The sequence below is a fragment of the Pseudomonas sp. PNPG3 genome (assembly GCF_023093815.1).
GTDB classification, from domain to species: domain Bacteria; phylum Pseudomonadota; class Gammaproteobacteria; order Pseudomonadales; family Pseudomonadaceae; genus Aquipseudomonas; species Aquipseudomonas asiatica.
The window spans coordinates 1-55322 of record NZ_JALLKV010000018.1; the positions used below are offsets into that span (position 1 = coordinate 1).

A 55322-nucleotide genomic window follows, 5' to 3' on the forward strand; every position below is an offset into this window, starting at 1 on the left:
TGCGGCCTACGGGCTAAAGCTCAAAGCGTCAGTCTTAACTGACTGGCATTAACCCCGAGGTCGGCTTTTTTTGTACAGCTCAGGCCATCAACCTGCCCGACGCAACAACCACACTCCGGCCAATGCACAGATGCCTGCCGGGATCACCACCGCCAGCAGCGGCGGGAAGCCGAACACCTGGCTCGAAGGCCCCAACAGGTCCTGGGCGATGCGGAACACGAAGCCCACCAGTACACCGGTGAACACGCGCTGGCCAAGGGTTACCGAACGCAGCGGGCCGAAGATGAAGGAAATGGCCATCAGCACCAGCGCCGCGGTCACCATCGGCTGCAATACCTTGGTCCAGAACGCCAGCCAGTAACGGGCATTGTTCAGGCCCTGGTCGGACAGGTAGTGGATGTAGTCCCACAGCCCGGTGATGGACAGCGACTCCGGCGCGAGGATCACAGTATTGAGCAGTTGCGGCGTGAGCGAAACGTCCCAGCGTTCCTGCGGCGCGGTCACCACTTCGGTGTGGTCGCCACGGAAGAAGGTGGTGCGCACGTCGCTGAGCATCCAGTGGTCGTCCTGGTACTGTGCACGGCGGGCGAAGCTCGAGGTGACAATCTTGCGCTCGCTGTCGAAGCGGTAACGGGTCACACCCAGCAGCAGGCCGTTAGGCTGCACGGCGTTGATGTGCACGTACTCCTCGCCCTGGCGGTGCCACATGCCGCGCTTGGAGCTTTGCGCCTCACCACCGCCCTGGGCCAGGGAACGGTCGGCCTGGGCCTTGTTCTCGGTCACCGGCGCCACGTACTCGCCGATCAGCAGACCGACCAGCATCAGTACCAGCATCGGCTTCATCACTGCCCAGACGATGCGCCCGATGGAAACCCCTGCAGCACGCATGATGGTCAGTTCGCTGCTGCTGGCCAGGCTGCCCAGGCCGATCAGGCAGCCGATCAAGGCGGCCATCGGCAGCATTTCGTACAGCCGCCGCGGTGCGGTCAGCAGGACGAAGTTGCCCGCCTCCATCACCGTGTAGGTGTCACTCAGGTCGCTCATCTCGTCGATGAAGGCAAACAGCGAAGCCAGGCCGAGGATGATCCCCAGCACGGCGAGGATGGCCAGCAGCACGCTCTGGCCGATGTAGCGGTCGAGCTTACCCATGGGCCACCTCCGCACGACGGGCGGCGCGCTTGAGGCGCAGCGGCTCCCAGTACATCAGGCCCAGGCCGATCAGCAGGAACAGGCCGTGGACCCACCAAATGCCCAGGGCGATCGGCAGTTTGCCCTTCTCGAGGGCGCCGCGTACGGAAATCAGCATTGTCAGGTAGGCCATGTACAGAAGAATTGCCGGCAGCAGCTTGAGGAAGCGGCCCTGGCGCGGGTTGACCCGGGACAGCGGCACCGCCAGCATGGTGACGATGAACACCAGGATCGGCAGCGACAGCCGCCATTGCAGCTCGGCGCGCTCACGCAGCCCCTTCTTGCCGATCAGCTCGGAAGTGGGGATGGCTTCGCGATCGGTCACTTCCTCGGCGACTTCCGGCTTGGGCAGCAGCACTCCGTAGGTGTCGTACTTGATTGCACGGTAATCCGCCTGGCCCGGGTTGCCGTCGTAACGGTAGCCGTTTTCCAGCACCAGGTAGCGGTTGCCGTCGGCCTGGATTTCCTGGTGGCCTTTTTCGGCAACCAGCACCGACGGGGCGCGGTCCTTGGTCTTGTCCTGGTTGAAGCGCTTCTCGGAAATGAACACCCCGGCCAGGTTGATGCGGTCGTCCGACAGCTCTTCGGTGTAAGTCACCCGCGAGCCGTCGCGCAGGGTCTGGAAGCGGCCCGGCACCAGGGTGTCGAACTCGGTCAGGGCATCCTGCTGGGCGATGATCTGCTGCACCTGGGCCACGCCCAGCGGTGCCAGGCTCAGGCTAAGCCAGGCCACCAGCAGGGCGACCAGGGCGGCCGGCGCCATGGTCAGGCCCAGCAGGCGCTGCTGGCTCATGCCGGTGGCCGACAGCACGGTCATCTCGCTTTCCAGGTACAGGCGCCCGTACGCCAGGAGAATGCCGAGGAACAGCCCCAAAGGCAGGATCAGCTGCAGGAAGCCCGGCAGACGGAAGCCCATGATCAGGAACAGCACGCTCGGGTCGAGCACACCCTGGGCAGCCTGGGCCAGGTACTTGATGAAGCGCCCGCTCATGATGATCACCAGCAGCACGGCGCTGACGGCGCTCAAGGTCACCAGGACCTCGCGGGACAGATAACGAAAGACGATCAAACCAGACACTCCTGGGTTGTCAGGGCGGACTGCCAATCAATGGCGCCAGACAATGACTTAGTACAGCCAAGACCAATGCCGGTTCGCCAAAGGCGAACCTCCATGTAAAGTGCGCGCATTATCCTGTGATTGACCGCCCCTGTCACTTCGCCGCGCATGAAGGCGCATAACGGGGTTGTCAGCACGCTTGCCGCAGGCTCAAACTGGCAGCTTTTCCGCTGGCGCGCGACGACGCGGCCAGGCCCGTCCAGAGCGCTGGAATACACAGCGCCGACTGTATCGATCATTCGGGGATCCTGACATGGAACTGGTTGTAAAAAGCGTAGCTGCTGCATCCGTAAAAACCGCCACCCTGGTCCTCCCGGTAGGTGAAAACCGCAAGCTCGGCGCCGTGGCCAAGGCCGTCGACCAGGCCAGCGAAGGCGCCATCAGTGCCGTGCTCAAACGTGGCGACCTGGCCGGCAAGCCGGGCCAGACCCTGCTCCTGCAGAACCTCGCGGGCCTGAAGGCCGAGCGCGTGCTGCTGGTGGGCAGCGGCAAGGACGAAGCCCTGGGCGACCGCGCCTGGCGCAAACTGGTCGCCAGCGTCGCCGGCGTGCTCAAGGGCCTGAACGGCGCTGACGCAGTGCTGGCCCTGGACGACATCGCGGTCAGCAACCGTGATGCCCACTATGGCAAGTACCGCCTGCTGGCCGAAACCCTGCTCGACGGCGAATACGTGTTCGATCGCTTCAAGAGCCAGAAGGCCGAGCCGCGCGCCCTGAAGAAGGTCACCCTGCTGACCGACAAGGCCGGCCAGGCCGAGGTCGAACGTGCCGTCAAGCATGCCAGTGCCATCGCCACCGGCATGGCCTTCACGCGCGACCTGGGCAACCTGCCGCCCAACCTGTGCCACCCAAGCTTCCTGGCCGAACAGGCCAAGGACCTGGGCAAGGCGCACAAGGCGCTGAAAGTCGAAGTGCTGGACGAGAAGAAGATCAAGGACCTCGGCATGGGCGCGTTCTACGCCGTCGGCCAGGGCAGCGACCAGCCGCCACGCCTGATCGTGCTCAACTACCAGGGCGGCAAGAAGGCGGACAAGCCGTTCGTGCTGGTGGGCAAGGGCATTACCTTCGACACCGGCGGCATCAGCCTGAAGCCTGGCGCCGGCATGGACGAAATGAAGTACGACATGTGCGGTGCCGCCAGCGTGCTCGGCACCCTGCGTGCGGTGCTCGAGCTGCAGCTGCCGGTCAACCTGGTGTGCCTGCTGGCCTGCGCCGAGAACATGCCGAGCGGCGGCGCCACCCGGCCGGGTGACATCGTCACCACCATGAGCGGGCAGACCGTGGAAATCCTCAACACCGACGCCGAAGGCCGCCTGGTGCTGTGCGACACCCTGACCTACGCCGAGCGCTTCAAGCCGCAGGCAGTCATCGACATCGCTACCCTGACCGGTGCCTGCATCGTCGCCCTGGGCAGCCACACCACTGGCCTGATGGGCAACAACGACGACCTGGTCGGCCAGTTGCTCGACGCCGGCAAGCGCGCCGACGACCGTGCCTGGCAGCTGCCGCTGTTCGATGAGTACCAGGAGCAGCTGGACAGCCCGTTCGCCGACATGGGCAACATCGGCGGGCCGAAGGCCGGCACCATCACCGCCGGCTGCTTCCTGTCGCGCTTTGCCAAGGCCTACGACTGGGCGCACATGGACATCGCCGGCACTGCCTGGGTCAGCGGCGGCAAGGACAAGGGCGCCACTGGCCGCCCTGTACCCCTGCTGACCCAGTACCTGCTGGACCGCGCCGGCGCCTGACGCCATTGAGCCGGTGGCGCCGCGCGCGCCACCGGCCGGCGATACCACCATGAGCAAAGTCGATTTCTACATCCTGCCCACCGACTCGCTGTCGGCGCGGCTCGATTTCGCCTGCAAGCTATGCGAAAAGGCCTGGCGCCTCGGCCACCGGGTCTACCTGCATTGCCAGGACGCCGAGCAGCGCAACGAGCTGGACCAACGCCTGTGGCGCTTCAAGGGCGAGGCCTTCGTGCCCCACGACCTCGCGGAGGTGCATGCCGATGCCAGCGTGGCATTGGGCCTGGCCGCCGACAGTGCGGGCGACCACCACGACCTGTTGATCAACCTGGGCGCCGGCGTACCGGCCTTCGTCGGCCAGTTCGAGCGGGTGGCCGAAATCGTCGTTGAAGAGCCTGGCATCCGCCAATCGGCCCGTGAACGATTCCGTTTCTACCGTGAACAGGGCTATGCTCTGCAAGACCACCGCTTACAGCGACTTTGACGACGATGGACAAGCCCTCCCCCCTGCCCGATTCCGCCCATCTGCTCGATGACCTCGAGTCGATACGCCAGCTGCTTGGCGACGCCGACCTGCAACCACCGCTGCTGACCGAGACGGTGGAGCAGATCCCGTTGCTGCTGGAAGAAGCGCCCGGCAATCATGTGCCTACGGCCGAACCAATAGCTGCCGAACCCGAAGATGACCCGCAGACTCGTCGCCAGGACACCCTGCTGCATCTGGAAAGCGAACTGCGTGCGGCGGCGCAGATGATCATGCAGGACGTGATCAACGACTTTACCCCGCACATCGAGAACGAGATCAAGCGCCGGCTGGATGCGCGGATCGAGCGGTTGATCAAGCGTTCCGAGTAGATATACCGAACATCCGGGTCGCCTGCTTCGCGGGCACGCCCGCTCCCACAGGGTCCCCACAGACCGCAAGACCTATGGTGCACCTGTAGGAGCGGGCGTGCCCGCGAAGCAGGCGCCACTGTTCCGACAGTTGTCAGCAGCTTGTCGCCTGCGGCCCCCAGCTTGGTTATACTTCCCGGCTTTCCCGAATAAATGCACAGGGTCCCGCCGCGCATGGATAAGACCTACCAGCCGCACGCCATCGAAACTTCCTGGTACAACACCTGGGAGTCCGAGAACTATTTCGCCCCACAAGGTGCAGGCGAGTCCTACACCATCATGATCCCGCCGCCGAACGTGACCGGCAGCCTGCACATGGGCCACGGGTTCAACAACGCGATCATGGACGCCCTGATCCGTTTCCGCCGCATGCAAGGCCGCGACACCCTGTGGCAGCCAGGCACCGACCACGCCGGTATCGCCACCCAGATGCTGGTCGAGCGCCAGCTAGAGGCCAAGGGCCAGAACCGTCATGACCTGGGCCGCGAAAAGTTCCTGGAAAAGGTCTGGGAATGGAAGGACCAGTCCGGCGGCAACATCAGCCGTCAGATCCGCCGTCTGGGCTCGTCGGTCGACTGGAGCCGCGAGCGTTTCACCATGGACGACGGCCTGTCCGAAGCGGTCAAGGAAGCCTTCGTGCGCCTGCATGAAGACGGCCTGATCTACCGCGGCAAGCGCCTGGTCAACTGGGACACCAAGCTGCACACGGCCATCTCCGACCTCGAAGTGGAGAACCACGACGAGAAGGGCCACCTGTGGAACCTGCGCTACCCACTGGCCGATGGCGCCAAGACCGCCGAAGGCAAGGACTACCTGGTCGTCGCCACCACCCGTCCGGAAACCCTGCTGGGTGACGCGGCCGTGGCAGTCAACCCGAACGACGAGCGCTACCAGGCACTGATCGGCAAGTTCGTCGAACTGCCGCTGGTCGGCCGCCGCATCCCGATCATCGCCGACGACTACTGCGACCCCGAGTTCGGTACCGGCTGCGTGAAGATCACCCCGGCCCACGACTTCAACGACTATGAAGTCGGCAAACGCCACAACCTGCCGCTGCTGAACATCTTCGACAAGAATGCCTTCGTGCTGGCCAGCGCGCAGGCCTTCAACCTCGACGGCAGCGTCAACGAGCAGGTGGACACCCGCCTGCCGGCCCAGTACGCCAACCTCGACCGCTTCGTCGCACGCAAGCAGATCGTCGCCGACCTGGATGCCCAGGGCCTGCTGGTGAGCATCGACGACCACGCGCTGAAAGTGCCGAAGGGCGACCGTTCGGGCACCGTCATCGAGCCGTGGCTGACCGACCAGTGGTACGTTTCCACCAAGCCGCTGGCAGAACCTGCCATCGCCGCAGTGGAAGATGGCCGCATCCAGTTCGTGCCCAAGCAGTACGAGAACATGTACTTCTCCTGGATGCGTGACATCCAGGACTGGTGCATCAGCCGCCAGCTGTGGTGGGGCCACCGCATCCCGGCATGGTACGACGAGGCCGGCCAGGTCTATGTCGGCCGCAACGAGGAAGAAGTGCGCGCCAAGCACAACCTGGGCGCCGACGTGGTCCTGCGCCAGGACGACGACGTACTCGACACCTGGTTCAGTTCGGGCCTGTGGACCTTCTCTACCCTGGGCTGGCCGGAACAGACCGAGTTCCTCAAGAAGTTCCACTCCACCGACGTGCTGGTAACCGGCTTCGACATCATCTTCTTCTGGGTTGCGCGCATGATCATGCTGACCATGCACCTGATCAAGAACGAGGATGGCACCCCGCAGGTACCTTTCAAGACCGTGTACGTGCACGGCCTGGTACGTGACGGCCAGGGCCAGAAGATGTCCAAGTCCAAGGGCAACGTGCTGGACCCGCTGGACATCGTCGACGGCATCACCCTCGACGCCCTGCTGGAAAAACGCACCAGCGGCATGATGCAGCCCAAGCTTGCCGAGAAAATCGCCAAGCAGACCAAGGCCGAGTTCCCCGAAGGTATCGCCAGCTACGGCACCGACGCCCTGCGCTTCACCTTCTGCTCGTTGGCCTCCACCGGCCGCGACATCAAGTTCGACATGGGCCGCGTCGAAGGCTACCGCAACTTCTGCAACAAGATCTGGAACGCCGCCCGCTACGTGCTGGACAAGGGCGAAGACTGCGGCCAGAACGGCGAGGCCTACGAGCTGTCGCTGGCCGACCGCTGGATCATCTCGCAGCTGCAGCGTACCGAAGCCGAAGTGACCCGCCAGCTGGAGCAGTTCCGCTTCGACCTGGCCAGCCAGGCGCTGTACGAGTTCATCTGGAACCAGTATTGCGACTGGTACCTGGAGCTGTCCAAGCCGGTGCTGTGGGACGAGAACGCCCCGGTCGAGCGCGCCCGTGGCACCCGCCGCACCCTGGTGCGCGTGCTGGAAGTGGCGCTGCGCCTGGCGCACCCGTTCATGCCGTTCATCACCGAAGAAATCTGGCAGCGCATCGCGCCGCTGGCCGGCATCGAAGGCAAGACCATCATGCTGCAGCCATGGCCGGTGGCCAATGAAAGCCGCATCGATGCTGCCGCCGAAGGCGACATCGAGTGGCTCAAGGAGCTGATGGTCGGCCTGCGCAACATCCGCGCCGAAATGAACATCGGCCCGGGCAAGCCGCTGCCGCTGTTCCTTAAGAACGCCAACGCCGACGACCAGCGTCGACTGCAGGAAAACGAAGCCCTGCTGAAGAAGCTGGCCAAGGTCGAATCGTTCACCGTACTGGGCGATGCCGACGAAGCGCCGCTGTCGGCCACCGCCCTGGTCGGTGACCTGCAAGTGCTGGTGCCAATGGCCGGCCTGATCGACAAGGATGCCGAGCTGGCGCGCCTGAACAAGGAAATCCAGCGCCTGCAGGGTGAAGTGGCACGCGTGGGTGGCAAGCTGTCCAACGCCGCCTTCGTCGACAAGGCACCACCTGCCGTGATCGAGAAGGAACGCGCCAAGCTGGCCGAGTCCGAACAGGCCCTGGCCAACTTCACCGAGCAGCATGCGCGGATTGCAGCGCTTTAATCACTAGAGAAAAGCTGGGGCCGCTTTGCGGCCCTTTCGCGACACAAGGCCGCTCCTACAGGGACGGCGCCGGTCTGAAGGGCGCCGCTATCCTGTAGGAGCGGCCTTGTGTCGCGAAAGGGCTGCAAAGCAGCCCTAGGCTCTATCAGCCACCGCTCGTATAGGGCTGGACACTGCCATGACCCCGAACAAACCCACCCTGCACCCGCGCAACCGCCACCAGGGCCGCTACGACTTCCCCAGCCTGATCAAGGCCCACCCTAACCTGGCGCGCTTCACCATCACCAACCCCCACGGCAAACCCAGCATCGACTTCGCCAACCCCGAGGCCGTAAGGGTGTTCAACCGTGCGCTGCTGAAGGCCCAGTACGGCATCCAGCACTGGGATATCCCCGCCGACTACCTGTGCCCGCCGATTCCCGGCCGCGCCGACTACATTCACGTCGCCGCCGACCTGCTGGCCGATGACAATGCCGGCGAGATCCCCAAGGGCGCCCAGGTGCGTGCGCTGGACATCGGCGTGGGGGCCAACTGCATCTACCCGCTGCTGGGCCACAGCGACTACCGCTGGCGCTTCGTTGGCTCGGACATCGACCCCGTGGCCCTGGCTTCGGCCAAGGCCATCGTCCAGGCCAACGGCCTGGGCAAGGCCATCACCCTGCGCCAACAGGCCAACCGTGCGCACATCCTCAGCGGCCTGCTGCAGGAGGGCGAACGCTTCGACCTGACCCTGTGCAACCCGCCCTTCCATGCCTCACGCGACGAAGCCACCCGTGGTAGCCAGCGCAAGTGGAAGAACCTGGGCAAGCAGGACCCCAAGCGCAAGCTGCCGGTGCTCAACTTCGGTGGCCAGAACAACGAACTGTGGTGCGAAGGCGGCGAGATCCGCTTTGTCAGCCAACTGGTCAGTGAAAGCGTGCAGTACGCCGAACGGGTATTGTGGTTCACCAGCCTGGTGTCCAAGGCCAGCAACTTGCCGGGGATCGAGGCTGCGCTCAGGAAAGCGGGCGCCAAGGCCGTGCGCATCAGTGAAATGGGCCAGGGGCAGAAGCAAAGCCGCATGGTCGCCTGGAGCTTCCACGACGACGAGGCGCGCCAGGCCTGGCACGCCGGGCGTAAAACCCAGGCATGAAAAAACCGCGTCCGGGCAAGCCGGGCGCGGTTTCGTCAAAGCTTCAACAATTACTTGTTGATGGCGTCGGTCAGCACTTTGGCCGGAACGAACTTGACGACTTTCTTGGCAGCGATTTCGATGGCAGCGCCAGTCGAAGGGTTGCGGCCGGTACGGGCAGGACGCTCAGCGACTTTCAGTTTGCCGATGCCTGGCAGAGTGATTTCAGCGCCGTTTTCCAGCTGGTCGGCAACGATCTGGCCCAGTTGCTCCAGAGCGTTCTTGGCGGTGGCTTTTGGCGCGGCGATCGATTCGGCGATGTCGGCAATCAGTTGGTCTTTGGTCAATGCCATGGTGGTGTTCCTTCCCTATCAAATTCGATGGTTATGCAGCGGACTACGACGTTATCGGGCCAGCCCCTGAAAGTGGAGGGCCGCGCCAATCGCGTATGTAGATACGCAAATCGACGTTTGGTTCGACACGACGACAGCACGCTGCCAGCAATGCGCCACACAAGGGGCGCAAGACCGCGCAAAGCTACCACAGGAGCAGATAAATATCCGCTGCACGCTTCGATTTAATGCAGGTTTTTCGGGGGTTTTAGCCCAAAACGCACAAAATTGAACAAAAAACGAACAACCGGCATTTCTGCCAACATCCGGCCACTGCATCACCTGATGTCTAGGGTAAACTGGACGACTTTTGCAGCTCGCCGAGAATTCCATGCCAATCCGTCATTGCATCGTTCACCTGATCGACAAAAAGCCCGATGGCAGCCCCGCCGTGCTGCATGCCCGCGATTCCGAACTGGCTGCCTCCGACGCCATCGAAAACCTGCTGGCCGACCTCAATGACAGCTACAACGCCAAGCAAGGCAAGGCCTGGGGCTTTTTCCACGGCGAGTCCGGCGCCTACCCGCTGAGCGGCTGGCTGAAGCAGTACCTGGACGAAGAAAAGGACTTTACCTCCTTCAGCCGTGTGGCCGTGGAGCACCTGCAAAAGCTGATGGAAGAGTCCAACCTGTCCACCGGCGGCCACATCCTGTTTGCCCACTACCAGCAAGGCATGACCGAATACCTGGCAATCGCCCTTCTGCACCACAGCGAAGGTGTGGCAGTGAACGCCGAGCTTGATGTGACGCCTTCGCGCCACCTCGACCTTGGCCAGTTGCACCTGGCGGCGCGCATCAACCTGTCGGAGTGGAAGAACAACCAGAACTCCAAACAGTACATTTCGTTCATCAAGGGCAAGAATGGCAAGAAGGTCTCGGACTACTTCCGTGACTTCATCGGCTGCCAGGAGGGCGTCGACGGCCCGGGCGAAACCCGCACCCTGCTCAAGGCCTTCAGCGACTTCGTCGAGAGCGAAGACCTGCCGGAAGAGTCCGCCCGCGAAAAAACCCAGACCCTGGTCGAGTACGCCACTACCCAGACCAAGCTCGGCGAGCCGGTCACGCTGGAAGAGCTGTCCAGCCTGATCGACGAGGACCGGCCCAAGGCGTTCTACGATCACATCCGCAACAAGGACTACGGCCTGTCGCCGGAAATCCCCGCAGACAAGCGCACCCTCAACCAGTTCCGCCGCTTCACCGGCCGTGCCGAGGGGTTGTCGATCAGCTTCGAAGCGCACCTGCTGGGGGACAAGGTCGAGTATGACGAAGCAGCAGGGACCTTGATCATCAAGGGCCTTCCGACCACCTTGGTGGATCAGTTGAAGCGGCGCAAGGACTGATGACCCCGGGGCTGCTGCGCAGCCCATCGCCGGCAAGCCAGCTCCCACAGGTACTGCACAGGCCTGAGGTCTATGCAGCCGAAGTGGGAGCTGGCTTGCCGGCGATGGGGCGCGAAGCGGCCCTAATTAGCAGCCACTACTGCGCCATAGGAGGCCACCAACGCCTCCTTCGCCGACTTGCGCAGCCGCTTCACCAGCCGCTCCTGGCGTAACGCCTCGCCCTTGTCCGGCCATTGCTCCACATACACCAGCGCCTGGGCCGGGCTGGTCTTGAAGTAGCGCGCGCCCTGCCCTTTCTGGTGCGCCAGAAAGCGCCGCTGCGGGTCATCGCTGATACCGCAATACAGCGATCCATTGGCAGCCCTTACCAAGTAGACATACCAGGGTTTGCTGGCGGCAATTTCGACGGGCTCACTCACCCTGAGCCTGCTGGAATGCTCGCAATCCTTTGAACGCCTGCTGGCGTACCTTGTTCTGCACCAGCGGCGACCAGCCCAGCAGCATGCCAGGCACACCCAGCGCCTGCCGCGACCAGCGCCACAAGTCGAATTGGTCATCGTGCTGGCAGATCAGCCCGTCACGGATCACGAAACGCGCCTGGATATCGTTGACCACGATGCGGCCGGTCTGGCTGAACAGGTAGGTGGCCACCCAATGTGCGGCGCCAGTGCGTTCATCGGCGCGGACGTTGTCGAAGGTCAGGGTGAAGTCCTTGGCCCGGCTGGTGAGCATTCGCCACATGTCGCCTGCATCCTTGCCACGCAAGGTGCCGAAGACCGGGTCGCTGAAGACGATATCGTCGCTGTAGCAGGCGACCATGGCCTTGGCGTCCAGGCGCTGGAAGGCCTGGTAGAAGCGGGTGATCAGGTCGCGGTTGGCGTCGCTCATGTGGGCTGGTCCGTCCTGGGAGTCGAAAGCAGCACGATAATCTTCCCCGGTTGGTTATGCCAGTACCGGCCCTTTCGCGGGTAAACCCGCTCCCACAGGTACAACATGACTTCAAGATGTGTGCAATCCCTGTGGGAGCGGGTTTACCCGCGAAGAGGCCGGCAATGCCACATGCCCCTTCAGACTTTCTCGCTGCTCACCTGCACATGCAAAGCCCGCCCGGCCCCCAGGCCGAACACGATGGCACCCACCCCCAGCACGGCAAAAATCCACCCCACTGCCGCCCACCCCCCGGTCAGGTCATGTACCAGCCCCACCGCAAACGGCCCCATCGACGCCAGGGTATAACCCACCCCCTGCGCCATGCTCGACAGGTTCGCCGCGACATGGGCATCCTTCGAGCGCAGTACGATCAAGGTCAGCGCCAGGGCAAAGGTACCGCCCTGCCCCAGGCCCAGCACAACCGCCCAGCCCCACAGCCCGGAAAGCGGCGCATACAGGCAACCGAACAGGCCGGCCAGGGTAATCAGCATGACCAGCACGATCGCCAGGCGCTGGTCCTTGCCGCGAGTAGCCAGCCAGGGCGCACTGAGCGAACTGACCAGCTGCACGATCACCGACCCCGACAGCACCAGCCCCGCCTCGGTCGGGCTCAGGCCGCGACCGATCAGGATCGATGGCAACCAGCCAAAGACGATATAGGCCAGTGACGACTGCAGGCCCATGTACAGGGTCACCTGCCAGGCCAGCGGATCACGCCACAGCCCACGCACACGATAGGCCACCTTGTGCAGGCCATGACCTTGGCGGGCCTGCGGCAGCCATACCAGCATGGCCAGCAGGGCCGGCAACATCCAGAAGCCAAGCCCCAGCGCCCAGCTGCCGTCGAAATGCTGGGCCAGGGGCACCGTGGCGCCAGCCGCCATGGCGGCGCCCAGGCACAAGGCCATGGTGTACACGCCGGTCAGCGTGCCAGCGTGCTGCGGGAAATCGCGCTTGACGATGCCCGGCAACAGCACGCCAATGATGCCGATACTGGCCCCGGCCATCAGGCTGCCGAGGAACACCCCGGTGGCCCCCAGGCTACTGCGCACGACAATGCCAAGCGCCAGGGTGGCGAGGATGCCGAGGATTACCCGCTCGCTGCCAAAACGCCTCGCCAGCCCCGGCGCCAAGGGAGCGAACAGGCCCAGGCACAGCACTGGCAAGGTGGTCAGCAAACCGGCCTGCGAGGCATTCAGCCCCAAGCCTTCGGACACCTGGCCCAGCACCGGCGCCATGCTCGACAATGCCGGGCGCAGGTTCAATGCCACCAGCACCAGGCCGAGCAACAACAGCCAAGGCCGCTGTATCTGTACCGGCTGCTGTTGGACCTGCTCGTCGTCAGCCTCGGCGTCGATCAGCAACTCATCGAGGTCCCGCTCGCTCGGTGGGGTGTTACGGGTGATGGAATCAGCCATGGCCTTCTCGGAGTCAGGATTCGATAAGGGTACGGCTCAGGCGCTTGGCCTGCTCCGCATCGCGTTGCTCGATTGCGGCAAGGATCTGCCCATGCAGGTCGAACGTGGCCTGGCAGCGCGGCACGGTTGCCATGTTGTGCTGCAGCGCGGCAGCCACCACCCCGGAAAAGTACCGGTACAGCTCACTCAAGGCCGGGTTATGGGCGGCATCTACCAGGCGCTGGTGAAACACCAGGTCGCAGGCCACATAAGCATCGATATCACCGTGAAAATGCCCGGCACTGTTGGCCAGGGCATCACGCAGCGCCTGAAGATCGGCGTCGGTTCGGCGCAGCGCGGCCAGGCCGATGGCCTCGGCTTCGAGGATGTGCCGGGTTTCACGGGCCTGCTCGGGCGTGCAGCGTGACATCGCCTGCACCGCCTGTAGCGGGTCCTGGGCCGTGCGCAGGTAGCTGCCATCCCCCTGGCGAATCTCCACCAGGCCACTGAACGCCAGCACACGCATGGCCTCGCGTACGGTGTTGCGGCTTATGCCCAACTGCAGGGCCAGTTCCGGCTCGGTCGGCAAACGCTGGCCAACCTGCCAGTCGCCCAGCAGGATGCGTTCTCGCATGCGCTCGACGGCCAGTTCGACCAGGGAGCGCTTGGTCAATTCGGTGCTCATGAAACTCAACCAATCATCCGATGAATCTGCTCAGCATAATGTATACCGGCAATACAGCAAACATTGATGGTTTCTGGCGATAGTGGAAATCCCTGTGGGAGCGGGCATGCCCGCGAAGAATCCAACGCGATGGATGGCACCGGCGTTGCCGGTGTTCGCGGGCACGCCCGCTCCCACAAGGGCCGCGTCACGGCAGCTTGCAATACCGTTAGTTCAATGCATCAAGCAGCGCCTGGTTCATCTCTGGCGTACCGATGGTGATGCGCAGGAACTGGGCAATGCGCGGCTGCTTGAAGTGGCGCACGATCACGCCCTGCTCGCGCAGGCGTGCAGCCAACTCACCGGCATCGTGCTGCGGATGGCGGGCGAAGATGAAGTTGGCCGCCGACGGCAGCACTTCGAAGCCCTTGGCCCGCAGTTGCCCGACCAATACCTCGCGGCTGTCGATCACCTTGCGGCAGGTTTCTTCGAAGTACTCGCGGTCCTCGAACGCCACCGCTGCGCCGACGATCGCGGCACGGTCCAGCGGGTAGGAGTTGAAGCTGTTCTTGATCCGCTCCAGCGCTTCGATCAGGTCCGGGTGGCCAACCGCCAGGCCAACCCGCAGCCCCGCCAGCGAGCGCGACTTCGACAGGGTCTGGGTGACCAGCAGGTTGTCGTAGCGGTCCACCAGGCTGATCGCTGTTTCGCCCCCGAAGTCGATGTAGGCTTCATCCACCACCACCACCGAATCACGGTTGGCCTGCAGCAACTGCTCCACCGCCTGCAGCGGCATCAGGCAGCCGGTCGGCGCGTTGGGGTTGGGGAAGATGATGCCGGCGTTGGGCTTGTTGTAGTCCTCGATGCGGATCTGGAACTGCTCGTCCAGCGCCACCTGCTCGAAGGCAATACCGTAAAGACCGCAGTAGACCGGGTAGAAGCTGTAGCTGATGTCAGGGAACAGCAGCGGTGCGTCGTGCTGGAACAGGCCGTGGAAGATGTGCGCCAGCACCTCGTCCGAGCCGTTGCCGACGAACACTTGTGCCGGCGTGACGCCGTAGTACTCGGCCACCGCCTGCTTCAGCCGGTCACCGTTCGGGTCCGGGTACAGGCGCAGGTTGTCGTTCAGCTCGCCGCGCATGGCTTCCAGCGCCTTGGGCGACGGGCCGTAGGGGTTTTCGTTGGTGTTCAGCTTGACCAGGCGGGCCAGCTTGGGCTGCTCGCCCGGCACGTAAGGCACCAGGTCCTTGACGAAGGGGCTCCAGAATCGACTCATGCTCAGTTCCCCTTCTCTTGGGTCAGAATGCGGTATTCGGCGCTGCGGGCGTGTGCGGTCAGCGACTCGCCACGGGCCAGGACCGAGGCGGTGTGGCCCAGCTCGGACGCGCCCTGCTCGGAGCAGAAAATGATCGACGAACGCTTCTGGAAGTCATAAACCCCCAGCGGCGACGAGAAACGCGCGGTACCGGAGGTCGGCAGCACGTGGTTGGGCCCTGCGCAGTAGTCGCCCAGCGCTTCGCTGGTGTGGCGGCCCATGAAGATCGCGCCAGCGTGGCGGATGTGCGGCAGCCAGGCCTGCGGGTCGGCGACCGACAGTTCCAGGTGCTCCGGGGCAATGCGGTTGGCCACTTCCATGGCCTGCTGCATGTCACGCACCTGGATCAGCGCGCCACGGCCATTGATCGACTTCTCGATGATCCCGGCACGTTCCATGGTCGGCAGCAGCTTGTCGATGCTGGCTGCAACGCGGTCGAGGAAGGCGGCGTCCGGGCTGACCAGGATGGCCTGGGCATCTTCGTCGTGCTCGGCCTGGGAGAACAGGTCCATGGCGATCCAGTCCGGGTCGGTCTGGCCGTCGCACACCACGAGGATTTCCGATGGGCCGGCGATCATGTCGATACCCACCTGGCCGAACACGTGGCGCTTGGCGGTGGCGACGTAGATATTGCCCGGGCCGACGATCTTGTCCACCTGCGGCACGCTTTCGGTACCGTAGGCCAGCGCGGCGACAGCCTGGGCGCCACCGACGGTGAACACACGGTCGACACCGGCGATGCAGGCAGCCGCCAGCACCAGTTCGTTGACCTCGCCACGCGGGGTCGGCACCACCATCACCACTTCGGCCACGCCAGCAACCTTGGCCGGAATGGCGTTCATCAGCACCGACGACGGGTACGACGCCTTGCCACCCGGCACGTACAGGCCGGCGCGGTCCAGCGGGGTGACCTTCTGGCCAAGCACGGTGCCGTCGGCCTCGGTGTACTGCCAGGAATCCTGCTTCTGCCGCTCGTGGTACATGCGCACACGATTGGCGGCCTTTTCCAGGGCTTCGCGCTGGCCAGGGGTAATGCGGGTCAGCGCCAGTTCCAGGCGCTCGCGACCGAGGATCAGGTCATCGATGGACTTGGCATCGACACCATCGAAACGCTGGGTGAATTCCACCAATGCCGCATCGCCACGCTCGCGCACGGCCTTGATGATGTCGAGCACGCGCTGGTTGACCGCGTCATCGGACACACTTTCCCAGCTCAGCAGATGATCCAGATGTCGGGCGAAATCCGGATCAGCAGCGTTGAGACGGGCAATTGCAGTGGACACGGTCATGGCGAGGGCCTCGATTATTGGCGAATGCTCAGGCGCCCTAGGCTACCAGTCCATCCGCGCGGGCACCCGAGAAAAATGGCTATGACGCGGATAGACGGGCGCGGCAGCGAAGGCCGCGCGCAGTCGGTAGAGAGTCAGCCGCGGTGTCGCGATTCGACCGCTCCGCGCAGCGTGTCGATCAGGCTCTGGATACGGGCGTGCTGCATTTTCATGGAGGCCTTGTTGACCACCAGGCGCGAGCTGATCGTGGCGATCAGTTCCTGGGGCTCCAGGCCGTTGGCACGCAGGGTGTTGCCGGTGTCGACCACGTCGATGATCTTGTCGGCGAGGTTGATCAGCGGAGCCAGTTCCATCGAGCCGTACAGCTTGATGATGTCGACCTGGCGGCCCTGTTCGGCGTAGTAGCGCTTGGCTACGTTGACGAACTTGGTAGCCACGCGCAGACGGCCCTTGGGCTCGGGTGCGCCGACCACGCCAGCGGTCATCAGCTTGCAACGGGCAATCTGCAGGTCCAGGGGCTCGTAAAGGCCCTGGCCGCCGTACTCCATCAGCACATCCTTGCCGGCCACACCCAGGTCGGCGGCACCATGCTCGACATAGGTAGGCACGTCGGTCGCACGCACGATCAGCAGGCGCACATCGTCCTGCGTGGTGGGGATGATCAGTTTGCGGCTCTTGTCCGGGTTCTCGGTCGGCACGATACCGGCCTCGGCCAGCAACGGCAGGGTATCGTCGAGAATACGGCCTTTGGAAAGCGCGATGGTCAACATTGGAACGTCGGTCCTTAAGCGGCTACTGCTGGCCGGGCGTCGAGCCCGACCGCATTCAATTCGTTAGGCACATCCTGTGAAAGCGGGCAAATCCCACCCCCACAGGATGCACCAGGCAGACGACTAGCCCGGTACGCGACGGATCTTCGCGCCCAGCATCTGCAGTTTTTCTTCGATGCACTCGTAACCACGGTCGATGTGGTAGATGCGATCGATCAGGGTATCGCCTTCGGCTACCAGCGCCGACAGCACCAGGCTGGCGGAAGCACGCAGGTCGGTGGCCATTACCGGGGCACCCTTCAGCGCCTTGACGCCAGTGACGATGGCAGTGTTGCCTTCGACCTGGATCTGCGCGCCCATGCGGTGCATTTCGTAGACGTGCATGAAGCGGTTTTCGAAGATCGTCTCGATCACTGCACCGGTGCCTTCGGCAATGGCGTTGAGCGAAATGAACTGCGCCTGCATGTCGGTCGGGAACGCCGGGTACGGGGCGGTACGCAGGTTGACGGCTTTCGGCCGCTTGCCGTGCATGTCCAGCTCGATCCAGTCTTCGCCAGTGTTGATGTCGGCGCCAGCTTCCTTGAGTTTTTCCAGTACGGCTTCAAGGATGGTCGGATCGGTGTCCTTGACCTTGACGCGGCCGCCGGTCACGGCAGCGGCCACCAGGTAGGTACCGGTCTCGATACGGTCCGGCATCACGCGGTAGTTGGCCGAGTGCAGGCGCTCGACGCCATCGATGACGATGGTGTCGGTACCAGCGCCCTGGACCTTGCCGCCCATGGCGTTGATGAAGTTGGCCAGGTCGACCACTTCCGGCTCGCGCGCGGCGTTCTGCAGCACGCTGCGGCCCTTGGCCAGAGCAGCGGCCATCATGATGTTCTCGGTACCGGTCACGCTGACGGTGTCGAAGAAGAAGTGCGCACCGCGCAGGCCACCCTCAGGTGCCTTGGCCTTGATGTAGCCGCCTTCGACTTCGATCTTCGCGCCCATGGCCTCGAGGCCACGGATGTGCAGGTCGACCGGGCGCGAACCAATTGCGCAACCGCCAGGCAGGGCCACTTCGGCCTCGCCGAAACGGGCAACCATCGGGCCCAGCACCAGAATCGAGGCGCGCATGGTCTTGACCAGCTCGTAAGGTGCAACCAGTGTCTTGATGGTGCGAGGGTCGATCTCGACCGCCAGCTTTTCGTCGATCACCGGCTCGATGCCCATGCGGCCGAAGAGCTCGATCATGGTGGTGATGTCGTGCAGGTGCGGCAGGTTGCCCACGGTGACCGGGCCGTCGGCCAGCAGGGTCGCCGCCAGAATCGGCAGGGCTGCGTTCTTCGCGCCCGAAATGCGGATCTCGCCATCAAGGCAAGCGCCGCCAGTAATAATCAGTTTGTCCATTGGAATCTCGCCGCCACGTTGGCTCAGGTGCGCTCAGCCCAGGCTGCGCTGCTGAAAAATTTCATGGTTACCGCATGGATGCTGCCATTGGCGATCCACGGATTCAGGTGAGCATAGATCGCCTGCTGGCGTTTGACCGGGCTCAGGCCAGCCAACTCGTCGCTGATCACGTTCAACTGGAAGTTGCAGCCTTCGCCTTCAACTTCGACCCGGGAACCCGGCAATTTCTCTTCAAGGAAGCTTTTAACTTCTACGGCCTGCATGCTCAACCTCAATCGGCGCCCGATGCGCACGGGTCGGCCATCATACAAAAAAGCCCCTCGCCTGCGAAGCCCAACGAGGGCTTCGCTGACCGAGGGGCCATCATCCGTGCCGGGCCATCAGGTTGCCAGCACTTCATCGAGGTCATAGACCTCGGCAATTTCCCGCATGTCGTCTGGCATGCTGCGCACCTGGCAACCCTTGCCTGCGGCCTCGGCATCGCGCATGAAGGCCAGCAGCAACGACAGGCCGACACTGGTGGAACGCTGCACTGCCGAACAATCGAGCACCAGCTGCGCCTCGCGGCAGGCCGCGATCAGCGCCTTGCCCTGCTTGCGCAGGACCGGCCCGCTGCGGTAGTCCAGCACGCCGGCCAGGCGCAGCACGCCCGGCTCGGCCATGCTTACACCGGCCTCACTCATTTGACGGTCTTCTCTGGCGAGTTGTCGGCGGCCTGCTTGGCCTTGGCCACTTCGCCGGCCCAGCCGTCGATGGTCTTGTCCAGGTCGTTGCCATTGCGCTGCATGGCGTCGGCGAACTGGTCGCGGAACAGCTTGCCGATGTTGATGCCGTTGACGATCACGTTACGCACCTTCCACTCGCCGCCGATGTTTTCCAGGGTGTACTGCACCGGATACACGGCACCGTTGTTGCCGGTGACCTTCATACCAACGCTGGCGCGCTTGCCGTCATCAGCCTTGGCCGGGTCGACGGTGATGCCCTGGTTGTTGTACTCGAGCAGGGCATTGCCATAGAACTGCATCAGGCTGCGCTTGAAGTTTTCCTGAAAGCGCTGCATCTGCTCGGGGGTAGCCTTGCGCGAGTACTTGACGGTCATGATGCTTTTGGAAATACCGTCAGCGTCCACCACCGGGCCGAGGATGCGGTTCAGCGCATCATAGAAGGCATTGGGGTTGGACTTGTACTGTTCCTTGTTGGCCTTGAGGTCGCCCAGCAGTTCAGTGGTGGTGCCCTGAACCACATCGTGTGGCGTCTGCGCAGCCACGGTCAGCAGGGGCAAGGCTGCCAGCAGGACCAGCAGGCCACGTCGCAGGATGGAAATCATGGAAACTCCTTAATTAGCTGGTTGCGCTTCTTTCGGTTCCTTGCCAACGGAGTTGAGCAGGAACTTGCCAATCAGATCTTCCAGCACCAGTGCCGACTGGGTGTCGTGGATGGTCCCGCCGTCCTTGAGCACCTGGTCCTCACCGCCCACGCTGATGCCGATGTACTTCTCGCCAAGCAACCCGGCGGTCAGGATCGAGGCAGTGGAGTCGGTCGGCAGGTTGTCCACCGACTTGTCCAGCTGCAGCGTCACCCGACCGGTGTAGGAATCGCGGTCCAGATCGATGGCGGTAACCTTGCCGATGGTCACACCGGCCATGGTCACTTTAGCTCTGACCGTCAAACCGGCGATATTGTCGAAGTAGGCATAAACTTTATAGGTATCGCTGCTCGGGCTGGCCGACAGCCCGCTGACACGCAGGGCGAGCAGCAGCAGCGCCAGGATCCCGGCCAGGAGGAACAGGCCGACACCGATTTCCAGGGTGCGGTTTTGCATCAGAAATCTCCAAACATCAAGGCGGTCAGAATAAAGTCCAGACCCAGCACTGCCAACGAGGCATAGACCACGGTCTTGGTGGTGGCACGGCTGATCCCTTCTGAGGTGGGCTCACAGTCATACCCCTGGAATACGGCGATCCAGGTCGTGACGAAGGCAAATACCAGGCTCTTGATCAGCCCGTTGAGCACGTCGTCGGTGAACGAAACACTGTTCTGCATGTTGGCCCAGAACGAGCCCTCGTAGACGCCCAGCCAGTCCACCGCCACCCACGAGCCACCCCAGATGCCGACCACGCTGAAAATCAGCGCCAGCAACGGCAGCGAGATGAAACCGGCCCACAGGCGTGGCGCGACGATGTACTTGAGCGGGTCGACGCCGATCATTTCAAGGCTCGACAACTGCTCGGTGGACTTCATGTTGCCGATTTCTGCGGTCAGCGCCGAACCGGCACGGCCGGCGAACAGCAACGCCGTCACCACCGGGCCGAGCTCACGCAGCAGGGTCAGGGCGACCATCTGCCCCACCGCCTGCTCCGAGCCGTACTTGGTCAGGATGCTGAAGCCCTGCAGCGCCAGCACCATGCCGATGAACACCCCGGACACAACGATGATCGCCAGCGACAGCACGCCCACCGAGTACAGCTGCTTGGTCAGCAGCTGGAAGCCGCCGCCGATGCCGCCACGGCCGATCAGCGCATGGAACAGGAACAGGCAGGAGCGCCCCAGCACCGCCAGCACGTCGATGGCCGAGCGCCCCAGCAGGCGGACACGTTCGAGTAAGGATTTTCTGCGCATCAACGCGCTCCCAGCAGGTCGGCGCGGTAGTCAGGCGCAGGGAAATGGAAAGGCACCGGGCCGTCCGGGTCGCCCTTCATGAACTGACGAATGCGCGGGTTATCCGAGCCCATCAGCTCGTCAGGCGTCCCCTGGCCCAGCACCTGGCCGTCACCAACCACATAGATGTAGTCGGCGATGCTGGCGGTTTCCGCCAGGTCGTGGGAAACGACGATGCTGGTGATACCCAAGGCATCGTTGAGCAGGCGGATCAGACGCACCAATACACCCATGGCGATCGGGTCCTGGCCGACGAACGGCTCGTCGTACATGAGAATCTGCGGGTCCAGGGCAATCGCACGGGCCAACGCCACACGGCGTTTCATGCCACCGGACAGCTCGTCGGGCATCAGGTCGATGGCACCGCGCAGCCCCACGGCCTGCAGCTTCATAAGCACGATATCGCGGATCATCTCATCCGACAGCTGGGTATGCACGCGCAGCGGGAACGCGACGTTCTCGAACACATCGAGATCGGTGAACAGCGCGCCGCTCTGGAACAGCACCCCCATTTGCTTGCGGGCGTCGAACAGGTCGCTGCGCGACAACGTCGGCAGGTTCTGCCCGGCAACCCAGACCTCACCGCTGGAGGGGCGCAACTGCGCGCCCATCAGGCGGAGCAACGTGGTCTTGCCGCAACCCGATGGCCCCATGATGCCGGTGACCTTGCCGCGCGGGATGCGAATGTCGACGTTGCTGAAAATGCTGCGCGAACCACGTTTGAAGGTAACCCCCTTCAACTCGACCGCGTAGGCGCTATCCACACTCATCTAGACTCCTTGCTGGTGCAGCCTCGTCCTAATGGACGTCGGCCTCCACCTGGAAGGCACAAGCGCCCCTGGCAGGCCGAATAGCGGCGAACTATAGCACCGCTGACAGCGCCGCCCCAAGGTCGGCTAGCGAGTCGTTCAGCCCTGCGACAGGCTGGCGAGACATTCACCACGGCAATCGAAAGCGTGAGGGTTTCTTTCATTGCAGCTATAATCGCCGCCTTTTCATCAGGCATTGCTTTTTCGACATGAGCCAATCCAGCGAGCTGATCCAATCCGCCCAACGCACCCTGCGCCTGGAACTCGAGGCCGTAGAGGCCCTGCTGGCGCGCATCGACGACAATTTCGTCAAGGCCTGCGAACTGATCCTGGCCAGCAAGGGCCGGGTCGTCGTGGTCGGCATGGGCAAGTCCGGGCACATCGGCAACAAAATCGCCGCCACCCTGGCCAGCACCGGCACACCGGCATTTTTCGTGCACCCGGCCGAAGCCAGCCATGGCGACATGGGCATGATCACCCGCGATGATGTCATCCTTGCCCTGTCGAATTCCGGCAGCACTGCCGAAATCGTCACCCTGCTGCCGCTGATCAAGCGCCTGGGCATCAAGCTGATCAGTCTGACCGGCAACCCGGACTCGCCCCTGGCCCAGGCTGCCGAGGTCAACCTCGACGCCCGCGTCGAACAAGAGGCCTGCCCGCTGAACCTGGCCCCCACCTCCTCCACCACCGCATCGCTGGTGCTGGGCGACGCGCTGGCCATTGCCCTGCTCGAAGCCCGCGGCTTCACCGCCGAGGACTTTGCCTTCTCGCACCCGGGTGGTGCACTGGGCCGCCGCCTGCTGCTCAAGGTGGAGAACGTGATGCACGCCGGCGACGAACTGCCCCAGGTGCCCCGCGGCACCCTGCTCAAGGACGCACTCCTTGAAATGTCCCGCAAAGGCCTGGGCATGACCGTGATCGTCGAAGCCGACGGCAAGCTGGCCGGGATCTTCACCGACGGCGACCTGCGCCGCAGCCTGGACCGCAACATCGACGTCCACACCACCCTGATCGATCAAGTCATGACCGTGCACGGCAAGACGGCCCGCGCCGAAATGCTCGCGGCCGAGGCCCTGAAGATCATGGAAGACCACAAGATCGGCGCCCTGGTGGTGGTGGACCGCGAGGACCGCCCCACCGGCGCCCTGAACATGCACGACCTGCTGCGCGCCGGCGTGATGTAAAGGAGCAATGGAATGAACCAGGACCTCATGCAACGCGGCAAGAACATCAAGCTGGCAGTGTTCGACGTGGACGGCGTGCTCACCGACGGGCGCCTGTACTTCCTCGAGGACGGCAGCGAGTTCAAAACCTTCAACACCCTCGACGGCCAGGGCATCAAGATGCTCATGGCCTCGGGCGTGACCACCGCGATCATCAGCGGGCGCAAGACCCCGGTGGTCGAGCGCCGGGCGAAGAACCTCGGCATCCCGCACCTGTACCAGGGCCGCGAGGACAAACTGGTGGTGCTGGACGGCCTGCTCGCCGAACTGGGCCTGAGCTATGCTCAAGTGGCCTACCTTGGCGACGACCTGCCCGACCTGCCGGTGATCCGCCGGGTCGCACTGGGCATGGCGGTGGCCAACGCCGCGCCGTTCGTTCGCCAGCACGCCCATGGCGTGACCCAGGCACGTGGCGGCGAAGGCGCGGCCCGTGAATTCTGCGAACTGATCATGCAGGCCCAGGGCACCCTGGACGCTGCCAACGCCAACTACCTGTAAGGCTGCCCATGTTCAGCAAGAAAGCCCGCAACATTGCGCTGCTCGCGGTGATCGCCGCCCTGCTGGTGGCGATCGGCTACTGGAATGTCAGCCCGGAAAGCTTCCTCGACAAGCCTGTGGCCCAGGTCGACGAAAGCGCCATCGACTACTACGCAGTCAACGCCCACAGCGTGCAGTTCCTGCCCGACGGCAAGCTGCAGTACGAAATGACCGCTGACAAGGTCGAACACCTGAAAGCCAGCGAAATCACCCTGCTGACCACGCCGGACCTGCACCTGTACCGCGGTACCGAATACCCGTGGCACGTACAGAGCACCCGCGCCGAGGTCAACCCGGACGGCAGCGAAGTCGAACTGATCGACAACGTACGGGTCGCCCGCACCGACGAAAAGCAGCGCGAAATGATCATTACCAGCTCACGCATGACCGTGTTCCCGCAGAAGCAATATGCGCAGACCGAGCAAGCCGTTAGAATCGACGGCGCCGGTGGCACAACTACGGGCAAAGGAATGAAAGCGTATTTGAAAGAAGGCAAGATGGACTTGCTCTCTAACGTAAGAGGACAGTATGAGGCTCGTTAAAACCCTCCCCCTTTTGCTCAGCCTGAGCGCAGCACTGGGAAGCGCGAGCGCCCTCGCCCTGCCGAATGACCGTGACCAGCCTATCCGCATCCAGGCCGACAACGCCCACCTGGACGACAAGCAGGGCGTGGCCACCTACACCGGCGACGTGATCATCACCCAGGGTTCGATGATGATCAAAGGCAACACCGTGACCATCACCCGTTCCGCCTCCGGCGACATCGACGTGGTGACCTCGGTGGGCAACCTGGCCTACTTCGAGCAGCAGCAGAGCGCAGCCAAGCCGGACAAGATGAAAGGCTGGGCGGTGACCATCCAGTACCAGTCGCAGAAGGACATGGTGATCCTCACCGACCGCGCCAAGGTCGAGAACGAAGGCAACACCACCGAAGGCGAGAAGATCGTCTACAACACCCAGACCCAGGTGGCGACCGCCGGTCGTGGTGGCAACGTGACCTCGCCGCGTCAGCGTATCGACATGGTGATCCAGCCCAAGAAGAAGGCCGAGTAAATGGCAACCCTCAAAGCCCAGCACCTGGCCAAGAGCTACAAGGGGCGGCAAGTCGTACGCGACGTCAGCCTGTCTATCGACAGCGGCCAGATCGTCGGCCTGCTCGGCCCCAACGGCGCCGGCAAGACCACCTGCTTCTACATGATCGTCGGCCTGGTCCAGGCCGATCAGGGGCGCGTGCTGATCGACAACCTCGATGTCAGCCACCAGCCCATGCACGGTCGCGCCCGCGCGGGCATCGGCTATCTGCCGCAGGAAGCCTCGATCTTTCGCAAGCTGTCGGTGGCCGACAACATCATGGCCATCCTCGAGACCCGCAAGGACCTCGACCGCGACGGCCGGCGCAAAGAGCTGGAAAGCCTGCTGCAGGAATTCCACATCAGCCACATTCGCGACAACCTCGGCATGAGCCTGTCCGGTGGTGAGCGCCGCCGCGTGGAAATTGCCCGCGCGCTGGCGACCGCACCCAAGTTCATCCTGCTGGACGAACCGTTTGCCGGTGTCGACCCGATTTCGGTCGGCGACATCAAGCAGATCATCCATCACCTCAAGGCCAAGGGCATCGGTGTACTGATCACCGACCACAACGTGCGTGAGACCCTGGATATCTGCGAAACCGCCTATATCGTCAATGATGGCCGGCTGATCGCCGAAGGCGACGCCGAAACCATCCTGGCCAACGACCTGGTCAAAGAAGTTTACCTGGGCCACGAGTTCCGGCTCTGAGCCCGGCACGCGCCTGGAGTACTGGCAAATAGCCCTGGAACCTGGGGTAAAGTGTTACGGTACTCTAGGCAAACGCTACAATTTAAGGCATAAAACTTGCTTGATCTGGCGCCCCGGCGCCCTCGTGTAGTGGATGGCGCATGCGCGCCGGCGAACAAGGTATTAAGCCCCAGCCATGAAACCATCGCTCGTCCTAAAAATGGGCCAGCAACTGACGATGACACCGCAGTTGCAACAGGCCATCCGCCTGCTCCAGCTCTCCACCCTGGACCTCCAACAGGAAATCCAGGAAGCGCTGGAGTCGAACCCGATGCTCGAACGTCAGGAAGACGGCGACGACTTCGACAACAGCGACCCGATGGCGGACAACGCCGAGAACAAGCCGGCCGCTGAAGTCCAGGACAACAGCTTCCAGGAAAGCACGACCAGTGCCGACACCCTGGAAGACGGTGAATGGAGCGAGCGCATCCCCAACGAACTGCCGGTCGACACCGCCTGGGAAGACATCTACCAGACCAGTGCCAGCAGCTTGCCGAGCAACGACGACGACGAGTGGGACTTCACCACCCGCACATCGGCCGGCGAAAGCCTGCAAAGCCACCTGCTGTGGCAACTGAACCTGGCTCCGATGTCCGACACCGACCGCCTGATCGCCGTCACCCTGATCGACAGCATCAACGGCCAGGGCTACCTGGAAGACACCCTCGAGGAGATCTGCGCCGGTTTCGATCCGGAGCTGGATATCGAGCTGGACGAGGTCGAAGCGGTACTGCACCGCATCCAGCAGTTCGAGCCAGCAGGCGTTGCCGCCCGCACCCTTGGCGAATGCCTGTTGCTGCAATTGCGCCAGCTGCCCGCCAGCACCCCGTGGATGGCGGAAGCCAAGCGCCTGGTCACCGACTTCATCGACCTGCTCGGCAGCCGCGACTACAGCCAGCTGATGCGTCGCATGAAAATCAAGGAAGACGAGCTGCGCCAGGTCATCGAGCTGGTACAAAGCCTCAACCCGCGCCCCGGCTCGCAGATCGAGTCCAGCGAGCCTGAGTACGTGGTGCCCGACGTCATCGTACGCAAGGACAGCGACCGCTGGCTGGTGGAGCTGAACCAGGAGGCCATTCCGCGGCTGCGCGTAAACCCGCAGTACGCTGGCTTTGTGCGCCGGGCCGACACCAGTGCCGACAACACCTTCATGCGCAACCAGCTGCAGGAAGCGCGCTGGTTCATCAAGAGCCTGCAAAGCCGCAACGAAACCCTGATGAAGGTGGCCACGCAGATCGTCGAGCACCAGCGCGGCTTCCTCGACCACGGCGACGAAGCGATGAAGCCCTTGGTGCTGCATGACATAGCCGAAGCGGTGGGCATGCACGAGTCGACCATTTCGCGGGTAACCACGCAGAAATACATGCACACCCCGCGTGGCATCTACGAACTGAAATACTTTTTCTCCAGCCACGTCAGCACCTCCGAAGGCGGAGAATGCTCGTCTACGGCTATCCGCGCGATCATCAAGAAACTGGTTGCGGCGGAAAATCAGAAAAAGCCATTGAGTGACAGCAAGATCGCTGGTTTACTGGAGGCACAAGGCATCCAGGTAGCCCGTCGCACCGTCGCCAAGTACCGCGAGTCCCTCGGCATCGCACCGTCGAGCGAGCGCAAGCGACTGATGTAGCCCCTGAGATGTGCCACAGCGTTTGTGGGGCAGGTGCAAGACCTGCCTCTTTATGCACGGGCAACAAAGGAGAAGCTGTATGCAAGTCAATATCAGTGGACAGCATGTAGAAGTCACCCAGCCACTGCGCGATTATGTGCTTGAAAAGCTCGCTCGCGTGGAAAGTCACTTCGACAAGATCACCAACGTGCAGGTCATCATGAAAGTCGAGAAGCTGCAGCAGAAGGTCGAGGCGACATTGCAGATTCCCGGCGGCGAAGTGGTTGCCAACGCCGAACACGAAGACATGTATGCAGCGATCGACGCCTTGGCCGACAAGCTCGACCGCCAACTGAAAAAACACAAGGAAAAACAGCAAAGCCTGCTGCAAGGTGCAGCTGCCCGCTGATCCCCCTCATCCATGATCCGACTTGAAACCATCCTGACCCCCGGCCGTTCCCTCGTGAACGTGCCGGGCGGCAGCAAGAAGCGCGCCCTGGAAAAGGTCGCCACCGTCATCGCCGAACAAGTGCCCGAACTGGAGATGCAAGACGTCTTCGAAAAACTGGTCGCCCGGGAAAAACTCGGTTCGACCGGTTTCGGCAACGGCATCGCCATCCCGCACTGCCGGCTTGAAGGATGTTCCGCTCCGGTCAGCGCCCTGCTGCACCTGGAAGCGCCTATCGACTACGACGCCATCGATGGCGCGCCGGTGGACCTGCTGTTCGTCCTGCTGGTGCCAGAAGCCGCCACCGATGCCCATCTGGAATTGCTGCGCCAGATTGCCAGCATGCTCGATCGCAAGGAGGTCCGTGATCGCCTGCGTGCGGCCACCAGCAGCGAGGCCCTGTTCCAGGTTGTCCTGGACGTACAGAACGAGCACTGAACATGCGCCTGATCATCGTCAGCGGCCGGTCCGGCTCCGGCAAGAGCACCGCCCTCGATGTCCTGGAAGACAACGGTTTCTACTGCATTGACAACCTGCCCGCCGGGCTGCTGCCGCAACTGGCGGAAAATGCGCTGATCAACACCGAGTTGCAGCAACCCAAGGTCGCCGTGTCGATCGACGCGCGCAACTTGCCCAGCCACCTGACGCGTTTTCCCGAGTTGCTCGAAGAAGCCCGCGCCCGGCATATCCAGTGCGACGTGCTGTACCTGGATGCCGACGAAGACGTACTGCTCAAGCGCTTCTCGGAAACCCGCCGACGCCACCCGCTGACCAACGCCAACCGCTCGCTCGCGGAAGCGATCCGGGTGGAAAGCGAATTGCTGGGGCCGATTGCAGACCTGGCCGACCTGAAGATCGACACCACCAGCCTGAACCTGTATCAGCTGCGTGATTCGATCAAGCTGCGCCTGCTCAACCAGCCCGAGCCTGGAACGGCGTTCCTGGTCGAGTCGTTCGGTTTCAAGCGAGGAATGCCGGTCGATGCCGACCTGGTGTTCGATGTGCGCTGCCTGCCCAACCCCTACTGGAAGCCCGAGCTGCGTGAGCACTCCGGCCTCGACCAACCGGTGATCGACTACCTGGCCGCACAGCCGGATGTCGAAGAGATGTTCAACGACATTTCCAGCTACCTGCTCAAGTGGCTGCCCCGCTTCGCCGCCAGCAACCGTGCCTACGTCACCATTGCCATTGGCTGCACCGGCGGCCACCACCGCTCGGTGTACATCACCGAACGCCTTGGCCAACTGCTGCAGCAATCCCTGAAAAACGTCCAGGTCCGCCACCGCGACCTCTAGCCCAAGGATCCGCCCCACGATGCCCGCCCGTGAAATCACCATCATCAACAAGCTGGGTCTGCATGCCCGGGCGGCAGCCAAGTTCGTCGGCGTTGCCGGCCGCTTCCCCTGCCAGGTCAGGGTTGGCCGTGCGCCGGACAAGTTGGTGGATGGCAAGAGCATCATGGCGGTGATGATGCTGGCGGCCGGCAAGGGCACCCAGGTGCACCTGCATACCGAAGGCGAGCAGGACGTTGATGCCATGGATGCGCTGGTCGAGCTGATCAACAACTTCTTCGACGAAGGCGAATGAATTGCAAGCGGTACGCTTACCCTGTGGGAGCGGCTTTAGCCGCGAAGAATCCAACGCGGTGCATGGCACCGGCTGCGCCGGTGTTCGTGGCTAAAGCCGCTCCCACAGAGTCCCCGCTAATTCAATGAGTTATGTGCCGCTCCCACAGCGAAACCGGTGAACACCCCATCATCCGGCGCAAACCGATGCACACCCCCAAGCTGGCCAGGCCAGGTCCAACCAGGCGAAGCCGCGCGCCAATAGCAATGCAGTGCCTGCGAGCAACAGCAAAGTCCCAAGCGTCATGCGAAACAGGCGAAACAGGCGCACGCGGCTGACGGACATCATCTGGGAGCGCATACCGGGGAGACTCACTTCAGGGTTTCGAGGTAGCGGCGCTCCACTTCCGCCCAGTCAATGACGTTGTGAAAGGCACCGATGTATTCCGGACGACGGTTCTGGTACTTTAGGTAATAGGCATGCTCCCACACGTCCAGGCCGAGGATTGGCGTGTTGCCGTGCATCAGCGGGCTGTCCTGGTTGCCGCTGCTTTCCACTACCAGCGTTTTCTGCGGGGTCACGCTGAGCCAGGCCCAGCCACTGCCGAAGCGGGTCAGCGCAGCCTTGGTGAAGGCCTCCTTGAAGGCATCGAAGCCGCCCAGTTGGGCGTCGATGGCCTGCGCCAGAGCACCCTGCGGCTCTCCCCCGCCCTGCGGCGACATCACGGTCCAGAACAGGCTGTGGTTGGCGTGCCCGCCGCCATGGTTGGTCACCGCACCACGCAGGTTTTCCGGCAGTTGCCCGACCGCGCCGAGCAGTTTTTCCACCGGCCACTCAGCCCACTCGGTGCCTTCGATGGCGGCGTTGAGGCCAGTGACGTAGGTCTGGTGGTGCTTGGTGTGGTGGATTTCCATGGTCTGCGCGTCGATGTGCGGTTCCAGCGCAGCGTAAGCGTAAGGCAGTGCAGGCAAGGTATGGGGCATATCAGTGAATTCCGTAGGCATGGGTTGGGCGATGACCAACGCGGCCACCGCTGGCGCTTGGGCCGTGACTCAGTGTCAGATACCACCGGCGGTGAGTTTTTCCGGGTCCAGTAGCGCTTCCAGCTGGTCACGCGATAGGTCGGTGTGCTCCAGCGCCACGTCGATGATCGGACGGCCCTGCTTGTAAGCGGTCTTGGCGATTTCAGCGGCCTTGAGGTAGCCGATGATCGGGTTCAGCGCCGTGACCAGAATCGGGTTGCGTGCCAGGGCTTCCTTGAGCTTGCTTTCGTTGACCTTGAAGCTGGCGATGGCCTTGTCGGCCAGCAGGCGGCTAACGTTGGCCATCAGCTCGATGCTCTCCAGCAGGTTGCGGGCGATCACCGGCAGCATCACGTTCAGCTCGAAGTTGCCGGACTGGCCAGCGATGGCAATGGTGGCGTCATTGCCGATCACTTGGGCGGCGACCATGGCGGTGGCCTCTGGAATCACCGGGTTGACCTTGCCAGGCATGATAGAAGAGCCCGGCTGCAGACCTTGCAGCTCGATTTCGCCCAGCCCGGCCAGCGGGCCAGAGTTCATCCAGCGCAGGTCGTTGGCAATCTTCATCAACGCCACGGCGGCAGTCTTGAGCTGGCCGGACAGGGCCACTGCGGTGTCCTGCGAGCCGATCAGGGCGAACAGGTTTCGCCCGGGGGTGAACTCGACCTGGGTCAGGCCGCTGAGCTGGCGGGCGAAACCGGCAGCGAACTGTGGGTGGGCATTGATGCCAGTGCCCACAGCGGTGCCACCCTGGGCCAGCGCCTGCAGGCTGGGCAGGGTCGCTTCGATGTGTGCCTTGGCGCCATTGATCTGTGCCGCCCAGCCATCCAGCACCTGGCTCATGCGCACCGGCATGGCGTCCATCAGGTGAGTGCGGCCGGTCTTCACGTACTGATGCACCTGTGCCGACTTGGCCTCGATCACCTGTACCAGGTGCGCCATGGCGGGCAGTAGCTGCTCGTGCAAGGCCAGGGCGGCGCTGACGTGAATCGTGGTCGGGATGATGTCGTTGCTGCTCTGGCCGCAGTTGACGTGGTCGTTGGCGTTGACGGCCTCACCCAGCACGCGGCTGGCCAGAGTCGCGATCACCTCGTTGGCGTTCATGTTCGAGCTGGTGCCGGAGCCGGTCTGGAACACATCCACCGGGAAATGCTGGATGAAGTCACCCGCCAGCAATTGCTCGACTGCCGTGACGATGGCCTGGCCCTGCGCGGTCGACAGCTGTTCCAGTTCGACGTTGGCCTTGGCCCCGGCAGCCTTGGCCAGCAGCAGCGCTCGAACGAACTGGGCCGGCATGCGCTGGCCACTGATCGGGAAATTGTCGACCGCGCGTTGGGTCTGGGCACCGTACAGGGCCTGGGCCGGCACCTGCAGTTCGCCCATGCTGTCACGCTCGATACGGGTATCACTCATCATCAAATCCTTGCATCAGTTCATCGGGAGAAATCGACGGCAGCAGGCGGCAATTGGCCAACTGCAGGGCGTAGGGCTGCCAGCGCTGGTTCTGGGCCTCGCGGTCGAGGTTGCGCAGGTCCAGCAGTGGTCGCCAGGCCTGGTCCAGGCACAGGCAGCGCCAATGCCAGGGCAGCATGCGGTCGCAGGCGGTATCCAGCAGCAGGCGGAAGGAGGTCAGCGCCACCGTCCATGGCGAGGTCTCGGTGCAGCACACCAGGTAACGGCCTTCAGCCAGGTAATGCTCGATCAGGCGCGGTTCGTCGGGCTCCAGCGCACAGCGGATGCGTCGGCTGAGCCAGCGCCAGTTTTCCAGGTAGGGCAGTTCGCGGAGGACCGGTTTCATGAACATCATCGCCGAGTTACTAGTTAATGATATTCATTATTAAGTGATAAATAGAGTCACTTCAATATAGATGATGGAACAAAAAACCCGGCATGGGGGCCGGGTCTTCGGTTTCATTGAAAATTCTGTAGTGCCTGCACCGGCCTCTTCGCGGGTAAACCCGCTCCTACAGATTCTGCATAAGACTGGAGCCTTATGCGATTCCTGTAGGAGCGGGTTTACCCGCGAAGAGGCCGGTACAGGCTATGAATCAGCTACCTGCCACAGTCATCCGCTCGATCAGCACCGACCCGGTGTGAATGTTGCTTCGGGTCTCAAGATCGCTGCCGATCGCGACAATCTGCTGGAACATGTCTTTCATGTTCCCGGCAATGGTCACTTCCTGCACTGCGTGCTGAATCTCGCCATTCTCGACCCAGAAGCCCGCCGCGCCACGGGAATAATCCCCCGTCACCATGTTCAGGCCATGCCCCATCAACTCGGTCACCAGCAGCCCGCGGCCCATGCGCCGGATCAGCGCCGCCTGGTCTTCGACACCATGGCTGACGAACAGGTTGTGCACACCACCAGCGTTGGCTGTGCTTGGCAAACCCAGCTTGCGCCCGGAATAGGTACCTAGCAGGTACGACACCAGCTCACCCTTGTCGACGAACGGCTTGGCATAGGTAGCCAGGCCATCGCCGTCGAATGCGGCACTGCCCAGTGCCCGCGGAATGTGCGGACGCTCGTCGAGGGTCAGCCAGGTGGGGAACAGGCGCTGGCCGATGGTCCCCTCCAGGAACGACGACTTGCGGTACAGGTTGCCGCCGGAGATGGCCGACAGGAAGCTGCCGAACAAGCCACCTGCCAGCTCGGCCGAGAACAGCACCGGCACCTCGCAGGTCGGCACCGGACGCGCACCCAGGCGGCTGGCGGCACGCTGGGCAGCGCGCACGCCGATGCTACGCGGGTCGGCCAGCAGGTTGCCCTGGCGGTTCACGTCGTACCAGTAGTCACGCTGCATCTGGCCGTCGCCTTCGGCGATCATCACGCAGCTCAGGCTGTGCCGGGTCGAGGCGTAGCAACCGATGAAACCATGGCTGTTGCCATACACGCGGCAACCCTGGTGGGTATTGAGGGTGGTGCCGTCGGCATTGAGGATGCGCGGGTCGGCGTCGAACGCCGCCGCTTCGCAGGCCAGGGCCATCTCGATGGCCTTCTCTGGCTCGAGGTTCCAGTCGTGGTACAGGTCCAGGTCCGGGATCTCGCGGGCCATCAACGCTGCGTCGGCCAGGCCGGAACATTCGTCTTCGGAGGTATGCCTGGCAATCGCCAAGGCCGCGGCGACGGTTTCGCGGATCGCTTCCGGGCCACTGGCCGAGGTGCTCGCCGAGCCTTTGCGCTGGCCCACATAGAGGGTGATACCAAAGCCCTGGTCGCGATTGAATTCGACCGTCTCGACCTCTCGTTGACGTACCGTGGTGGACAGGCCCTGCTCCAGCGACACCGCAACTTCGCAGGCGCTGGCCCCCTGACGGCGCGCCTCGGCGATGATCGCCTCGACCTGCTCCTGCAATGCTGGCAGGTCCTTCGGACCTACGCTCTGGACTGCACTCATGGTTCTCTCCACTCAAATTCTGCGTTCGGCGAGGGTCATTCTACGACCGGGCCGGACAAGCGGCCCCCGACTGGTTATCATGGCGGCGATTTCTAGCGGACTGCCACCATGGTTGATTCAAACGACGACGCCTTCGACGGCGAAAAAAGCAAAACCCAGATCAAGCGCGAGCTGCATGCGCTGGTCGAACTCGGCGAGCGCCTTACCACGCTCAAGGCCGATACCCTGGCTCGCCTGCCGTTGACCGACGAGCTGCGCAAGGCCCTGACCGAAGCCAGCAAGCACACCGCTCACGGTGCCCGCAAACGCCACATGTCGTTTGTCGGCAAGCTGATGCGCGTGCAGGATCTGGATGCCATCCACGCCCTGCTCGAACAGATGGACAGCTCGACCCGCCAGTACAATGAGCGCTTCCACAGCCTGGAGCGCTGGCGCGACCGGTTGATCGACGGTAATGACGAAGACCTCGAACGCTTCGTCAACGAATACCCCGACACCGACCGCCAGCAGCTGCGCTCGCTGGTACGCCATGCCCAGCACGAGAAGGCCCGGAACAAGCCGCCTGCCGCCGCGCGCAAGGTGTTCAAGTACATCCGCGACCTCGACGAGCTGCAGCGCGGATTGCGCTGATCGCCCTGGGGCCGCTTTGCGGCCCATTCGCAGCACAAGGCTGCTCCTACAGAAATACGCGATCCCTGTAGGAGCAGCCTTGTGCTGCGAATGGACCGCAGAGCGGTCCCTGAAGCCATCACGCCCCTGTACCGCCTACGGTGATCGCATCCAGCTTCAAGGTCGGCTGCCCGACGCCCACCGGCACCGACTGCCCGTCCTTGCCGCAAGTCCCTACCCCGCTGTCCAGCGCCAAGTCGTTACCGACCATCGACACCCGGCTCATCGCCTCCGGGCCGTTGCCGATCAGGGTCGCCCCCTTCACCGGCGCGGTAATCTTGCCGTCTTCGATCAGGTAGGCCTCACTGGTCGAGAACACGAACTTGCCGCTGGTAATGTCCACCTGGCCACCGCCGAGGTTGGCGCAGTAGATACCCTTCTTCACCGAAGCGATGATTTCCTGCGGGTCGCTTTCGCCCGCACGCATGTAGGTGTTGGTCATGCGCGGCATCGGCAGGTGCGCGTAGGATTCGCGGCGGCCGTTGCCGGTCACCGCCATGCCCATCAGGCGCGCGTTCAGCTTGTCCTGCATGTAGCCCTTGAGCACACCGTTCTCGATCAATGTGGTGCACTCGGTCGGGGTGCCTTCGTCATCCACGCTCAGCGAGCCACGGCGGCCTTCGAGGGTGCCGTCGTCGACAATGGTGCACAGGCTCGACGCCACTTTCTCGCCAATGCGGCCGCTGAACGCCGAACTGCCCTTGCGGTTGAAGTCACCTTCCAGGCCATGGCCGACAGCCTCGTGCAGCAGCACGCCCGACCAGCCCGAACCCAGCACCACCGGCAGGGTACCAGCCGGTGCCGGGATCGCCTCCAGGTTCACCAGGGCCTGGCGCAGCGCTTCGCGGGCATAGCCCATGACCCGCTCTTCGGTGAAGAAGCGGTAGTCGGTACGCCCGCCACCGCCCTGCCCGCCACGCTCGCGGCGGCCGTTCTGCTCGACGATTACGCTGACATTGAAGCGCACCAGCGGGCGCACGTCGGCGGCCAGGCTGCCATCGGCCGCAGCGATCAGGATGCGTTCCCATACCCCGGCCATGCTCACACTGACCTGCTGGATACGCGGGTCCAGCGCGCGGGTGGCGGCGGCGACACGCTTGAGCAGCTCGACCTTCTCGGCACGGCTGAGCACATCCAGCGGGTTGTCCGCCGGATAAAGGGCAGTCACGTCCTGGCTGCGGAAGGCCTGCACCTTGCCGTTCTGCCCGGCACGGGAGATCGAACGGGCGGCACGGGCGGCCGAGGTCAGCGCTTCGAGGTTGATTGCGTTGCTGTAGGCAAAGCCGGTCTTTTCACCGGACTGGGCACGCACGCCCACGCCCTGGTCGAGGTTGAAACTGCCCTCTTTGACGATGCCGTCTTCCAGCGCCCAGGTTTCCGAGATCTGGCCCTGGAAATACAGGTCGGCGGCGTCGATGCCGGGGCCGGCCAACTCACCCAGCACGCTCTGCAGGCTGTCCAGGGTCAAGCCGCCTGGGGCCAGGAGCTGCTCGCTGACGGTGGATAACATCTGGCTCATAGTCACTCCGAGGTGTGCGCAGGCCGCAACGCGCCCTGCGAGAAAAAGCGCCGGTGCGATACCACCGGCATGCGCGCCCGGATGGACGCTTGTTCGTCAATGTCGCGTTCGGCGAGCAATACTGCTTCACCTTGCGCCTGTTCAGCGACGATGCGCCCCCAGGGGTCGACGATCGCCGCATGGCCATGGGTTTCCCGTGGCCCCGGGTGGGTGCCGCCCTGTGCAGCAGCCAGCAGGTAGCACTGGGTCTCGATGGCCCGGGCGCGCACCAGCACTTCCCAGTGCGCCGCGCCCGTTACCGCAGTGAAGGCGGCTGGCGCAGTGATAAGTTCCGCGCCGGCGGCGCGTAGTGCGCTGTACAGTTCGGGGAAGCGCAGGTCGTAGCACACGCTTAGCCCCAGCCGCCCTACTGGCGTATCGGCCACCACTACCTGGGCGCCGTGGGCATAGTCGTCGGACTCGCGGTAACGGCCACGATTGTCGGCAACGTCCACATCAAACAGGTGCAGCTTGTCATAGCGTGCCGCTACCTCACCGTGTTCGTCGATCAGCAGCGAGCAGGCATGGGCCTTGGCTTCAGGTTGGCCGACCGGTGGCAATGGCAAGGTACCGGCGACAATCCATAACTTGAGGTCGCGGGCGGTGCGTTTCAACCATGGCAGGATCGGCCCTTCGCCCAACGCTTCGGCGCGGCCGATGGCAGCGGCGTCCTTGCGGCCCATGGCAGCGAAGTTTTCCGGCAGCACCGCCAGCCGTGCGCCGCCAGAGGCGGTCTGCTCCAACAGGGCACCGGCGCGCTGCAGGTTGGCCAGCACATCGTCCTGGCTGACCATCTGGATTACCGCTGCCTTCATGGGCACTCCTAGCGGGATTTCTCGAAAGGTTTCACAAATGTGATTCTAGGCTCTTTCACCGGACCTTCGACACGGTAGTGCACGCTGGCGAAGCGTGACACCCGGTCACCGATCAGCCGGTCCACCAGGAACAGCGCCCCGCCCACGGCTGGCGCGCCGACAATCAGGGCTGCCAGCGGCAGGTTGTTGGTCACTGGCAGACTTACCTGCAGGTTGGTATCGACCCGGTCGCGCACCAGGTCCAGTGTGCCGTCCAGCTCGAAGTTGCTCGACGGGCCGGTCACAGCGATTGGCTCGCGGGTCACATAGACACCGTCACTGGCTACCAGCAAGCCTTTGACACGGTCGTAGGCCAGGCCCTTGTCGAACAGGTCGGAGAAGTCCAGGCGCAAGCGCCGGCCGATGGAGTTGAAGTTCAGCAGGCCGAACACCCGCAGCGCCTGGGCACTGCCCTCGACCTCAACGAACTGGCCGGTGCGCAGGGCTGCGTCCATGCTGCCGGAGAAGCGCTTGAGGCTCACCGAGGCCGGCGAACCCGGCCAGCGGCCATCCACATCCAGGCGGAAGTCGCGGCTGGTCACGGTCGGTGCAAAGCCCCAGGCCTTGAGCACATCCGCCAGGTTCTTGCCGTCCAGGCGCCCTTTGTACCAACTGCCGGTTTTTCCCGGTTCGCCTTCCCAGCCACCGCCACCATCGATACGCAGGCCTTTGAAGTCGAGGTCTATATCGCTGGCGGTCACGCCACGCGCGGTCGGCCGCAGCTTGAGCGACGCACTGCCGTACAGGTCGTCACCGCGATAGAGCTTGTCAATGCTCAGGTCCAGCGCCGGAACCTTGCGCGGGTCGAACGAAGCCAGCGGGTCCGGGCCCTCCTCGGCCTGTGCCTCTGCCTGCTTTTCCGCCGCGCTGGCGGCGGGCAGGCGCAAGGTCTGCATGCGCACCACCATTGGCGCGCCCTTGGCATCCGGCACCCGGGCGTTGCCGATGACTTCCTTGCTATCGAGGCGCAAATCCCAGGCGGGGCCGCCACGGGCCAGGCGCACCACGGCCTGGTTCAGGTCCAGGCCAAAGGCTTTCAGCTGGCCGATGCTCAGGTCTACGCCTTGCAGGTTCTGCCTCGCGCTACCGCCCGGGTCATCGCCGGCCAGGCGCGCCGCCTGTTCCTGCCAGGGCCCCAGGTCCAGCGTCTCCAGGTGCCCGCGCACTCGCAGGCCCTGGCCGGCAGGTACCTGGGCGTCACCGGTGCCCAGCAGCAACTCGCCACGGCCCTGCCCCAGCTTCTCGGCCGGCGCGGCGTAGGCAAAGCGGGCAAGGTCGGTGTAGGCGACATCGAAGCGCCGCTCCGGCCCCTGCAGGGTCATGCTGAAACGGGTGTCACGGGTATCGGACGCTGCCTTGCCAAAGGGTGCTGGCAGGTCGATGGCCAGGCCCTTCAGGCTGGAATTGACGCTCAGGCGGTTGTCTCGGCTACCCAGGCTGACCTGCAACTGGTACGGCAGGTCGCCGGAAGCCGGCAAGGCCTGGTTGAACTGCAGCCAGTCGGTCAGTGCCTTGAGCGACACCTGGCCGCTGGCGTTGACGCGTGTCTGCATCTGCCCGGGCTGGCCTTCGGCGGTGATTTGCGCCGTCACCGGCTTGCCGAAGGCCTGCAGGCTGATGCCCTTGCCGCTCAGGCCCTTGTCCAAATCGAAACTGAAGTCACCCTTCAGGCGGCTCAACTCCAGGCTCGGCGGCGCCACCTTCAGCCGGGCATCGTCGGTGGCAAAGTCCACCTGCACTTTCGGCCGCTGCCCGCGGGCCAGCGGAATGTCGAGCTTGACCTTGCCCTTGAGCGGCCCCTCGCCCTCCCAGCCGGCAAATATCTCGCCAGTGCCGATTGGCGCCTCCTTGAGGATCTTCAGGCCATCGCCCAGGCTCCCGTCGAAGTCACCATCGAGGTACAGGTGGCTTTGCTGCCCCTCGTCGACATGCGGGATATCGACGCTCACATTACTGACCTTGGTGTCGAGGAGTACGCCACGCTGGGCCTTGATGCGCACACCACTGTCCTCGATGAACACATCGCCATCCACGTGCTGCACCTGCGGCCAGCCCGGCTGGAAGTCCAAGGCTGCATCACGCACCTTGAAGAACAGGCTGATGCTGCGGGCTTCCGGCGCGACACCATGGTTCAGCGAGCCTTGGTACTGGAAGTAGCCTTCGTCCACCGTGCCTTTGACGATCGCACTGCGCAGCCATTCGTCGAGTGCCGGGCTGAGCACCTCGGGCAGGTACTTGGCGGTGTAGCGGCCATCGCCTTCGGTCAGGCCGACGCGCAGGTCCATGTAGTCTTCACGGCCTTCTTCGAACAACAGGCGAATGAGGAAGTCACCGGCGATCTTGCCCTCCTCGCCCAGTACCTTGAGGTAAGGCGCGGCCAGGGTGAAACCCTCCTTGTCCAGGGCCCAGGTCAGGCGCGCATTGGCCTTCTGATAATGCCAGGGTTTGGCGAAGATCGGGTACAGGTGCAGCATGAACGCATCGGTATCAAGGCGTAGTTCGCCATGACCAAGGTCTCCGCTGATGCTGCCGCTGACGTTACCGGCTGCCGGGGCATTGTGATAGGCATCGAAACCGACCTTCTCCAGGTTGGCTTCGAACTGCAGGCGCTGGTCACCCTCAGCCTTGGGCCGGGCTATCAGACGCACATTGCGCAACGCGCCGGTCACATTCAGGCCATCGACCACAGCCATGACCTTGTCCGGCAGTGGCGCCAGGGCATCGACGAGCGGTGTCAACGGCGTGAGGTCGAGGCGGTCGGCCTGCACGTTCCAGCTTTCCGCGGCAGCGTCCTCGCCTGGACGCTGCTGCAATTGCAGGTGCGACTCCCAACGGGTCTTGCCGACGTCCATGGCCAGGGAGTCGACTACCACATCGAAGCCTTGTTCCTGGCGCTGGAACCAGGCACCCAGGGCCAGGTTGTTCAGCCTGGCCGCCTTGCGCCCGGCATAGGCACCGTGCAGCTCCGGTGCATTGAGGCGTACAACGGCCTGCTGCAACTGCCCCTTGCTCCAGTCGACCCAGAACTCGCCGCCCGCCCGCAGGGCGTCGGCATGCCACTGGCCCAGCAGGCGTGGTGGCAGCCAACGCGCCCAGTCACTCTGTGGCAGGCTCAGGTAGGCTTCAACCTGGCCGTCGCGCCAGGCGCTGGGCGTGGCACGACTGCGCAGGTTCAGCGAAAGCGGTTGGCCATCGGGCAGGGTCGCGCGCAGGTCCAGGGCATGGCGCGAAGCTCCGGCCTGCAGGCCAACGCTCACATAAGTGAGGGTCAACGGGTCACGCTGCCAGGGGTGCAGGGTGACCTGACTGTCGAACACATCGATGCGGCCCAACTGGCGCAGGCGCTGCAACAACTCGGCAGGGTCAAGCGGCGCATCGTCCTTCTTCGGCAGGCCTTCGAGGCTCCAGGCGCCCTGCTCGTTCTCGCGCAGAATCAACTGCAGGCCGCCCAACTGAATGCGTGCCAGGCGTACTTCTCGGGCAGTGAGGCTAGCCCAGACATCGGGGACTACCTTGACGTCGTCCAAGCGCAGGACCGTGGCCCCCTCGCCCAGTTGCAGGTCGCGCACCCGCAGCACCGGTGCCAGGCCGCTCCAGCGGCCTTCCAGGGCACCAACGTGCACGGGCAGGCCCAAAGCCTGCTCGGCCTTGCTTTCCACATCGGCGCGATACTCGGCCACCAACGGCACCAGTTCGCGGCCGAGGCTGACATACAGTGCCACCAGTACCGCCAGCAGGGCGCAAACGCCCAGCCCCCAGCGGGTCAAGGCGACAAGAACGCGGGTCAGACGTCCCATGGCCATTGCCCTCCAGGTCGTTTATCCATGATGGCCCGTAGCCCCGGATTTTCCAGCCCGGGCCACCTGCGGCGCGTTTCAGAAGGCCTCAGAGCAGCACCACATCGTATTGTTCCTGCGAATACATCGACTCCACCTGGAAACGAATGGTTCGGCCGATAAAGGCCTCCAGCTCCGCGACGTTACCGGATTCTTCATCCAGCAACCGATCGACCACCTTCTGGTTGGCGAGCACGCGGTAGCCTTCGGCCTGATATGCACGGGCCTCGCGCAGGATCTCGCGGAAGATTTCGTAACAGATGGTCTCGGGGGTTTTCAGCTTGCCACGGCCCTGACAGGCCAGGCAGGGCTCGCACAGCACCTGTTCCAGGCTTTCGCGTGTGCGCTTGCGGGTCATCTGCACCAGGCCCAGCTCGGTGATGCCGATGATGTTGGTCTTGGCGTGATCGCGCTCCAGCTGCTTTTCCAGCGTGCGCAGCACCTGGCGCTGGTGCTCCTCGTCTTCCATGTCGATGAAGTCGATGATGATGATGCCGCCGATATTGCGCAGGCGCAGTTGCCGGGCGATGGCGGTGGCGGCCTCGAGGTTGGTCTTGAAGATGGTCTCTTCAAGGTTGCGATGGCCGACGAAGGCGCCGGTGTTCACATCGATCGTGGTCATCGCTTCAGCCGGGTCGACCACCAGGTAGCCACCGGACTTCAGCGGCACCTTGCGCTCCAGTGCACGCTGGATCTCGTCCTCGACGCCATACAGGTCGAAAATCGGCCGTTCGCCCGGGTAGTGTTCGAGGCGGTCGGCGATTTCCGGCATAAGTTCGCCAACGAACTGCGTGGTCCTCTGGAAGGTTTCCCGCGAGTCGATGCGGATCTTCTCGATCTTCGGGTTGACCAGGTCACGCAAGGTACGCAGGGCCAGGCCCAGGTCCTCGTAGATGACCGTGGGCGCACCGCAGGTCTTGATCTGGGTGCCGATCTGCTCCCACAGGCGGCGCAGGTAGCGAATGTCCTGCAGGATCTCTTCAGCGCGTGCGCCTTCGGCGGCGGTACGCAGGATGAAGCCACCGGCGTCCTTGATGTTCTCGCTTTCCATGCAGTCGCTGACTACCTGCTTGAGGCGCTCGCGCTCGGCTTCGTCTTCGATCTTCAGGGAAATGCCGACATGGCTGCTGCGCGGCATGTATACCAGGTAGCGCGACGGGATCGACAGCTGGGTGGTCAGGCGCGCGCCCTTGGTGCCGATCGGGTCCTTGGTCACCTGCACCACCAGGGCCTGTCCCTCGTGCACCAGAGCGGTGATGTTCTCTACCGCCGAGCCTTCGCGCTGGGATATTTCCGAGGCATGGATGAATGCCGCGCGCTCCAGGCCGATGTCGACGAAGGCCGCCTGCATGCCCGGCAGCACACGCACCACCTTGCCTTTGTAGATATTGCCGACGATGCCCCGGCGCTGGGTGCGCTCGACATGCACTTCCTGCAGCACCCCGTTTTCCACCACCGCCACGCGCGACTCCATCGGGGTGATGTTGATCAGGATCTCTTCACTCATGGCAGGCTCTCGTCAAAGGTCTTGGATAATGATGGATGGCGTATGCAGTGCTGGCTACCGCTGGTTTGTTACCTCTGGCGTATGCGCGGGCGATTGCCAGCAGGCAATGCCGAATTGGCCAAGCAGTTCGGCCGTTTCACTGAGGGGCAAGCCGACCACCGCCGAGTAGCTGCCGGAAAGGCCGGTGACGAACACCGCCCCCAAGCCCTGGATGGCATAGCCGCCGGCCTTGTCCGCGGGCTCGCCGCTGGCCCAGTAGCGTTGCGCTTCCTCGGCGCTGATCGCACGGAAGCGCACCTTGCTGGTGACGCACAGGCTGTGCACGCGCTGGCCATCGCTCAGGGCGACCGCGGTCAATACCTGGTGCTCGCGGCCCGAAAGGTCGGCCAGCATGGCCAGGGCATCTTCGCGGTTTTCCGGTTTGCCGAGAATACGACCATCGAGCACCACGGCAGTGTCTGCGCCCAGCACCACAGCCGGACCTTCGAGGCAGGCCAGGCCGGCGGCAGCCTTGGCCCGGGCCAGGCGCTCGACGTAGGCCGGTGCGCTTTCATCGGGCAGTGGGGTTTCATCGATGGGGGCACTGACGACACTGAACGGCACACCGATCTGGGTCAGCAGTTCACGACGACGGGGCGAGCCGGAGGCCAGGTATAGCGGGTTCATGCAGACATCTCCCTGTCAGTCGCGGCGGCGCCGTCAGTTGATATGCAAGCGTCGGCGCAGGTCGCGCAGGGCGAAACTGATCCACGGCCAGAGCAAGGCACTGATCACCGCCGACCAGACCAGCGCCAGGGTGGGCAGCCGGTTGCCGGTCAGCGCGCTGAGCCACAGCTGGATCAGTTGGGCAATGCCGAAGATCACCAGGATCACGAGGCTCTGCTGCCACATGGGGAACATGCGCAGGCGCTGCTGCAACGACAGCACCAGGAAGGTGATGAGGGTGAGGATCAGCGCGTTCTGCCCCAGCAGGGTGCCGTACAGCACATCCTCGGCCAGGCCCAGCACGAACGCGGTGGTCATGCCGACCTTGTTCGGTACGGCGAGGGTCCAGAACGACACCAGCAAGGCCAGCCACATGGGCCGGAACACTTCCATGAACTGCGGCATGGGCGAGACGCTGAGCAGCAGGCCGATGGCGAAAGTCAGCCAGATGACCCAGCCGTTGTTGCGGCGTGATGCAGCCATCATTGCCTCCGGGTGTGAGCGGGTGCGGCAGGCGCGGCAGCCGGCGTGGCAGGTGCCGCCGCCGGAGCTGCAGGCTGTGCAGCCGGGGCTGTCGGGGCCGCTGATGTAGCCGGCGCGGCAGGGGCGCTGCCAGCTGGTGCGCCCTGCTCACCCGTCGTGGCCGGCAGGCCTGCGGCCGAGGTGCCCTTGCGGTCAGCCTCTTCCTGGGCAATGGCGGCATCGGTGGCGCGCTGTTCCGGGCTGCGCCGGTCGCTGAACACCAGCAGCATGTAGCGGCTGCGGTTGAGCGCGGCGGTGGGGATGGCACGAACGATGGCGAACGGCTGGCCGGAATCGTGGATCACTTCGTTGACCGTGGCCACCGGGTAGCCGGCCGGGAACCGTTGCCCCATGCCGGAACTGACCAGCAGGTCGCCTTCCTTGATGTCGGCGGTATCGGCCACATGGCGCAGCTCCAGGCGTTCCGGGTTGCCGGTGCCGCTGGCGATGGCGCGCAGGCCGTTGCGGTTGACCTGCACCGGGATGCTGTGGGTGGTATCTGTAAGCAACAGTACCCGCGAGGTGTAGGGCATCAGCTCGACCACCTGGCCCATGAGGCCACGGGCATCGAGCACCGGCTGGCCGAGGAACACGCCATCACGTTCGCCCTTGTTGATCAGGATGCGGTGGGTGAACGGGTTGGGATCGACACCGATCAGCTCCGCCACTTCGACCTTTTCGTTGACCAGCGCCGAAGAGTTAAGCAACTCGCGCAGGCGCACGTTCTGCTCGGTCAGGGCCGCCAGTTTCTGCAGGCGCCCCTGCAGCAGCAGGGCTTCGGTCTTGAGCTTTTCGTTTTCGGCGATCAGTTCGGTGCGGCTGCCGAACTGGCCGGCCACACCTTGCCACGCACGCTGCGGCAGGTCGGTGATCCAGTACGACTCCATGAGTACCAGGCCCATCTGGCTGCGCACTGGTTTGAGCACGTCGAAGCGCGCGTCGACAACCATCAACGCGACCGACATCACCACCAGGACGAGCAGGCGAACGCCCAGCGAAGGGCCCTTGGAGAAAAGCGGTTTAATGGGCCGTTCCTCGTGGACGACTCAGGAGGTCATTGGACATGGGACAACGCACCAGCCTGGTTGCGGGTTGACGGATACGGCGCCCCGAACGGGCGCCAGCCCAGCACATACAGGTAGCACTGTGCGTACTACCTGTAAACCGGGCGCTCGTGAACAGCGAGCGGAATCACTCGCTGGAGAGCAGGTCCATCGCGTGCTTGTCCATCATCTCCAGGGCGCGACCGCCGCCACGGGCGACACAGGTCAGCGGGTCTTCGGCGACGATCACCGGCAGGCCGGTTTCCTGGGCCAGCAGCTTGTCGAGGTCACGCAGCAGCGCGCCACCACCAGTCAGCACCAGGCCACGCTCGGCGATGTCCGAGGCCAGCTCGGGCGGCGATTGCTCCAGGGCACTCTTGACCGCCTGGACGATGGTCGCCAGGGATTCCTGCAGCGCTTCGAGCACTTCGTTGGAGTTCAGGGTGAAGGCACGCGGTACGCCCTCGGCCAGGTTGCGGCCGCGCACGTCGACTTCACGTACTTCGCCGCCCGGGTAGGCAGTACCGATTTCCTGCTTGATGCGCTCGGCGGTGGACTCGCCGATCAGGCTGCCGTAGTTGCGGCGCACGTAGGTGACGATGGCTTCGTCGAAGCGGTCGCCGCCAACGCGGACGGATTCGGCATAGACCACGCCGTTCAGGGAGATCAGCGCGATTTCAGTGGTACCACCACCGATATCGACGACCATCGAACCGCGGGCTTCTTCGACCGGCAGGCCGGCACCGATGGCGGCGGCCATCGGCTCTTCGATCAGGAACACTTCACGGGCACCGGCACCCAGCGCCGATTCGCGAATGGCGCGGCGCTCTACCTGGGTCGACTTGCACGGCACGCAGATCAGCACGCGCGGGCTCGGCTGCAGGAAGCTGTTCTCGTGAACCTTGTTGATAAAATATTGCAACATTTTTTCGCAGACGCTGAAGTCGGCGATGACGCCGTCCTTCATCGGACGAATGGCAGCAATGTTGCCAGGCGTACGGCCCAGCATGCGCTTGGCTTCGGTACCGACGGCGACGACGCTTTTCTGGTTGCCATGGGTACGGATGGCAACAACCGAGGGCTCATTCAGGACGATACCGCGCTCACGCACGTAAATAAGGGTGTTGGCAGTACCCAGGTCGATGGACAGATCGCTGGAAAACATGCCACGCAGTTTCTTGAACATGGGAAAGTGACCCTGGGGAAAGCGTGGGTAAAAAAGTGCGGCAAACTCTAACAATGGCAGGGATTTTGGGCAAGGAGCCAATATGTTAAATTGGCTGTTTTTCCGAGCACGCCAGCAGAATTTCGCGGCCGTTAGACCGCCAGAAAGCTGACATGTTCCTCACTGCGGACCCGAATTCCGGTCTTTGTTTCCCCTGGAGATCCCCATGGCGCTTGAACGCTGCGACGTGGAAAAGATCGCCCATCTGGCCCGTCTGGGCCTGAATGATGGCGAACTGCCACGCATTACTGACGCACTGAACAGCATTCTCGGGCTGGTCGACCAGATGCAAGCGGTCGACACTACTGGCATCGAGCCACTGGCCCACCCCCTGGAGGCCAGCCAGCGCCTGCGTCCCGACCAGGTCACCGAAAGCAACCAGCGCGACGCCTACCAGGCCATCGCGCCGTCGACCGAAAGCGGTCTGTACCTGGTTCCCAAAGTCATCGAGTAAGGGATAGTGCCTGCCATGCATCAATTGACCCTGGCCGAGATCGCCCGCGGACTCGCCGACAAGTCGTTTTCCTCCGAAGAGCTGACCGGCGCCCTGCTGGCGCGCATCAAGCAGCTCGACCCGCAGATCAACAGCTTCATCAGCGTCACCGAAGACCTGGCCCTGGGCCAGGCGCGTGCCGCCGACGCCCGTCGCGCCGCTGGCGAAACCGGCGCGCTGCTGGGTGCCCCGATCGCCCACAAGGACCTGTTCTGCACCAACGGCGTACGCACCAGCTGCGGCTCGAAGATGCTCGACAACTTCAAGGCGCCGTATGACGCCACCGTGGTTGCCAAGCTGGCCGAAGCCGGCATGGTCACCCTGGGCAAGACCAACATGGACGAATTCGCCATGGGTTCGGCCAACGAATCCAGCCACTACGGCGCGGTGAAGAACCCATGGAACCTTGAGCACGTCCCGGGCGGCTCGTCGGGCGGTTCGGCCGCGGCTGTGGCTGCACGCCTGCTGCCAGCCACCACCGGCACCGACACCGGCGGCTCCATCCGCCAACCGGCGGCACTGACCAACCTCACCGGCCTCAAGCCAACCTACGGCCGCGTGTCGCGCTGGGGCATGATCGCCTACGCCTCCAGCCTCGACCAGGGCGGCCCGCTGGCCCGTACCGCCGAAGACTGCGCCCTGTTGCTGCAAGGCATGGCCGGTTTCGACGCCAAGGACTCCACCAGCATCGAAGAGCCGGTGCCGGACTACAGCGCCAACCTGAATGCTTCGCTGCAAGGCCTGCGCATCGGCCTGCCGAAGGAGTACTTCGGTGCCGGCCTCGACCCACGCATCGCCGACCTGGTCCAGGCCAGCGTCAAGGAGCTGGAAAAGCTCGGCGCGGTGGTCAAGGAAATCAGCCTGCCGAACATGCAGCACGCCATCCCGGCCTACTACGTGATCGCCCCCGCTGAAGCCTCGTCCAACCTGTCGCGTTTCGATGGCGTGCGCTTCGGCTACCGCTGCGAGAACCCGAAAGACCTCACCGACCTGTACAAGCGTTCGCGTGGCGAAGGCTTCGGTGTCGAAGTGCAGCGCCGCATCATGGTCGGCACCTACGCCCTGTCGGCCGGCTACTACGACGCCTACTACGTGAAGGCGCAGCAGATCCGCCGCCTGATCAAGAACGACTTCATGGCCGCCTTCAACGACGTCGACCTGATCCTCGGCCCGACCACGCCAAACCCGGCCTGGAAGCTCGGCGCCAAGAGCAGCGACCCGGTCGCCGCCTACCTGGAAGACGTCTACACCATCACCGCCAACCTGGCGGGCCTGCCGGGCCTGTCGATGCCGGCCGGCTTCGTCGATGGCCTGCCGGTCGGCGTGCAGCTGCTGGCGCCATACTTCCAGGAAGGCCGCCTGCTCAACGTCGCGCACCGCTACCAGCAAGTGACCGACTGGCACACCCGCGCCCCCAACGGCTTCTGAGGAATTCACACATGCAATGGGAAGTTGTGATCGGGCTGGAAATCCACACTCAGCTCGCCACCCAGTCGAAGATCTTCTCCGGCAGCGCCACCACCTTCGGTTCCGAGCCGAACACCCAGGCCAGCCTGGTTGACCTGGGCATGCCTGGCGTACTGCCAGTACTGAACCAGGAAGCCGTGCGCATGGCGTGCATGTTCGGCCTGGCCATCGATGCCGAGATCGGCAAGCGCAACGTGTTCGCGCGCAAGAACTACTTCTACCCGGACCTGCCCAAGGGCTACCAGATCAGCCAGATGGACCTGCCGATCGTCGGCAAGGGCCACCTGGACATCGCCCTGGAAGACGGCACCATCAAGCGCATCGGGGTAACCCGCGCGCACCTGGAAGAAGATGCCGGCAAGAGCCTGCACGAAGACTTCAGCGGCTCCACCGGCATCGACCTGAACCGTGCCGGCACCCCGCTGCTGGAAATCGTCTCCGAGCCCGACATGCGCAGCGCCAAGGAAGCCGTGGCCTACGTCAAGGCAATCCACGCGCTGGTGCGTTACCTGGGCATCTGCGACGGCAACATGGCCGAAGGCTCGCTGCGTTGCGACTGCAACGTGTCGATCCGCCCGAAAGGCCAGGCCGAGTTCGGCACCCGCTGCGAGATCAAGAACGTCAACTCGTTCCGCTTCATCGAGCGCGCGATCAACAGCGAGATCCAGCGCCAGATCGACCTGATCGAGGACGGCGGCAAGGTGGTACAGGAAACCCGCCTGTACGACCCGAACAAGGACGAGACCCGCTCCATGCGCAGCAAGGAGGAAGCCAACGACTACCGTTACTTCCCCGACCCGGACCTGCTGCCGGTGGTGATCGAGGACAGCTTCCTCGAAACCGTCCGCGCCGGCTTGCCGGAACTGCCGACGCAGAAGGTCGAGCGCTTCCAGAACCAGTACGGCCTGTCGGCCTACGACGCTAACGTGCTGGCTTCCAGCCGCGAGCAGGCGGACTACTTCGAGGAAGTGGTGAAGATCGGTGGCGATGCCAAGCTGGCTGCCAACTGGGTCATGGTCGAGCTGGGCAGCCTGCTGAACAAGCTGGGCATCGAGATCGACCAGGCGCCGGTCAGCGCCGCACAGCTGGGCGGCATGCTGCTGCGTATCCGTGACAACACCATCAGCGGCAAGATCGCCAAGACCGTGTTCGAGGCCATGGCCGCCGGTGAAGGCGATGCCGACAGCATCATCGAAAGCAAGGGCCTGAAGCAGGTCACCGATACCGGTGCGATCGACAAGATGCTCGACGAAGTGCTGGCGGCCAACGCCGAGCAGGTCGAACAGTACCGCGCAGCCGACGAGGCCAAGCGTGGCAAGATGTTCGGCTTCTTCGTCGGCCAGGCGATGAAAGCCTCCAAGGGCAAGGCCAACCCGGGGCAAGTGAACCAATTGCTCAAGGCCAAGCTCGAAGGGTGATTGTTTTACCCCTGTAGTCCTGCGAGGGCTTCGCCCTCGTTCGCGGCTAAAGCCGCTCCCACAGGTAAAGCGCAGCTCGCCAGTGCAGCGCCGTACCTGTGGGAGCGGCTTTAGCCGCGAATGGCCGCACCGGAGCATTCGAATTGCTAAAACGATCCCTGAGCACCCTCGCCCTCTTCTCCCTGCTGGCCGGCTGCGCCAGCCAGGACATCGACCCCGACGGTTACGACAAGACCGGCACCGCCTCCTATTACGGCTCTCGCCACCACGGTAAACGCACCGCCAGCGGCGAACCGTTCAACCAGCACGGCCTCACCGCCGCTCACCGCAGCCTGCCCTTCGGCAGTCGGGTACGGGTGACCAACCTGGCCAACCAGCGCAGCGTCGTGGTGCGCATCAACGACCGTGGCCCACACACCCGCGGCCGCCTGATCGATCTTTCACGTGCCGCCGCAGAAAAAATCGGCATGATCCGTAGCGGAACCGCGCGCGTGCGAGTACAAGGGCTTAGCGACTGACGCGACAGGAGTCCGACCATTTTCGACCTGGCTACCCTACCTACCTCCAGCCTCCTGCAACTGGGCATCGCCCTGCTGTTGCTGATCGGCGGTGCCGAACTGCTGGTTCGCGCAGCCCTGCGCCTGGCCCAGCGCCTGCACGTACGCCCGCTGATCATCGGCCTTAGCCTGGTGGCCTTCGGCAGCACTGCCCCGCAAATGACCGTGAGCCTGCAGGCCGCCTACCAAGGCGCGCCGGACGTGGCGGTGGGCAGCGTTATCGGCAGCAACATATTCAACGTATTGGTCATTCTCGGCCTGGCCGCACTGATCATCCCGCTGCGCGTGTCGCGGCAACTGGTGCGTCTGGACATTCCACTGATGATCGTCGCCAGCGGCCTGGTCTACGCGTTATCCGCCAACGGCCACCTGGGCCGGGCCGAAGGGGTGTTGCTGCTGACCGGACTGGTCGGCTACCTGGCAATGCTTTGGCACCAGTCGCGCCACTACGCCCGCACCTACCCCGCACCGACCACCGTCACCAGCAGCGCCGGGCGCTTCTGGTCGGGCACGCTGCTGCAGGTGCTGGCCGGCCTGGGCCTGCTGAGCCTGGCGGGTCACTTGTTGCTGGAAGCCGCCGTGGAGGTGGCCACCGACCTGGGCCTGTCCGAGCGCATCATCGGCCTGACCGTCGTTGCCATTTGCACCTCCCTGCCGGAACTGGCCGCTGCGCTGATCGCCGCCCTGCGCGGTGAGCGGGAAATTGCCGTGGGCACAGTGATCGGCAGCAACCTGTTCAACCTGCTGGCCGTGCTGGGCCTGACCGCGCTGGTCACTCCCGAGCCGCTGTCGATCTCGCCCAACGCCTTGGCCTTCGATCTGCCGGTAATGCTGGGTGTTGCTGCGCTGAGCCTGCCGGTGTTCTATTCCGGCTACCGCATCACTCGCGCCGAAGGCTTGGTGTTCCTCTGCCTGTACCTGGCCTATGGGCTGCACGTGGCGGCGTTTACCATGGGCATGCCACTGGCCGGCCGCCTGGAGCGGTTGATGCTGTTCTACGTACTGCCGGTGCTCGCCATGGTGTTGCTGTACACCACCGCACGAGCCTGGCGCCGCCAACACTAAGGAAAACAACATGGCTGATAGCAAGAAAACCGGCGAACAGATTCGGCGCCAGGTGATGGGCGATGCGTTCGTCGACCGCGCCCTGGGCAATGCCACCGACTTTACCCAGCCGCTGCAGGACTTCGTCAACGAACATGCCTGGGGCAGCGTGTGGGCCCGCGATGGGCTGCCGTTGAAAACCCGCAGCCTGATTACCCTGGCCACGCTGACCGCACTCAAGTGCCCGCAGGAGCTCAAGGGGCATGTGCGCGGGGCGCTGAACAATGGCTGTACGGTGGAGGAAATTCGCGAAGCGCTGCTGCATTGCGCGGTGTATGCGGGGGTGCCGGCGGCGATTGATGCGTTCCGTGCAGCACAGGAAGTGATCGACAGCTATCAAGGCTGACCCAGCCTTTTTCAGGCTCGGCCTCTTCGCGGGTAAACCCGCTCCCACAGGTACTGCACAGGTCTTAGAGCCTGTGGAATCCCTGTTGGAGCGGGCGTGCCCGCGAAGAGGCCGGTACTGTGTTACCTACCTGGCCTGGCGAGCCTTCTTCATCTTGAAGGCCACCCACAGCACCAGGATCCACCCCGGAATCAGCATCACCGAGATGCGAATCGGCGGGGTCAGGTACATCACCACCAGAATCAGCACGATGAACGCCAGGCACAGGTAGTTGGTTACCGGGTGCCCCCAGCTCTTGTAGAACGGGGTAATCCCGGCCGCCAGCTTGGCCTTGCGGAACTTCAGGTGGGTGATACTGATGCTCGCCCAGTTGATCACCAGCGCCGACACCGCCAGGGCCATCAGCAAACCAAAGGCTTCGCCCGGCATCAGGTAGTTGATCAGTACGCATAGCCCGGTGGCAAAAGCCGACACACCCAGCGCGGTCAGCGGCACGCCGCTACGGCTTACCTTCAGCAACTGACGCGGTGCATCGCCCTGGCTGGCCAGGCCAAACAGCATGCGGCTGTTGGCGTACACGCAGCTGTTGTACACCGACAGTGCGGCCGTCAGCACCACGATATTGAGGATGGTCGCCACCAGGTCACTGTCCAGTTCATGGAAGATCATCACGAACGGGCTGCCACCCTGCACCACCTTCTGCCATGGGTACAGCGACAGCAGCACCGCCAGGGCACCGATATAGAAAATGAGGATACGGTACACCACCTGGTTGGTGGCCTTTGGGATGCTCTGACGCGGGTTGTCGGCCTCGGCGGCGGTGATGCCCACCAGCTCCAGGCCACCAAACGAGAACATGATCACTGCCAGTGCCATCACTAGGCCGGTGACGCCGTTGGGGAAGAAGCCGCCGTACTGCCAGAGGTTGGCCACGCTGGCGTCCGGGCCGCCATGGCCGCTGGTCAGCAGCCAGGCGCCGAAGCCGATCATGCTGACGATGGCCACCACCTTGACCAGGGCGAACCAGAACTCCATCTCGCCGTAGACCTTAACCTGGGTGAGGTTGATCAGGTTGATCACCACGAAGAAGATCGCCGCCGTGGCCCAGGTGGGGAAGCCGGGCCACCAGTACTGCACGTAGATGCCCACCGCGGTAAGCTCGGCCATGCCGACCAGTACGTACACCACCCAGTAGTTCCAGCCCGAAACAAACCCGGCAAACTCGCTCCAGTACTGGTGGGCGAAGTGGCTGAAGCTGCCGGCCACGGGCTCTTCAACAACCATTTCACCGAGCTGGCGCATGATCAGGAAGGCCATCAGGCCGGCAATGGCGTAGCCCAGCAGGACGGAGGGGCCCGCCAGCTGGATGGTCTGGGCAATGCCCAGGAACAACCCGGTACCGATGGCCCCGCCCAGCGCGATCAGCTGGATATGGCGATTCTTCAGCCCGCGCTGTAACCGCTCGGGCGTGCTCTGGTCTTGCATGAAGTGTCCTTTAGCTCAGTGAGGCTGTGTTTTTGTGTTGTTTGCAGTCAAGGATCTAGATCCATCCGCCCCACTGCAAGATGAAAATACCAATGTTGGTGGTGATCGCCGCCATTAGCGTGGTAATCACGATGATCGATGCAGCCAGCTCATGGTTGCCGTTCGCCGCCCGCGCCATGACGTAGCTGGCAGCTGCAGTCGGGCTGCCGATGTACAGGAACAGGATGCCCAGCTCGGCGCCGCGGAAGCCGCATAGCCAGGCACCGAGGGTACCCAGCAGCGGTAGCCAGACCATCTTCACCAGGCTGGCGTCGATGGCCAGCCTGCCACTGTCGCGCAGTGCCGCCATCGACAGCGTGCCACCGATGCAGATCAGCGCCAGCGGCAGGGTCATCTGCGCCAGGTAATCGCCCGAGGTCAGCAGCCAGTTGGGCAGCGGCACCTGGCCGTAGGCCATGGGCGTGGCCACCAGCACACTGATGATCAGCGGGTTGCTGAAGATGCTCTTGCAAATGCTCCACGGGTCGGATTTCAGGTCCGGGCTGTAAACCGCCAGCACCACCGCCGACAACGAGTTGTACATGAGGATGACCAGGCCGGCGAGTACCGCCCCCAGGGAGATGCCGTAGTCGCCGTAGAGACTGGCGGCCAGGGCCAGGCCGATCACGCCGTTGTTGCCACGGAATGCGCCCTGGGTATAGATGCCCCGGTCGGCCAGCGGGCTGCGCCAGATGGCCATGCCCCAGGCAATGGCGAAGCCGGCCAGGGTGGCGACGATGAAATAGAGAAGGACGCCGGGTTTGACCGCCGTGGCCAGGTCGGCGTGGTAGATGCCGAGGAACAGCAACGCCGGCATGCACACGTTGAACACCAGTTGCGAGGCTACGCGGTTGAAATTGTCGTCGATCAGGCGGATACGTTTGAGCAGCACGCCCATGAACAGCATGGCGAAGACCGGGGCCGTGATGTTCAACGTCTGGATAAGAAGGGCGAGCATGCGCAAGCGATCCTGGAAGGGTTGCCGTTAGGGGGCTAATGATACGCCAACGGCCGGGACTTGCGGGGATCGCGGGGTGATAAAGAGAAGTTTCTGGCAGTTACGGCCCTTTCGCGGGTAAACCCGCTCCTACAGGTACTGCACAGGTCTGGAGGCCTGTGAACACCTGTAAGAGCGGGTTTACCCGCGAAGAGGCCGGCACTGCCAGTACTGAATCAGCGCCGAACCGGGCGCTTCTGCAGTTTGCGCTGCAAGGTCCGCCGGTGCATGCCCAGCGCCCGCGCGGTGGCCGAGATATTGCCCTCGTGCTCGTTCAGTACGCGCTGGATATGCTCCCACTGCAGGCGGTCGACCGACATCGGGTTTTCCGGCACCAGGCTGTCCAGGTCGGTGTGCTCTGACAGCAACGCAGCCAGCACATCATCGGCATCGGCCGGCTTGCACAGGTAGTTGCAGGCACCACGCTTGACCGCTTCCACCGCAGTGGCAATGCTCGAGTAACCGGTCAGGATCACCACGCGCATTTCCGGGTCCAGCTCCAGCAGCTTGGGCAGTAGCACCAGGCCGGAGTCGCCCTCCATCTTCAGGTCCAGCGTGGCGTAGTCCGGCAGGTCTTGCTGGGCCAGGATCAACCCTTCCTCGGCAGAGCTGGCGGTGCTTACGCGGAAACCGCGGCGGCTCATGGCCCGGGCCATGACCCGGGTGAAGGTGGCATCGTCATCCACCAGCAGCAGGTGCGGCAGCTCTTCGCCTTCGACCTGGTTTTCTTCGCTCATCATTCATCTCCTCGCTTGCCATAGGGCAGGCGCAGTTCGGTCAGGGTGCCACCCTGTTCATGACTATAGAGTTTCACCGAACCGCCCGCACGGGTCACGCTGGCCTTGCTCAAGAACAGGCCCAGGCCGAAGCCTTTGCCCTTGGTGGTAATGAAGGGTTTGCCGATGGCCTCGGCGATCGCCGGCGGCACGCCGGGGCCGTGGTCACGGATGCTGATGACGATGTCATGGGTGTCCCAGTCCAGGCGCACTTCAAGGTCGTCGGGGCAGGCATCGGCGGCATTGTTCAACAGGTTCAACAGCGCCTGGGTCAGGTCCGGCGGCGGGGTCAGGCGCGGCACCTGGCCGTCGCGCAAGCGCTGGAAGCGGTAGCTGGCTTCCGGGCGCATCAGGTGCCAACGGTTGAGCGCCTCGTCCAGCCATGCCGTGACATCCTGCTCCACCACGGCCAGGCGGCGGTTGGCTTCGGCGGCGCGTACCAGCTGTTGCAGGGTTTCCTTGCACAGCTTCACCTGGTCCTGAAGGATCTGCAGGTCTTCCTGCAGCAACGGGTCGGCGTGGTCCTGGCGCATTTCGTTCAGCAGCACGCTCATGGTCGCCAACGGTGTGCCCAGCTCATGGGCGGCACCGGCGGCCTGGGTGGCCACGGCCAGCAACTGCTCGTCGCGCAGGCTTTCTTCACGCCGCTCGGAACGCAGTTGCTCCTGGCGGCGCAGCTCTTCGGCCATGCGTGCGGCAAAGAAGGTGATCACCGCCGCGGCCAGGGCAATACTCAGCCACATGCCATACACCTGCATCTTGTCCCGCGCCATCGGCAGGCCTTCGAGCGGGTAGAACTGCACCAGCAGCAGGCTGTAGGCGGTCAGGGCAATGCCGGACAGGATCAGCGAATACAGCCACGGCAAGGTAACTGCGGCAATCGCCAGCGGCACCAGGTAATACGAAACGAACGGGTTGGTCGAGCCGCCGGAGTAGTACAGCAAGGCACTGTGGATCAGCAGGTCGCAGGCCAGCTGCAGGGCATATTCCAGCTCGGTGACAGGTAACGACAGGCGCAGGCGCAGGGCCGTGAAGGCGCACAGCAGCGAAGACAAGGCCAAGGTGCCGGCCAGCGA

The 55322-nt window shown here is 63.7% G+C and carries 57 protein-coding genes (1 of these 57 running past the window's edge); 23 read left to right on the forward strand and 34 right to left on the reverse strand.

Annotated features, from left to right (window positions below; all coding sequences use genetic code 11):
* Nucleotides 1–87: 87 nt before the first annotated feature.
* Genes lptG through MJ643_RS13910 form a run of 3 tightly spaced genes read right to left on the reverse strand, consistent with a single transcriptional unit; the run spans nucleotide 88 to nucleotide 2544 of the window.
* Nucleotides 88–1149, reverse strand: coding sequence for an LPS export ABC transporter permease LptG (gene lptG, locus MJ643_RS13900; protein ID WP_015269076.1), 1062 nt, complete (start codon nucleotides 1147–1149; stop codon nucleotides 88–90).
* The gene (gene lptF, locus MJ643_RS13905) at nucleotides 1142–2257 is read right to left on the reverse strand and encodes an LPS export ABC transporter permease LptF (protein WP_247726842.1); all 1116 of its coding nucleotides are present in this window, start codon (nucleotides 2255–2257) and stop codon (nucleotides 1142–1144) included. Before lptF ends, lptG begins: the two co-directional genes overlap by 8 nt.
* Nucleotides 2254–2544, reverse strand: a complete 291-nt coding sequence (locus tag MJ643_RS13910; RefSeq protein WP_003257935.1) for a hypothetical protein — start codon at nucleotides 2542–2544, stop codon at nucleotides 2254–2256. The genes lptF and MJ643_RS13910 overlap by 4 nt, the downstream gene beginning before the upstream one ends.
* A 14-nt stretch (nucleotides 2545–2558) precedes the next feature.
* Between MJ643_RS13910 and MJ643_RS13915 the strand changes: the two genes are divergently transcribed.
* The 5 genes from MJ643_RS13915 to rlmF all read left to right on the forward strand — a co-directional run bounded on the left by MJ643_RS13915 (nucleotide 2559) and on the right by rlmF (nucleotide 9096).
* Complete coding sequence (locus tag MJ643_RS13915; RefSeq protein ID WP_003257933.1) at nucleotides 2559–4052, forward strand: leucyl aminopeptidase; 1494 nt, start codon at nucleotides 2559–2561, stop codon at nucleotides 4050–4052.
* A 49-nt stretch (nucleotides 4053–4101) separates the two neighbouring features.
* Nucleotides 4102–4533 (forward strand): DNA polymerase III subunit chi, encoded by a 432-nt coding sequence (locus MJ643_RS13920; protein ID WP_003257931.1) that lies wholly within the window; start codon nucleotides 4102–4104, stop codon nucleotides 4531–4533.
* A gap of 5 nt (nucleotides 4534–4538) precedes the next feature.
* The gene (locus tag MJ643_RS13925; protein ID WP_024086347.1) at nucleotides 4539–4904 is read left to right on the forward strand and encodes a hypothetical protein; all 366 of its coding nucleotides are present in this window, start codon (nucleotides 4539–4541) and stop codon (nucleotides 4902–4904) included.
* Between the two features lie 213 nt (nucleotides 4905–5117).
* The gene (locus MJ643_RS13930; protein ID WP_013971095.1) at nucleotides 5118–7964 is read left to right on the forward strand and encodes a valine--tRNA ligase; all 2847 of its coding nucleotides are present in this window, start codon (nucleotides 5118–5120) and stop codon (nucleotides 7962–7964) included.
* 178 nt (nucleotides 7965–8142) lie between these two features.
* The gene (rlmF, locus tag MJ643_RS13935) at nucleotides 8143–9096 is read left to right on the forward strand and encodes a 23S rRNA (adenine(1618)-N(6))-methyltransferase RlmF (RefSeq protein WP_024086346.1); all 954 of its coding nucleotides are present in this window, start codon (nucleotides 8143–8145) and stop codon (nucleotides 9094–9096) included.
* A 50-nt stretch (nucleotides 9097–9146) separates the two neighbouring features.
* On the opposite strand, the gene MJ643_RS13940 is transcribed toward rlmF, so the two are convergent.
* A complete protein-coding gene (locus tag MJ643_RS13940) occupies nucleotides 9147–9428 on the reverse strand; it encodes an HU family DNA-binding protein (protein WP_003257928.1) in 282 nt (93 codons plus the stop codon).
* Between the two features lie 370 nt (nucleotides 9429–9798).
* On the opposite strand from MJ643_RS13940, the gene yejK reads away from it, so the two are divergent.
* Nucleotides 9799–10806, forward strand: coding sequence for a nucleoid-associated protein YejK (gene yejK, locus MJ643_RS13945; protein ID WP_013971093.1), 1008 nt, complete (start codon nucleotides 9799–9801; stop codon nucleotides 10804–10806).
* A gap of 122 nt (nucleotides 10807–10928) precedes the next feature.
* On the opposite strand, the gene MJ643_RS13950 is transcribed toward yejK, so the two are convergent.
* The 14 genes from MJ643_RS13950 to MJ643_RS14015 form a co-directional block, all read right to left on the reverse strand.
* On the reverse strand, nucleotides 10929–11225 hold the full coding sequence (locus MJ643_RS13950; protein ID WP_013971092.1) for a GIY-YIG nuclease family protein: 297 nt from the start codon (nucleotides 11223–11225) through the stop codon (nucleotides 10929–10931).
* Nucleotides 11218–11694: a nuclear transport factor 2 family protein gene (locus MJ643_RS13955; RefSeq protein WP_024086345.1), complete on the reverse strand. Its 477-nt coding sequence runs from the start codon at nucleotides 11692–11694 to the stop codon at nucleotides 11218–11220. The genes MJ643_RS13950 and MJ643_RS13955 overlap by 8 nt, the downstream gene beginning before the upstream one ends.
* A gap of 179 nt (nucleotides 11695–11873) precedes the next feature.
* Nucleotides 11874–13154 (reverse strand): CynX/NimT family MFS transporter, encoded by a 1281-nt coding sequence (locus MJ643_RS13960; protein WP_024086344.1) that lies wholly within the window; start codon nucleotides 13152–13154, stop codon nucleotides 11874–11876.
* Between the two features lie 13 nt (nucleotides 13155–13167).
* Nucleotides 13168–13818 carry a FadR/GntR family transcriptional regulator gene (locus tag MJ643_RS13965; RefSeq protein WP_013971088.1) on the reverse strand — a complete coding sequence of 217 codons (651 nt, stop codon included), beginning with the start codon at nucleotides 13816–13818 and terminating at the stop codon, nucleotides 13168–13170.
* Between the two features lie 208 nt (nucleotides 13819–14026).
* Nucleotides 14027–15073: a histidinol-phosphate transaminase gene (gene hisC, locus MJ643_RS13970; RefSeq protein WP_013971087.1), complete on the reverse strand. Its 1047-nt coding sequence runs from the start codon at nucleotides 15071–15073 to the stop codon at nucleotides 14027–14029.
* Between the two features lie 2 nt (nucleotides 15074–15075).
* Nucleotides 15076–16401 (reverse strand): histidinol dehydrogenase, encoded by a 1326-nt coding sequence (hisD, locus tag MJ643_RS13975; protein WP_024086342.1) that lies wholly within the window; start codon nucleotides 16399–16401, stop codon nucleotides 15076–15078.
* A 134-nt stretch (nucleotides 16402–16535) separates the two neighbouring features.
* Nucleotides 16536–17171, reverse strand: a complete 636-nt coding sequence (hisG, locus tag MJ643_RS13980) for an ATP phosphoribosyltransferase (protein ID WP_003257924.1) — start codon at nucleotides 17169–17171, stop codon at nucleotides 16536–16538.
* A 123-nt stretch (nucleotides 17172–17294) separates the two neighbouring features.
* The gene (gene murA / locus MJ643_RS13985; protein WP_013971085.1) at nucleotides 17295–18560 is read right to left on the reverse strand and encodes a UDP-N-acetylglucosamine 1-carboxyvinyltransferase; all 1266 of its coding nucleotides are present in this window, start codon (nucleotides 18558–18560) and stop codon (nucleotides 17295–17297) included.
* A gap of 23 nt (nucleotides 18561–18583) precedes the next feature.
* Entirely contained in the window at nucleotides 18584–18823 is a 240-nt protein-coding gene (locus MJ643_RS13990; protein WP_003255121.1) for a BolA family protein, read from the reverse strand.
* A 117-nt stretch (nucleotides 18824–18940) separates the two neighbouring features.
* Nucleotides 18941–19243: an STAS domain-containing protein gene (locus tag MJ643_RS13995; RefSeq protein ID WP_024086341.1), complete on the reverse strand. Its 303-nt coding sequence runs from the start codon at nucleotides 19241–19243 to the stop codon at nucleotides 18941–18943.
* Nucleotides 19240–19887 carry an ABC transporter substrate-binding protein gene (locus MJ643_RS14000; protein ID WP_024086340.1) on the reverse strand — a complete coding sequence of 216 codons (648 nt, stop codon included), beginning with the start codon at nucleotides 19885–19887 and terminating at the stop codon, nucleotides 19240–19242. The genes MJ643_RS13995 and MJ643_RS14000 overlap by 4 nt, the downstream gene beginning before the upstream one ends.
* Nucleotides 19888–19896: 9 nt before the next feature.
* Entirely contained in the window at nucleotides 19897–20382 is a 486-nt protein-coding gene (gene mlaD / locus MJ643_RS14005; RefSeq protein ID WP_003257921.1) for an outer membrane lipid asymmetry maintenance protein MlaD, read from the reverse strand.
* The gene (mlaE, locus tag MJ643_RS14010) at nucleotides 20382–21179 is read right to left on the reverse strand and encodes a lipid asymmetry maintenance ABC transporter permease subunit MlaE (protein WP_013971083.1); all 798 of its coding nucleotides are present in this window, start codon (nucleotides 21177–21179) and stop codon (nucleotides 20382–20384) included. The genes mlaD and mlaE overlap by 1 nt, the downstream gene beginning before the upstream one ends.
* Nucleotides 21179–21988 (reverse strand): ATP-binding cassette domain-containing protein, encoded by an 810-nt coding sequence (locus tag MJ643_RS14015; RefSeq protein WP_012270662.1) that lies wholly within the window; start codon nucleotides 21986–21988, stop codon nucleotides 21179–21181. Before MJ643_RS14015 ends, mlaE begins: the two co-directional genes overlap by 1 nt.
* A 248-nt stretch (nucleotides 21989–22236) precedes the next feature.
* Here MJ643_RS14015 and MJ643_RS14020 point away from each other — a divergent pair, with 248 nt between their 5' ends.
* From MJ643_RS14020 to MJ643_RS14065, 10 genes are all read left to right on the forward strand, one after another.
* Complete coding sequence (locus MJ643_RS14020) at nucleotides 22237–23211, forward strand: KpsF/GutQ family sugar-phosphate isomerase (protein ID WP_003257920.1); 975 nt, start codon at nucleotides 22237–22239, stop codon at nucleotides 23209–23211.
* 12 nt (nucleotides 23212–23223) lie between these two features.
* On the forward strand, nucleotides 23224–23748 hold the full coding sequence (locus tag MJ643_RS14025) for an HAD family hydrolase (protein WP_024086339.1): 525 nt from the start codon (nucleotides 23224–23226) through the stop codon (nucleotides 23746–23748).
* Between the two features lie 8 nt (nucleotides 23749–23756).
* Entirely contained in the window at nucleotides 23757–24329 is a 573-nt protein-coding gene (gene lptC, locus MJ643_RS14030) for an LPS export ABC transporter periplasmic protein LptC (protein WP_003257918.1), read from the forward strand.
* Nucleotides 24316–24840 (forward strand): lipopolysaccharide transport periplasmic protein LptA, encoded by a 525-nt coding sequence (gene lptA / locus MJ643_RS14035; protein WP_015269063.1) that lies wholly within the window; start codon nucleotides 24316–24318, stop codon nucleotides 24838–24840. The genes lptC and lptA overlap by 14 nt, the downstream gene beginning before the upstream one ends.
* Nucleotides 24841–25566 (forward strand): LPS export ABC transporter ATP-binding protein, encoded by a 726-nt coding sequence (gene lptB, locus MJ643_RS14040; protein WP_003257916.1) that lies wholly within the window; start codon nucleotides 24841–24843, stop codon nucleotides 25564–25566.
* A 175-nt stretch (nucleotides 25567–25741) separates the two neighbouring features.
* Nucleotides 25742–27235, forward strand: a complete 1494-nt coding sequence (locus MJ643_RS14045; RefSeq protein WP_015269061.1) for an RNA polymerase factor sigma-54 — start codon at nucleotides 25742–25744, stop codon at nucleotides 27233–27235.
* Nucleotides 27236–27314: 79 nt separating this feature from the next.
* Nucleotides 27315–27623: a ribosome-associated translation inhibitor RaiA gene (gene raiA / locus MJ643_RS14050; protein ID WP_003255135.1), complete on the forward strand. Its 309-nt coding sequence runs from the start codon at nucleotides 27315–27317 to the stop codon at nucleotides 27621–27623.
* A 12-nt stretch (nucleotides 27624–27635) separates the two neighbouring features.
* The gene (ptsN, locus tag MJ643_RS14055; protein WP_015269060.1) at nucleotides 27636–28100 is read left to right on the forward strand and encodes a PTS IIA-like nitrogen regulatory protein PtsN; all 465 of its coding nucleotides are present in this window, start codon (nucleotides 27636–27638) and stop codon (nucleotides 28098–28100) included.
* A 2-nt stretch (nucleotides 28101–28102) separates the two neighbouring features.
* Nucleotides 28103–28957 (forward strand): RNase adapter RapZ, encoded by an 855-nt coding sequence (gene rapZ / locus MJ643_RS14060; RefSeq protein ID WP_013971076.1) that lies wholly within the window; start codon nucleotides 28103–28105, stop codon nucleotides 28955–28957.
* Between the two features lie 19 nt (nucleotides 28958–28976).
* Nucleotides 28977–29249, forward strand: a complete 273-nt coding sequence (locus MJ643_RS14065; protein ID WP_023660775.1) for an HPr family phosphocarrier protein — start codon at nucleotides 28977–28979, stop codon at nucleotides 29247–29249.
* A 350-nt stretch (nucleotides 29250–29599) separates the two neighbouring features.
* Here the strand turns inward: MJ643_RS14065 and MJ643_RS14075 are convergent, their stop codons facing one another.
* From MJ643_RS14075 to pmbA, 4 genes are all read right to left on the reverse strand, one after another.
* The gene (locus tag MJ643_RS14075; protein ID WP_024086338.1) at nucleotides 29600–30211 is read right to left on the reverse strand and encodes a superoxide dismutase; all 612 of its coding nucleotides are present in this window, start codon (nucleotides 30209–30211) and stop codon (nucleotides 29600–29602) included.
* Nucleotides 30212–30286: 75 nt separating this feature from the next.
* A complete protein-coding gene (locus tag MJ643_RS14080; protein WP_024086337.1) occupies nucleotides 30287–31663 on the reverse strand; it encodes a class II fumarate hydratase in 1377 nt (458 codons plus the stop codon).
* The gene (locus MJ643_RS14085) at nucleotides 31656–32057 is read right to left on the reverse strand and encodes a hypothetical protein (RefSeq protein ID WP_025337819.1); all 402 of its coding nucleotides are present in this window, start codon (nucleotides 32055–32057) and stop codon (nucleotides 31656–31658) included. Before MJ643_RS14085 ends, MJ643_RS14080 begins: the two co-directional genes overlap by 8 nt.
* A gap of 241 nt (nucleotides 32058–32298) precedes the next feature.
* Entirely contained in the window at nucleotides 32299–33645 is a 1347-nt protein-coding gene (pmbA, locus tag MJ643_RS14090) for a metalloprotease PmbA (protein WP_024086335.1), read from the reverse strand.
* A gap of 108 nt (nucleotides 33646–33753) precedes the next feature.
* On the opposite strand from pmbA, the gene yjgA reads away from it, so the two are divergent.
* A complete protein-coding gene (yjgA, locus tag MJ643_RS14095; protein ID WP_024086334.1) occupies nucleotides 33754–34275 on the forward strand; it encodes a ribosome biogenesis factor YjgA in 522 nt (173 codons plus the stop codon).
* Nucleotides 34276–34393: 118 nt separating this feature from the next.
* Here the strand turns inward: yjgA and tldD are convergent, their stop codons facing one another.
* The 8 genes from tldD to mreB all read right to left on the reverse strand — a co-directional run bounded on the left by tldD (nucleotide 34394) and on the right by mreB (nucleotide 45525).
* Complete coding sequence (tldD, locus tag MJ643_RS14100; protein ID WP_208209337.1) at nucleotides 34394–35833, reverse strand: metalloprotease TldD; 1440 nt, start codon at nucleotides 35831–35833, stop codon at nucleotides 34394–34396.
* 2 nt (nucleotides 35834–35835) lie between these two features.
* The gene (locus tag MJ643_RS14105; protein ID WP_024086332.1) at nucleotides 35836–36687 is read right to left on the reverse strand and encodes a carbon-nitrogen hydrolase family protein; all 852 of its coding nucleotides are present in this window, start codon (nucleotides 36685–36687) and stop codon (nucleotides 35836–35838) included.
* An 8-nt stretch (nucleotides 36688–36695) separates the two neighbouring features.
* Nucleotides 36696–40529 (reverse strand): YhdP family protein, encoded by a 3834-nt coding sequence (locus MJ643_RS14110; RefSeq protein ID WP_208209338.1) that lies wholly within the window; start codon nucleotides 40527–40529, stop codon nucleotides 36696–36698.
* Between the two features lie 82 nt (nucleotides 40530–40611).
* Entirely contained in the window at nucleotides 40612–42069 is a 1458-nt protein-coding gene (rng, locus tag MJ643_RS14115; RefSeq protein ID WP_208209339.1) for a ribonuclease G, read from the reverse strand.
* A 54-nt stretch (nucleotides 42070–42123) separates the two neighbouring features.
* The gene (locus MJ643_RS14120; RefSeq protein ID WP_024086330.1) at nucleotides 42124–42735 is read right to left on the reverse strand and encodes a Maf family protein; all 612 of its coding nucleotides are present in this window, start codon (nucleotides 42733–42735) and stop codon (nucleotides 42124–42126) included.
* Nucleotides 42736–42768: 33 nt separating this feature from the next.
* Entirely contained in the window at nucleotides 42769–43257 is a 489-nt protein-coding gene (gene mreD, locus MJ643_RS14125) for a rod shape-determining protein MreD (protein WP_015269051.1), read from the reverse strand.
* Nucleotides 43257–44321: a rod shape-determining protein MreC gene (gene mreC / locus MJ643_RS14130; RefSeq protein WP_080676019.1), complete on the reverse strand. Its 1065-nt coding sequence runs from the start codon at nucleotides 44319–44321 to the stop codon at nucleotides 43257–43259. Before mreC ends, mreD begins: the two co-directional genes overlap by 1 nt.
* A 166-nt stretch (nucleotides 44322–44487) precedes the next feature.
* On the reverse strand, nucleotides 44488–45525 hold the full coding sequence (mreB, locus tag MJ643_RS14135; protein ID WP_003255163.1) for a rod shape-determining protein MreB: 1038 nt from the start codon (nucleotides 45523–45525) through the stop codon (nucleotides 44488–44490).
* A gap of 205 nt (nucleotides 45526–45730) precedes the next feature.
* Between mreB and gatC the strand changes: the two genes are divergently transcribed.
* The 6 genes from gatC (at nucleotide 45731) to MJ643_RS14165 (ending at nucleotide 50949) form a co-directional block, all read left to right on the forward strand.
* Nucleotides 45731–46018 carry an Asp-tRNA(Asn)/Glu-tRNA(Gln) amidotransferase subunit GatC gene (gatC, locus tag MJ643_RS14140; protein ID WP_003255165.1) on the forward strand — a complete coding sequence of 96 codons (288 nt, stop codon included), beginning with the start codon at nucleotides 45731–45733 and terminating at the stop codon, nucleotides 46016–46018.
* 15 nt (nucleotides 46019–46033) lie between these two features.
* Complete coding sequence (gene gatA / locus MJ643_RS14145; RefSeq protein WP_024086328.1) at nucleotides 46034–47485, forward strand: Asp-tRNA(Asn)/Glu-tRNA(Gln) amidotransferase subunit GatA; 1452 nt, start codon at nucleotides 46034–46036, stop codon at nucleotides 47483–47485.
* Nucleotides 47486–47496: 11 nt separating this feature from the next.
* Nucleotides 47497–48942 carry an Asp-tRNA(Asn)/Glu-tRNA(Gln) amidotransferase subunit GatB gene (gene gatB, locus MJ643_RS14150; RefSeq protein ID WP_013971062.1) on the forward strand — a complete coding sequence of 482 codons (1446 nt, stop codon included), beginning with the start codon at nucleotides 47497–47499 and terminating at the stop codon, nucleotides 48940–48942.
* A 143-nt stretch (nucleotides 48943–49085) separates the two neighbouring features.
* Nucleotides 49086–49460 (forward strand): septal ring lytic transglycosylase RlpA family protein, encoded by a 375-nt coding sequence (locus MJ643_RS14155; RefSeq protein WP_038408756.1) that lies wholly within the window; start codon nucleotides 49086–49088, stop codon nucleotides 49458–49460.
* 60 nt (nucleotides 49461–49520) lie between these two features.
* On the forward strand, nucleotides 49521–50564 hold the full coding sequence (locus MJ643_RS14160; RefSeq protein WP_038408754.1) for a calcium/sodium antiporter: 1044 nt from the start codon (nucleotides 49521–49523) through the stop codon (nucleotides 50562–50564).
* A 10-nt stretch (nucleotides 50565–50574) separates the two neighbouring features.
* Nucleotides 50575–50949 carry a carboxymuconolactone decarboxylase family protein gene (locus tag MJ643_RS14165; RefSeq protein WP_013971059.1) on the forward strand — a complete coding sequence of 125 codons (375 nt, stop codon included), beginning with the start codon at nucleotides 50575–50577 and terminating at the stop codon, nucleotides 50947–50949.
* A gap of 126 nt (nucleotides 50950–51075) precedes the next feature.
* Here MJ643_RS14165 and MJ643_RS14170 read toward each other — a convergent pair whose 3' ends face one another.
* The 4 genes from MJ643_RS14170 to MJ643_RS14185 form a co-directional block, all read right to left on the reverse strand.
* Nucleotides 51076–52434, reverse strand: a complete 1359-nt coding sequence (locus MJ643_RS14170) for an amino acid permease (protein WP_013971058.1) — start codon at nucleotides 52432–52434, stop codon at nucleotides 51076–51078.
* A gap of 55 nt (nucleotides 52435–52489) precedes the next feature.
* The gene (locus MJ643_RS14175; RefSeq protein ID WP_015269046.1) at nucleotides 52490–53431 is read right to left on the reverse strand and encodes an AEC family transporter; all 942 of its coding nucleotides are present in this window, start codon (nucleotides 53429–53431) and stop codon (nucleotides 52490–52492) included.
* A 215-nt stretch (nucleotides 53432–53646) separates the two neighbouring features.
* A complete protein-coding gene (locus MJ643_RS14180; protein ID WP_015269045.1) occupies nucleotides 53647–54207 on the reverse strand; it encodes a response regulator transcription factor in 561 nt (186 codons plus the stop codon).
* On the reverse strand, nucleotides 54207–55322 hold the 3' portion of the coding sequence (locus MJ643_RS14185) for an ATP-binding protein (protein WP_003257889.1). It continues 141 nt past the right edge of the window; only the last 1116 of its 1257 coding nucleotides appear in the window; its start codon lies beyond the right edge, outside the window — the gene reads right to left on this strand; the stop codon is at nucleotides 54207–54209. The genes MJ643_RS14180 and MJ643_RS14185 overlap by 1 nt, the downstream gene beginning before the upstream one ends.

Bases quoted from the DNA above. Each gene is read 5' to 3' on its own strand.
- lptG (WP_015269076.1), bottom strand. From the start codon at position 1,149: ATGGGTAAGCTCGACCGCTACATCGGCCAGAGCGTGCTGCTGGCCATC.
- MJ643_RS13910 (WP_003257935.1), bottom strand. From the start codon at position 2,544: ATGATCGATACAGTCGGCGCTGTGTATTCCAGCGCTCTGGACGGGCCT.
- MJ643_RS13915 (WP_003257933.1), top strand. From the start codon at position 2,559: ATGGAACTGGTTGTAAAAAGCGTAGCTGCTGCATCCGTAAAAACCGCC.
- MJ643_RS13920 (WP_003257931.1), top strand. From the start codon at position 4,102: ATGAGCAAAGTCGATTTCTACATCCTGCCCACCGACTCGCTGTCGGCG.
- MJ643_RS13925 (WP_024086347.1), top strand. From the start codon at position 4,539: ATGGACAAGCCCTCCCCCCTGCCCGATTCCGCCCATCTGCTCGATGAC.
- MJ643_RS13930 (WP_013971095.1), top strand. From the start codon at position 5,118: ATGGATAAGACCTACCAGCCGCACGCCATCGAAACTTCCTGGTACAAC.
- rlmF (WP_024086346.1), top strand. From the start codon at position 8,143: ATGACCCCGAACAAACCCACCCTGCACCCGCGCAACCGCCACCAGGGC.
- MJ643_RS13940 (WP_003257928.1), bottom strand. From the start codon at position 9,428: ATGGCATTGACCAAAGACCAACTGATTGCCGACATCGCCGAATCGATC.
- yejK (WP_013971093.1), top strand. From the start codon at position 9,799: ATGCCAATCCGTCATTGCATCGTTCACCTGATCGACAAAAAGCCCGAT.
- MJ643_RS13955 (WP_024086345.1), bottom strand. From the start codon at position 11,694: ATGAGCGACGCCAACCGCGACCTGATCACCCGCTTCTACCAGGCCTTC.
- MJ643_RS13960 (WP_024086344.1), bottom strand. From the start codon at position 13,154: ATGGCTGATTCCATCACCCGTAACACCCCACCGAGCGAGCGGGACCTC.
- MJ643_RS13965 (WP_013971088.1), bottom strand. From the start codon at position 13,818: ATGAGCACCGAATTGACCAAGCGCTCCCTGGTCGAACTGGCCGTCGAG.
- hisC (WP_013971087.1), bottom strand. From the start codon at position 15,073: ATGAGTCGATTCTGGAGCCCCTTCGTCAAGGACCTGGTGCCTTACGTG.
- hisD (WP_024086342.1), bottom strand. From the start codon at position 16,401: ATGACCGTGTCCACTGCAATTGCCCGTCTCAACGCTGCTGATCCGGAT.
- hisG (WP_003257924.1), bottom strand. From the start codon at position 17,171: ATGTTGACCATCGCGCTTTCCAAAGGCCGTATTCTCGACGATACCCTG.
- murA (WP_013971085.1), bottom strand. From the start codon at position 18,560: ATGGACAAACTGATTATTACTGGCGGCGCTTGCCTTGATGGCGAGATC.
- MJ643_RS13990 (WP_003255121.1), bottom strand. From the start codon at position 18,823: ATGCAGGCCGTAGAAGTTAAAAGCTTCCTTGAAGAGAAATTGCCGGGT.
- MJ643_RS13995 (WP_024086341.1), bottom strand. From the start codon at position 19,243: ATGAGTGAGGCCGGTGTAAGCATGGCCGAGCCGGGCGTGCTGCGCCTG.
- MJ643_RS14000 (WP_024086340.1), bottom strand. From the start codon at position 19,887: ATGATTTCCATCCTGCGACGTGGCCTGCTGGTCCTGCTGGCAGCCTTG.
- mlaD (WP_003257921.1), bottom strand. From the start codon at position 20,382: ATGCAAAACCGCACCCTGGAAATCGGTGTCGGCCTGTTCCTCCTGGCC.
- mlaE (WP_013971083.1), bottom strand. From the start codon at position 21,179: ATGCGCAGAAAATCCTTACTCGAACGTGTCCGCCTGCTGGGGCGCTCG.
- MJ643_RS14015 (WP_012270662.1), bottom strand. From the start codon at position 21,988: ATGAGTGTGGATAGCGCCTACGCGGTCGAGTTGAAGGGGGTTACCTTC.
- MJ643_RS14020 (WP_003257920.1), top strand. From the start codon at position 22,237: ATGAGCCAATCCAGCGAGCTGATCCAATCCGCCCAACGCACCCTGCGC.
- MJ643_RS14025 (WP_024086339.1), top strand. From the start codon at position 23,224: ATGAACCAGGACCTCATGCAACGCGGCAAGAACATCAAGCTGGCAGTG.
- lptC (WP_003257918.1), top strand. From the start codon at position 23,757: ATGTTCAGCAAGAAAGCCCGCAACATTGCGCTGCTCGCGGTGATCGCC.
- lptA (WP_015269063.1), top strand. From the start codon at position 24,316: ATGAGGCTCGTTAAAACCCTCCCCCTTTTGCTCAGCCTGAGCGCAGCA.
- lptB (WP_003257916.1), top strand. From the start codon at position 24,841: ATGGCAACCCTCAAAGCCCAGCACCTGGCCAAGAGCTACAAGGGGCGG.
- MJ643_RS14045 (WP_015269061.1), top strand. From the start codon at position 25,742: ATGAAACCATCGCTCGTCCTAAAAATGGGCCAGCAACTGACGATGACA.
- raiA (WP_003255135.1), top strand. From the start codon at position 27,315: ATGCAAGTCAATATCAGTGGACAGCATGTAGAAGTCACCCAGCCACTG.
- ptsN (WP_015269060.1), top strand. From the start codon at position 27,636: ATGATCCGACTTGAAACCATCCTGACCCCCGGCCGTTCCCTCGTGAAC.
- rapZ (WP_013971076.1), top strand. From the start codon at position 28,103: ATGCGCCTGATCATCGTCAGCGGCCGGTCCGGCTCCGGCAAGAGCACC.
- MJ643_RS14065 (WP_023660775.1), top strand. From the start codon at position 28,977: ATGCCCGCCCGTGAAATCACCATCATCAACAAGCTGGGTCTGCATGCC.
- MJ643_RS14075 (WP_024086338.1), bottom strand. From the start codon at position 30,211: ATGCCCCATACCTTGCCTGCACTGCCTTACGCTTACGCTGCGCTGGAA.
- MJ643_RS14080 (WP_024086337.1), bottom strand. From the start codon at position 31,663: ATGAGTGATACCCGTATCGAGCGTGACAGCATGGGCGAACTGCAGGTG.
- MJ643_RS14085 (WP_025337819.1), bottom strand. From the start codon at position 32,057: ATGATGTTCATGAAACCGGTCCTCCGCGAACTGCCCTACCTGGAAAAC.
- pmbA (WP_024086335.1), bottom strand. From the start codon at position 33,645: ATGAGTGCAGTCCAGAGCGTAGGTCCGAAGGACCTGCCAGCATTGCAG.
- yjgA (WP_024086334.1), top strand. From the start codon at position 33,754: ATGGTTGATTCAAACGACGACGCCTTCGACGGCGAAAAAAGCAAAACC.
- tldD (WP_208209337.1), bottom strand. From the start codon at position 35,833: ATGAGCCAGATGTTATCCACCGTCAGCGAGCAGCTCCTGGCCCCAGGC.
- MJ643_RS14105 (WP_024086332.1), bottom strand. From the start codon at position 36,687: ATGAAGGCAGCGGTAATCCAGATGGTCAGCCAGGACGATGTGCTGGCC.
- MJ643_RS14110 (WP_208209338.1), bottom strand. From the start codon at position 40,529: ATGGCCATGGGACGTCTGACCCGCGTTCTTGTCGCCTTGACCCGCTGG.
- rng (WP_208209339.1), bottom strand. From the start codon at position 42,069: ATGAGTGAAGAGATCCTGATCAACATCACCCCGATGGAGTCGCGCGTG.
- MJ643_RS14120 (WP_024086330.1), bottom strand. From the start codon at position 42,735: ATGAACCCGCTATACCTGGCCTCCGGCTCGCCCCGTCGTCGTGAACTG.
- mreD (WP_015269051.1), bottom strand. From the start codon at position 43,257: ATGGCTGCATCACGCCGCAACAACGGCTGGGTCATCTGGCTGACTTTC.
- mreB (WP_003255163.1), bottom strand. From the start codon at position 45,525: ATGTTCAAGAAACTGCGTGGCATGTTTTCCAGCGATCTGTCCATCGAC.
- gatC (WP_003255165.1), top strand. From the start codon at position 45,731: ATGGCGCTTGAACGCTGCGACGTGGAAAAGATCGCCCATCTGGCCCGT.
- gatA (WP_024086328.1), top strand. From the start codon at position 46,034: ATGCATCAATTGACCCTGGCCGAGATCGCCCGCGGACTCGCCGACAAG.
- gatB (WP_013971062.1), top strand. From the start codon at position 47,497: ATGCAATGGGAAGTTGTGATCGGGCTGGAAATCCACACTCAGCTCGCC.
- MJ643_RS14165 (WP_013971059.1), top strand. From the start codon at position 50,575: ATGGCTGATAGCAAGAAAACCGGCGAACAGATTCGGCGCCAGGTGATG.
- MJ643_RS14170 (WP_013971058.1), bottom strand. From the start codon at position 52,434: ATGCAAGACCAGAGCACGCCCGAGCGGTTACAGCGCGGGCTGAAGAAT.
- MJ643_RS14175 (WP_015269046.1), bottom strand. From the start codon at position 53,431: ATGCTCGCCCTTCTTATCCAGACGTTGAACATCACGGCCCCGGTCTTC.
- MJ643_RS14180 (WP_015269045.1), bottom strand. From the start codon at position 54,207: ATGAGCGAAGAAAACCAGGTCGAAGGCGAAGAGCTGCCGCACCTGCTG.